This is a genomic window from Syntrophorhabdales bacterium (genome assembly GCA_035541455.1).
GTDB lineage: Bacteria > Desulfobacterota > Syntrophorhabdia > Syntrophorhabdales > WCHB1-27 > JADGQN01.
In genome coordinates this window covers 1-46,946 of sequence record DATKNH010000041.1, presented here as the reverse complement: position 1 = coordinate 46,946, position 46,946 = coordinate 1, and the positions used below count along the sequence as shown (strand labels likewise).

Genomic DNA, 46,946 nt, shown 5'->3' with positions numbered 1-46,946 from the left:
AGCCAGATGATCCGTTTTCGTGATCGCCATGCTCCGCTGAGGGAGGTCAAATTTTACACAGACGCTGACATAACCTGGTATAGCTGGGACGGAGGACACGCAAACTGGGGTCCGGAAAACAGAAGTTTCGCCTGCTTGATTTTTGGTAGCGAAGACCTCTACATGATGTTCCACGCTGATGCTGCAGACAGGACATTTGAAGTGCCGCCGGCAAGAAAGGGCAGACGCTGGCGTGTCGCGATCGATACATCGAAGAACTCCCCCGACGACGCTGCCGAACCCGGGAAAGAAAAGCTTTTGAAACCTCAGGACCAATGCGTACTGGCAGCCCGCTCAATGGTCATCCTGATATCGCGATAGATTTCTCAGTTGCGCCACACCGGGTAAAGCCCTGAGTCACTTTAAAAATAATTACAAACAGATTATACTTAAGCGTACAAACCGTGCTCGCAAGGAGGTGTGTCACGTATGTCTCCCTATTCAGACCTGGTTAAAGAGCATTTTCAGAATCCGCGCAACAGAGGAAAAGTAGAGGATTTCGACGGCATCGGAGAGGTGGGCAACCCGGTTTGCGGCGACATGACCACAATAACCATAAAGGTGAGGGAAGGACGACTGGCTGACGTCAGGTTCGAGACGCTGGGCTGCGGCGCTGCAGTTGCCGTATCGAGCATTGTCACTGAGAAAGCGAAGGGTAAAACCCTTGACGAAGCCTTGCAGATCAATGCAAAAACGCTCGCGACAGACCTCGGAGAGCTGCCGAAGAACGAACTCCACTGTTCACACCTTGGGCCCGAAGCCCTCCACAAGGCGATCATGAATTACCTGGATCGTCAGGCCGGAAGAATCAGGAAGGAACGGGGGGGTAAAGACGAGCATGTTCACGCAAAGGACACCCACTGCCGCTGCCCTTATTGTGAACACGAAGTCGCCTCCGGTGCGCCGATCTGCGCCAACTGCGGCAAATCAACGGCGTAGCAGGGCCACCTCCACAACGATGACAGGGGACCGACCGATGATCTATTTGGATAATATATCAGGGACACCGCTTCACGCGGAAGTGAAGCAGGCAATGATAGGCTACATCGATAACGGATACGGCAATCCGACGAGCCAGCATCGTTTGGGGGATGCGGCAGCTGAGGCCCTGGAGAAAGCCCGCAACGATGTGGCGCAGCTCATCAATGCCAATCCGGAGGGGGTGATCTTCACTTCCGGCGGCACCGAGTCCATCAATCACGCTGTCAAGGGCGTGGCCTTTGCACTTGCCGAGAAAGGCAAACACATCATCACATCCAATATTGAGCACCAGGCAGTGCTCCGCTCCGTGCGCATGCTGATGCACCTCGGATATGATGTAACGTCCCTTCCGGTGGACGAATACGGATTGGTCGATCCGAAGGATGTTGAGAAAGCGATCACCGATGAGACCATCCTTGTCAGCATCATGCATGCAAACAACGAGATCGGGACCCTCGAGCCCATAGCAGAGATCGGCGAGATTACGAAGAAGAGAGGCATAACCTTTCACAGCGATGCAGTCGCATCCGGCGGAGTAGTGCCGACGGACGTCAACGAGTTAGGGGTTGACCTGCTGAGCATAGCTGCGAATCAATTCTACGGCCCTGCAGGCGTGGGGGCCCTCTATGTCCGCCCCGGAACCAAAATCATTCCACTTCTGGACGGAGGCATCCAGGAACAGAATCTCAGGGCCGGTGCACACAACATGATAGGCATCGTAGGCATGGGTAAGGCAGCAGAGCTGGCAAAGAGAGAAATGTCATCGAGGCTGGAGCATCTCAACCAGGTCAAGAAGAGATTCCTGGAACGCCTTTCAACTATCGATGAGATAATCATCAACGGCCATCCCACCAAAAGCCTGCCAAACCTGATCTCGTGCTCAGTGAAGTATGTGGAAGGGGAATCGCTGGTGCTGATGCTGGACGAGGAGGGGATTTGCGTTTCCACCCGGTCGGCATGCGCCACAGGTTCGTTGCGGGCCTCACACGTGCTTGTCTCCTGCGGCCGCGACTACATGACGACCCAGGGCACGCTTATCTTCTCCTTCGGCATAGAAAATACCCTGGAGGAAGTGGATGTCGTTTTCGGTGCGCTCAAGAAATCTGTAGACTTCCTGCGGAGCATGTCTCCGTTCTACAATAAAAAAAGCAGCTGAAGGAATGCCTCAAGCGCATGCACGTCAAGGATCTGAATGATGCCGAGGAATTCATAGCCAGTGACGAGTCGCTCCTCAGGCAACTCATCCACCCCGAGAAGATGGATGTGGCATGCCGCTACAGCCTCTGCTATGCCCGCGTAAAACCCAGTCAAGTGACAAAGCCCCACAGGCTGCGGTCCACCGAGGTCTATTATATCCTCGAGGGAAAAGGAGTCATGACCATCGATGAGGAATCGCGACCGGTGGAACCAGGTCAGGCAGTCTACATCCCTCCTCACTCGACACAGCATATCCAGAATACCGGGCCCTCAGATCTTCTCTTCCTTTGCATCGTAGATCCTGCCTGGCGATCAGAAGACGAAGAGATGGTGTAATGTCATAGAAGCAGAAGGAAGTGACTCCCAAGAATACAATGAAAGGTGATTCACCAGAAAAAGCAAAGGCGGAAACGCCCAACCGTGCCGTGACAGATGTGACTGAGCATGAGGAAACGTTCAGGCTCACCTTTGACCAGTCGCCTGTCGGGGCCGCCATTCTCGACGCAACGAACGGCCTCTTCACAAGGACGAATACAGCCTTTTGCCGTTTCACGGGTTACACAAGCGAGGAACTGACACGGTTTACCTTCAAGGACCTCACGTACCCGGACGATCTCCCATCCAGCATGGAGCAGACGCGCAAGGTGCTTGCCCGGGAAATCAACGGGTTCGAGATGGAGAAGCGCTACCTCCGCAAGGATGGCTCTCTTGCGTGGGGACGTCTTTCTGTGCGAGCTATCACCGACCGATCCGGAAACATTCGCTACACGCTGGCAATGATCCAGGACATCACGGCAGCCAAGGACGCCGAGTTGCACCTCCGCGAAAGCGAAGAGGCTGTGAAGTCCCTGCTCAATGCCACGAGTGATCTGGCCGTACTCATCGACACGAAGGGTAAGATCATTGCCGCCAATCGGGTCTTTGCCCATCGTCTCGGCAAACAACCGGAAGAGTTGATTGGTCAAACTGTGTTTCAATTCTTCCCTGAAGAGGCGGCCGCTTTCAGGCAGTTGCAGCTCCAGAAAGTACTGGTCACCGGTGAACCCTTACTTTTCGAAGACACATCGTCGGATGGACGCTCACTCGACGTGTGCGGCTACCCTCTTCTTGATTCAGAACGTAAGGTAACAAGAATCGCAGTCTACGCGAGAGACATTACCGAAACTAAAGAGGTCATTCGGGCGCTGGCAGAAAGCGAAGCCAAGTTCAGGCAGATCTTCGACAGCATCCATGACGGCATCGCAGTGTGGGATGTTACCACGTTTGAACTCATTGATGCGAACAAACGGTTCTGCGAAATGTATGGGTACAGTCTTGAAGAGCTCAAGAGTTTGCCCCTCGGCAGCCTGTCTGCAGGTGAATCCCCGTCTGAAAGAGAACGACGCCTGAGCGCCCATTACACCCTGGCAAACGAGGGACTGTCGAGACTTTTTCAAGCTGAAGCCATGAGAAAGGACGGGAGCACCTTCTGGGTGGAGGTAAACGTTAAACGCATATTCATGGGAGGCAGGGAATCGCTTCTCGCTGTGGCCCGCGATATCACTGAGCGACGGGCAGCAGAAGAGGCTCTGCGGGAGAGCGAAAGCAGATTCAGATACCTTTTCGACAGTGTGCGCGACGGCATTGCAGTCCGTGATGCTCAGACCCTTGAGCTTCTCGATGTGAATCGCCGATTCTGCGAGTTGTGGGGCTACGGATTTGAGGAACTCAAAGTTTTGCCGCTGGGAAGCCTCGGTGCCGGGGAGTCTGTGGAGGAGCGGCGTGCGCGCCTTATGACCTATTATGAGCAAGTCAGCAAGGGTACGCCGGCTCTCTACGAGTGGGCAGCAAGAAGAAAAGACGGGAGCACGTTCTGGGTGGAATTGAACGGCACGAAGATCACTATGGGCAACCGGGACTGTCTGCTCCTGGTCATCCGTGACATCACTGAGCGACGTAAAGCGCAAGAGGCGTTGAGGGGCAGTGAAGAGGCAGCCCTGAGACTTGCACAGGAGACCGCGGTCATCGCTGAGCTCGGCCGTATCATGAACTCAAGTCTCGACCTTGAAGAGGTGTACGAGCGTTTTGCCGAAGAGGTGCGCAAGCTGATTCCTTTTGATCGGATATTGATCAATCTCATTAACAAGCAGGATGGCACTCTCACCACGGCTTACACCGCGGGCATGGTAGTGGAGGGGAGAATAAAAGGAGTCGTCTTGCCTATCGAGGGCAGCATCACCGAGCAGATGCTGCACACGGGTGCGCCCGTAATCATAGAATCAGAGTCCGTTGGAGAGGTGCTCGATCGCTACCCGTCACTCATCTACGCCTTCGAGGCGGGCCTTCACTCCAGGCTCTCCGTACCCTTACTGACGCGTGGAGAGGTGATCGGAAGTCTGGCTCTCTGGTCGAAACAGCCACACGCGTACAGGGAAAGAGAGGCCCGGTTGGCAGAGAATGTTGCCAGCCAGATTGCCGGCACGGTCTCCAATGCGGAGCTCTTCCGTGAACGGAGTCGCGCTGAGGAGGCCCTGCGCGTCAGTGAAGAAGGCTACAGAAGCCTCGTCGAAACATCGCCTGATGCTATTTTCCTCCACGACGGGGGGAAATTCCTGTATGTAAACCCGGCGGCAGTCCGCCTGTACGGCGCTCTCAGCGCGAAGGAAATGTACGGCCTCAACGCGTTCGACATTATTCATCCGGACGACAGAGAGTCGATACAGAACCGGACGCATTTCATTATGACAACAGGTTTGCCCGTCCCTCTCAAAGAGATAAGGATTGTGCGTCGCGACGGCTCGACCGTCCACGTCGAGGCGACTGCGGCAATTTCTTACTACCAGGGCAAGAAAGTTATCCAGGTAATACAAAGAGATATAACGGAACGCAAGCGTGCCGAAGAGAAGATCAAGGCATCGCTGGCGGAGAAAGAGGTGCTCCTGAAAGAGATTCACCATCGTGTAAAAAATAATCTCCAGATAATATCGAGCCTCCTCTATCTGCAATCGACCAGAACTGATCACACGGAGGCCGTCTCCGCTCTTCAGGAGAGCCGGACCCGCATCAAATCGATGGCTCTCATCCATGAGCGGCTGTACGCATCGCCCGATCTCGCCAGCGTAGACATGGGCAAGTACACCAAGAATCTGGTGTCAGACCTGCAGCAGTCCTACCTGCCTGAGGATGGTCACATCAGGCTCAGGCTCAATCTCGAAGCTATCAGTCTGGGCATAAATGAGGCGATACCCTGTGGACTCATTATTAATGAACTGGTCTCCAACGCGCTGAAGCATGCCTTTCAGAAAGGTCAACCAGGAGAGATCAAGGTTGAACTGAAGAGAACGGAAACAAAGCAGGTCAGACTGATCGTCAGCGACAACGGCATCGGCTTTCCGCAAGAGATAGATTTCAGAAAATCGCCATCCCTGGGGCTGACACTAATAAATTCGCTGGTCGATCAGCTCAACGGGACAATCCGCCTCGATCGAGGAAACGGCACCACGTTCACAATCACGTTCGGATCGTAATCACCCCGCCAAAGCCCACGCTTCATCCCTTGCCTGCCCGTCCCATCCCACCTCAGCCGGTTTCAGCGCTTCACATTGCAAAATAGTTTACTTTTCCTGCAACATCGTATTATACATGTTGCGGAATCCTGCCGATGAGTAAGTCTTCTCTCACAACCGGTCCGGCACAGGCCGCGTCTGAGCCCAGGCACCTCGAGCATGCCTGGCTCATGGTTGCATGCGCCTGGCTGCTGGGCTTTGCCATGTACGCGCCTATGCTCTGCATACCGCCCATAGCTCATATCATTACGGCGAAACTCCTCGTGGGCAACGCTGCGGTGGGTCTGCTTTTTGCCGTACCGGTTACTGCGCTGATCGCGCTCGCCATACCGAGCGGGTTTCTCGCGGACCGACTCGGTACACAAAAAGCTGTCGGCATCGGCGCTGTGGTAATGGCAGCGGGAAGCCTATTGCGCGGGATCTCAACGAGCTTTAGCGAGCTCATGATCTTCACGATTATCTACGGAGTCGGCTTCAGTATAATCTACCCCAACCTGCCCAAGCTTGTGGGACTGTGGTTTCCACGGGAGAAGGTGGGTCTCGCAACCGGGGTCTATTCAACCGGCATAACCACAGCCGGTGCTGTAGCGCTCGCAATTACGCTGCCCCTTATCTATCCTCTGACAAACAGCATCCAGGGCACCTTCGTTATATGGAGCATCCCTTCAGTGGCTGCGGCCGTCCTGTGGTGGCTCGTCGCCAAAGACCCGCCCGTCACAAATAGCCCTCTTGCTCAGACAGCGCAAAGAATGCGCACGCACACCTCCTCCTATTCCCTCTGGAAAGACAAGAATATGTGGTATATCGCTCTTCTACTCTTTTTTAACGATATCCATTTCTATATATGGTCGGGATGGAGCCCGGCAATATTCATTATGAAAGGCGCGTCTCCGGAGTTGGCCGGATTGATGGCATCATGCAGGGGATGGGCGGGCTTTCCGGTAATCTTCCTGATGCCCTGGGCGTCGTACAAAGTCGGGTTGAGGAAACCATTCATGTGGGGCTCCGCACTCCTTCTCGCCCTCACCTCATGGGCTGCCATATACATACCTGTCCCGCTTGGCTGGCCCTTGATGGTGCTCGTGGGCGTTGCTACGAGCGGCACCTTTTCTATGACACTTGCGCTTCCCCTGGAACTGCTGCCTAACGAATTTGCGGGTATTGCTACCGGTACCGTGCTGTCCATCGGGTACATCGGTGGACTTCTGGGGCCCTGGCTCGCAGGCCGGATCGCTGATGCCACCGGAAGCTTCAATCTCGCACTGGTTGTTCTTGCGGTTACCGGTATCCTATGGGCAGTCGTAGCCCTCCTGATCCCGGAGAGCGGCCGCAGGGCCCGCGAAGGCACATAACGCCACTCTCTTACCATCAGAAGGTTCCCGTTCATACAGGCCGGTCGTTTCCTGCGAAACAGGACTTTCCTTCTTCCCCGGTTGCTTTATTCTTCAGCATAGCCGTTCGTGTTTGCTGGTTAAACTATACTTTGCAGGGCCACAATGATTTTTGACATTGCCTAGCATTTTACGCCCCATTGACCTTTAGCTTGAAAATGCATATATTACTCGCCTACCGAACTTGTCTATTCCTCATCGAGAGCAATTGGAGGTTGTGGTCAGATGAAACTGTTCCTTTGTGCTTTAGTGGTGTTGTCATTATCAACCTTCTCGGTTTTCCCCTCTTTATTGTCCGGGGCGGAGCCAAAAAACCCACCCGGCGCGTCCACCGGCGTGCCAGCAGCCGATAAGGCTCCGACATACCCCTCCATGCCCGGACCCGGCAAGAAGGTCCCGATGGAAGGGGGTTACTACCTGACGTACGGCTTCGACAAGAAACCGAAGCTGGGCACGGTGATCATGAAGGTCGAGATTTTCACGGCAGACGGTAAAAAGACCACCTCCGTTGAGGCAAAGGCAGATGCTGGTATGCCTTCCATGAAAGGCGCGCACGAGACCGGAGAGAAGACTTTCGCGGTCTCCAAGAAAGGCGACTACCTTCTGCCCATAAATATCGTAATGCCCGGGGATTGGGAAGTACGACTTTCTATCCTCAAAGATGGGAAGGTGATCTTCAGAGGCAGATACAATTTCGATGTGTAGGATTCTGGCCACCTGCCTGGCCTTTCTATCACTCACAACTGCGCTGTGCGCTTCTGACCATCTTCTCTACTTCGAGGCGCAGGGAATCGGCGGCTATTCCACGGAGCAGAAGAAGACTATCTACTATTCTCAGAACCCGGACGCTGAGATGCAGAAGCCGAGCGTAGGCTTCGACTACCTGCAACGCTTCTCTGGTGAAACCGGTGACTGGGCAAGCTTCGCGCTGCAGGGACGCTTTGCCGTGACAGTCAACGGTACCAATGGCGCCGATAGCTATCAGTTGGAGCCGCAGGTATACAACGCGTACTTTAAGGTTAAGACTCCCGATGGCGGACCCTATGTCTGGGCCGGTCATAACCGTCCTGCTTTCGGGCTCGGTTCTTACCTGGACAGCCATGCCCTGCTGCTTCGCACCCTTGCGATTCAGGGCTTCGGCTACGACAGGGACTGGGGAGTCGGGCTATATAAGGACTTCTCATGGGGTGATATTTCGGCTACGCAGACAACCGGCTCAGGTATGCCTGTGTACACGAAGGGCAACAACATGAGCGCTGCCAGGATCTCCTGCGGCGTGTTGAGCCGTGATAACTACAACGTAGGTTTTTCCCTGGGCTACGGCAGGACCCTCGATACCATGGGTTACAAGCTATTACAGCCTGATCCCGAGAATATGCGCCTTGTTGGAGTCGATGCGGCATTCTTGTGGAACAGGTTTGAGCACCGCTTTGATTTGCTCGGGGGAGAATGGCTCGGTCAGAATACGTATGCAGGGCTCTACCGCTTCGGCATTAACCTGGATCAGGAGAACAGATACAAGCTGGAATTCCAGCCTGCGTGGTGGAAGTACGGCGATGAAAGGAATTTTCAGGGATCAGTCTGTTTCTCAAGCTTAGTCACATCAAGCTTAACCCTCCGCGTCATGTACACCTACAATGATAACCCCAGTGACAACAGGGTTGTCTTCCAGTTTTATTACTATACGCCAATATGAAAAAAGAATGGATGGACGCGAAAATGAGAAGAAAAGAAAATAAGTTCGTCGCTGTTCTGAAACTGTTTGCCCCGGGGTTCCTCATCGTTCTCGCGATCTGCACGTCGGGCTGGGCCGCGGTGGGCTGCGATCTAAACGACCCGGACCGTGATGTAGCAAGGCTCTTTCCGGAATCCACCGGCTACAAGACAATTTATACTTCGATCCAGAAAATCGGCGGGCAGAAGCTGTTCGAGACTGTGGAGGCGCGTCTCGGTGATAAGTTCAAAGGCATCTATGAGACTATCGATGTTCCGTATACGATTTATGAAATCTATGCGGGCAAGAAAAAAGTCGGCTACATACACGGCGTCAATGAGAAAGGTCAGTTCGGAGGCATCCAGGTATTTCTTGTTCTCGACCTCAATGGAACAATAAAAGGCTTCTATATCCAGAAGATGACGAGCCAGTATGCGGGGAAACTGCGCGATGCGAACTTCGGCAAGCAGTTTGTCGGCCTGACGCTGAAAGATTTCGACCAGTATAATGTGGCTTCAGGAAAAGGATCCGGGAAGGTCGAGGCTATAAAGAATCCGGCTCCGGAGGCGGAGACTGATTTCAAGGCTGCACTCAGAGCTACGAAGAAGAATCTCATTCTCATGGATGAGTTCGTTTTTTCCGCAAAAGCGGGAGCATCAACGCAGGAGGTACCCAAGAAATGATCACGAAGTTTCAGGTGGCTTACAAAAATCTGTTGCGAAAAAAAGTACGCAGCCTGCTCACGCTGACGGGCATTGCGGTTTCTGCGTGGGTGCTTGTAAGTCTTTTGGGTTTTAACAAAGGCTACGAAACATCCCTCGATAAAGACATAGACAACATGGGCTTTCAGTTGATGGTCATGGCCAAGGGCTGCCCCTATGAGGCCGCCACCTTGATGCTGAAAGGCGGTACAGGACTCAAATACATGGAAGAGTCTATTGTAAAGGATGTGGCCAAAGAGGCTGAGGTGGAGAAGATCACGCCGATTCTCATGTCAGCCGTCTTCGACCCGAATAAGGGTGAAAACGGGGGCATAGCAGCATACTTCGGCATCGAGCCGAAGAGCTTTGCTGAAATGAAGCCCTTTCTCAAATTCAAACAGGGCGGCTGGTTCAAAAGCAGCGAAGGCAATGAGGCTGTCATGGGTTACGAGGCTGCAGAACTCGAACAGCGTGAGGTAGGAGACATGATCCTCATGCCCGAGAAAAATGTCCAGTTCAAAGTGGTGGGCATACTTGAAAGGTCAGGCACGCAGGACGACGGAACAATATTTGTGCCGCTCAAGACAACGCAAAAGATCTTTAACAGGCCGACCGAGATTACCACGATCGGCATCAAGCTAAAGAAAGGCGTTGACAGCGCCCGGCTCGAAGAGAAGCTGTATCAGCTCCCGGATGTTCAGATAGTCAGCCTCGCGCAGGTGAAAGATACCATTATGAAACTCATTTCCACAGCGCAGGTCATGGTGCTCTCAATAGCCAGCATAGCCATTCTTATTGCGATAGTCGGCGTGATCAACACGATTCTCACATCCGTGTGGGAGAGATTCCAGGAGATAGGCATTCTCAAAACCGTCGGCGCCATGCCATGGGACATATTCAAACTGGTCTGGATCGAGACCATTATTCTCTGCACTGCCGGAGGTATCCTGGGCATCATCTTCGCACTCATTCTCTCGAGAGTTACTGACATGGCGATGCGCGCTGTTCTGCCTTATGCCCCGAGCGGTGGGCTGGTGATCATAGATTTCAAATTAATCCTGACCACCCTCCTCGGCATCATCTGCATAGGCCTCCTCAGCGGCGTATACCCCGCGTGGAAGGCAGGCAGGATCAGGCCTCTCGAGGCGATCAGAGGGGAGGCCTCGAGATGAGTGAGAATTCTGTAGCAATGGAAGCAAGAAACCTGACAAGAGTCTACCACCGGGGTGCCGAGGAAATCAGAGCCGTAAACGACATCACCGTCGCAATAAAGAAAGGTGAGTTCGTTTCGATCATTGGGCCGTCAGGTTCAGGGAAGACCACAATGGTAAACCTTTTGGGCTGCCTCGACAACCCGACCTCCGGTGAGCTTCTCCTCGGAGGCCGTGCGATATTCGGCAAAGGCAAACGCCTATCCGAGCGCGAACTGACCAAGGTCCGCAGGGAGACCTTCGGTTATATTTTTCAAAATTTTTATCTCATCCCGACGCTGTCTGTGAAGGAGAATGTGGTACTCCCACTCACCTTTTACCGGAAACCGGCAACAGAGCCCGAAGCAGACAAACTGCTCGGCCTTCTCGGAATAGGACACCGGAAGGATCACCTGCCTGGCCAGATTTCCGGCGGTGAGATGCAGAGGGTGGCAATAGCCAGGGCCATGGTCAACAGACCAGAGATACTCCTCGCGGATGAGCCGACGGGCAATCTCGACACCAAACGGTCGGGAGAGATCGTCGAGGTCCTCAAGACGCTTAACAGAAATGAGGGTCTCACGATAATCATGGTCACACATAACCCGGAATTGGCGCGCTATGCGGACCGGATACTCGAGATGAAGGACGGCCGGATTCGCCAGGTTGAGGAAGGAACTCACAGCCCTTCCATGCAAGCAGCATCGCAAAGTATCTAAATACACGAGAGTCGGTACATGATTTAGACCTTACGGGGGCCTTATGAGAACTACGCTTTCGATTGTGTTTACACTCTGCATCATCGCCTCTTCATTCGCAGCAGGAGCTGCAGATATGATGCACAGCCAGAAAGAAAGGTGTGCGGTCTGCGGCATGCCTACTGCGATGTTCCCGAAATGGATTTCGAAGATCGAGTTTAAGGATGGTACCAACGCGATATTCGACGGCCCGAAGGATATGTTCAAATATTATCTTGACGTCAAGAAATACAATCCGCAAAAAAGGCAGGCTGATATAACGGCCATTTCTGTAAAAGATTACTACTCGGGGGAATCGATCAACGCGCAGAATGCATTCTATATCATCTGGAGCGATGTCCTCGGGCCCATGGGTCACCAACTCGTTCCCTTTGAAAAAGAAGCTGATGCGAAGAAGTTTTTGAATGAGCACAAGGGGAAGGAAATTGTGCGGTTCAAAGACGTTAACATGAAGTTAATCACATCACTCGACAACCCACCTTGATAACAGGTTAAGATTGAGGTTGAGGTTCAGGCAAAGAATCGATCAAAATCTGCAGTAGATTTGGTGCAAATCACGTCTGCATTTAAGAGATAGGCTTTCCGTACCGATTTGGATTCAAGATGCTTACCGTCGCCACCCGCGAACATGAATACAGTTCCGCGCGGGTACCCGGCTAAATCAGATCAGTGCACGACGGCGTACCTTGCGGCACGTCGCGGAACCAACAGTTTGTGCGGGGCACCCGGGCGCTCCAAAACTTTGATACCCGGGTCGCCCAACGAAGGTAGGCGCTTGAAGGCAAAATCGGTACTAGGGGAGCATGCCGCGCTTGATGATCTCCAGACGCCGCAGCAGGTACGCGTGCTTGGTCTCGTCCTTCAGCAGGTAATCGAGCAGATACTCCTGCACCACCATGCGCTTACCCTTGAGCGCGGGAAGTAACTTCTTTACCGTATCGATCATCTTCTCTTCAAGCTCGATATGGCTCTCGATCATCGTCCACACTTTTCTCAGCTCGTCGGGCGTGAAGGAAACAGTTGCGCTCTCCATGCTCTCCGCAACCCACTTCTCCACGTTGTGGTGCATCTGTGAATCACGCTGGATAATCTCCATGATCAGGCGTATGATCGGATTCGTCGTCTTCTCGATGATGCGCCCCGTGGAGGCAAGAGATGCATCCTCCATCTTCTGCCATTGCTTCATCGCATCAGCGATCCGGGACTGCAGATCTCTTACCTTCCCTCTTTTCTCCATTATTCCTCCCCTTTCCATCCCTCTCCTCGTGACCCATGCCCAGTGACCCGTGACCCCTGCCTTTTCGCCCACTCTATAATTTCCTGCACCATCGCGTTTATAGTGGCCTCATTAGGTAGTATATGCACTTCCAGCCCGCTTTTCTCAATCGTCTTTTTAGTTACCGGACCGATGGCGGCAATCGCAACCTTTTGAAGCATCGGCAGTGCGTCGCGCCCCACGATATCCAGAAAATTTGTAAATGTAGCGCCGCTCGTGAAGGTCGCCACCGATATGCGGCCCTCAAGGAGAAAGCGCTTCATCAGCTTGCCGTGCCTTTCAGATTTTACGCTCCGGTACGCAGCCGGAGTTTCTATCTCTCCGCCCAATGAGCGTATCTGCGCCGGAAAAAGTTCACGAGCCTCCTCGGCCCTCGGCAGCAGAAACCGCACACCCTTAAGACTTCCTGTGCTTGGGCCTGAGAGACGTAGAAACGCTTTTGAAAGCCCTTCTGCGTTGAATTCGTCTGGTACGAGTTCCACCTTCATCCCGTAAACCGCGAGAGCCTCTGCGGTCTTCGATCCCACCGCGCAGAGCCGGATCCCTTTCAGGTCTCTCACGTCGCGTCCTTTGCTCAGGAACCTCCCCATGAAATAGCGCACGCCGTTGGCGCTGGTGAAGACAAGCCAGTCGTATGTTTCAATCCTCGCTATCGCTTGGTCTAGAGCTCTGTAGCTCTTCGGAGCGACCGTCTTGATGGTGGGGAACTCAAAAATCTCTGCGCCCATCTCTTCAAGCGGTTCATAATCGGCTGTATACTCCCGCGTAATCAAAATACGATGACCGAAGAGGGGCTTCTTTTCATACCATGCAAGGGATTCTCTGAGCCGCACCACGTCCCCCACTACCATGACTGCCGGAGACCCGATATTACTCTCCTTCTGCAGACCGCCGATTGTCTCCAGCGTACCAACGACTACTTTTTGATCGGGCCTGGTTCCCCAGCGAATCAGTGCAGCCGGTGTTTCGGGAGGCTTGCCGTTATCTATGAGGTTCCGGCTTATGGCCGAAACGTTCCTGGCAGCCATAAGAAAAACGAGCGTGTCGTAACTCTTCGCAAGCCCCGACCAGTAAATGGAACTCCGCGTCTTTGTGGCTGCCTCATTCCCCGTAATCACTGCAAACGAGGAAGCATGGTCCCTGTGTGTCAAGGGTATGCCTGCACACGCCGGAACAGCGGTGATCGAGCTGACACCGGGCACAATTTCGAAAGGGATGCCTGCCCGGGCGAGAACCTCAGCCTCTTCACCGCCCCGTCCGAAAACAAAGGGGTCGCCGCCTTTCAGGCGACAGACGGTCTTTCCTCGAGATGCGCGTCCGATGAGCGCTTCGTTGATCTCATCCTGGGTCATGGCGTGGTGGCCGCCACGCTTGCCCGCGTAAATAAATTCTGCTTCCCCTCTTATCCGGTTGAGCACCTGGGCGTTGATGTGAAAATCGTAGATGACGACGTCCGCCCGTTGCAGACACCTGAGTCCCTTGATCGTCATCAGCCCGATGTCACCGGGCCCGGCGCCGACGAGATAGACCTTCCCTTTTTTCACCTGCTCTTATCCTACCCGCCGCTCTCTGCCCTTCCAGTATTTCTCCCTCAACTCCCGCTTCAGTATTTTGCCCTGGGGATTCTTCGGTAATTCCTTTACAAACTCCACTGACTTCGGCGCTTTGTAGCGCGCGAGGTTCTGCTTACAAAAATTCATGACCTCCTCGGCGGTAGCCGGCTGTCCTTCTTTCAAGATAATGACCGCGTGCACCCGCTCCACCCAGACATCATCAGGAAGACCAATTACGGCCGCCTCCTGAACTGCAGGGAAACGGTAGAGCACCTCTTCCACTTCCCGCGGATAGACGTTCTCTCCTCCCGTCACTATCATGTCTTTCTTCCTGTCGACAATATAGATGTACCCGTTCTTGTCATAGAACCCCATGTCGCCTGTGTGGAGCCATCCGCCCGCCATAGCCTCCTTCGTCTCCTCGGGTTTGCGCCAGTACTCACGCATCACTTTCTTGCTCTGCACGATTATCTCCCCTGTAGTATTGGGCGGCACATCCTTATCATTCTCGTCCACGATCCTAACGTGTACATTAAGACAGGGCTGGCCGCAGGAAGCCAATATCTCTTGCTCTTTGGGCGTCTTGTCGAGCACGTTATGCGCTCTCTTATTGAAGAACGTAATGTCGGGTCCCGACTCCGACTGGCCGTAGCCCTGCATGAATATCGAGCCGAATTTCTTCATACCCCTTCTCAGGAGTTCCACAGGCATGGGCGAGGCAGCATACCATATGCGCTTGAGACTGCTGAGGTCGTATCTCTCGACGTCAGGCACTGCCAACATGGCCACGAGCTGGGTGGGCACAATATGAATGTCCGTCGCCTTTTCGTCCTGAATGGCCTTGAGCGTCGCCGGGGGATCGAAGGACCTCTGTGGCATGATCACGTTGCTCCCGCCCCCATAATAGAAGGCCCAGAAGTGGCTATGACCTCCGATATGAAAAAGAGGAAGCACCATGATGTGCTTGTCGCCCGCCTCGGCCCCCAACTGGCTCATCTTGACGAGCGCATTATCCATAGTGCGGTTATGCGTGTATAGAGCCCCCCGCGGCACACCGGTTGTCCCGCTGGTGTAAAAGATCAGAAGGGGATCGTCTTCCTTGATGTCGACGTCCGGCTCTTCTTTGGAGCCCTTGGCCAGAAGGTCAGGATAGTAGATCATGTTGTCGGCCGGCTTTTCCAGGGCAACGTACTGTTTGACACCGGGAAAACGATCCTTGAGGGAAGAAATGGTCTCCACCAGTTCCGGGCCGACAAAGAGCGTATTCACTTCCGAATAGTTGACCAGGTACTCGATCTCATTTGCCAAGAGCCTTGGGTTGAACGGCGATATGACGAAACCACCCTTCATTGCGGCCCCGTACACATCCGGATACTCCAGGCAGTTCCAGGAAAAAATACCAATACCGTCACCTTTGCGAACCCCCAACCCGTTGAGCGCATGAATCAACCTGTTTACCCGCTCGTTGTAGCCGGAGAATGTCACCCTTTCCGACTTGTAAATCCAGACTATTTCTCCCCCATACAACAGCGCATTCCGGTACATGATGTCTGCCCATGTTCCGATTCGGTAGCGGCACAATTCTTTCAGCAAAAATTCATCGGCCATTTTCTGTGTCCTCCGTTTTTTTGTTGTACCTTATTATTTGGTCTGCCTGGTCCATGAATCCGGTCCGTGACCAGAACGAAGACCCTGAAGCCTGCTTACTTGTAGGGAACATGCATGATCAGCGGCGTCCTTATAGTGATCGCTCCCTGAGGGCATGTCTGTGCGCACAGATAGCAGTGAAAACATGCCTCGGGGTATGTCACCCCCGGCTTCTTCTTATCTCTTTGCCGTTCATCTTCATCGCTCAGTCCGCCGGTGCCTGTCTCGTCGAAGAATACGTCTTCCGCGCACACATCGACGCACACCCCGCATGCAGTGCATTTCTCGTGATCTATTTCCGGCGGCATTCTCCAACCCCCACGGGATGCGACTTGCTTTTACTATACACCAAACACCACGCAGTTGCACTAGCAGTATGACGCCCTGGCGCACGCTTCCGTCAGCCTACAGATTGACAAGCCGGAATTCTCTTCATTATACTTAACCGTCGGTATAGAGAAGTGTCTGGCAACGCACACAAAAGTGACAATGCGCTATACTGCCGTAAGCAATTTTCCGGCTCACGCCGATCAAATAGGGCGGTCACTCTCGCAAGGAGATAATGGATGCGGCCAAAAAGAACAAGGAAAGACTCGGAGAAGAAGAAAGAGGAAATACTTCGTACTGTGCTGCAGCTTTTTCTCAAGAAGGGATACAACGCAACATCGACGAACGATATCTGTTCGGCTGCGAAACTCGCGAAACCAACACTCTACTACTATTTCGGCAGTAAACGAAACCTTCTTTTTTCTCTGCACGAAAGTCATCTGAATCGCTTTTTGACCCCTTACATTGAGGCAGCCACCGCAATGGAGAATCCCGAAGAGCGACTCTTCTTCATGATCAGGGCCTACACAAAGATGATCTGCGCACAACCGGAACTCAGGTTCCTTATTCACGAGACCCTCGGATTCAAGGACAAGTATTTTCTCCAGGTAAAGAAGGCATGGAAGAACCATTACATCCTTCTCAGAGACACTATTGTAATCCTGCAGCGTAGCGGGCGGGTGGCTCCCACTCTAAAGCCTTCGTGGGCGGCGCTCTTTTTAATCGGCATGATGACGTGGATCACCTTTTGGTTTGATTTCAAGCGCGACGAACAGATTGACGAAATTGCAGAATCAGCCGTGGCTTTTGCGTCTCGCGCGCTGGGCCTGAGAAGCGGCTCAGGCCCTTGAGTTAGCAATGCCTCAAAACGCGTGAGTGAAGTACGCAAGGACACGCCACGTGCCACGGACGTATTCATTGACAACTACCTGGCAGCGTGGTAAATAAGCATGACTTTAATCAAGAGGAGCCGCGGTGAAGATACATTGGCAATCTGGGAAATTTGTTGCGGCCGTGGCGCTGTCTATTCTCCTTCTCGCGTCGTCCTTCCTTCCGTCTGCAAGAGCAGAATATCCTGACAGACCGATCACTATGGACGTGGCTTTTGCCCCCGGCGGCTCGATGGATATGGCCTCACGTGCCATGGCGTCAGCAGCCGAAAAATATCTTGGCAAGCCCATCGTTGTCGACAACAAGGGAGGAGCCGCGGGTACTATTGCGCTGGCGCTGGTAGCAAACGCAAAACCGGATGGCTACACGCTTTGCGCCGGTACAAGCACCGGCATAGTACGCGCACCTCAAATGCAGAAGGTGACGTATAAGCCTTTGAAGAGTTTCACGCCCATAATCGGTTATGCCACGCCGCAGAACGCCATCGTGGTCAAATCGGACGCTCCATGGAAATCCTTGAAGGAACTTCTCGACTACGCCAGGAAGAACCCGAACAAAATCAAATACAGCAGCACGGGCGTGGGGTCCGCCCAGCATCATGCCATGGCCTATTTGGAACACCAGGAGAAGATAAAATGGATACACGTGCCATATAAGGGCACCGCTGACGCAATGACTGCGCTCCTTGGAGGGCATGTCGATGTATGCTCATCCGGGCCGGAGCACGTTCCTTACGCCAGAGCCGGTCAGGTGCGGATCCTTGCATATACGGAGGAAAAGCGGAATCCCAAGCAGCCGGATGTGCCAACGCTCAAAGAACTGGGCTATGATTTCGTAAATGAGACTGTCTTCTCTATTCTGGGACCGGCCGGTCTTCCTGCGGACGTGGTCGCAAAGCTTGAAAGCGCCTTCACCAAAGCGAAGGACAGCCCGGAAGTGAAGACGGTCATGGACAAATTGGATCTGGTGCCGGTCTACTACAATAGTAAGGAGTATGATCGCTTTCTGAAAGAATCGTGGGTAAGGCTCGAAAAGACGCTGAAAGAAACAGGTCTCATTAAAGAGCCGGCTACACAACCGTACTGAAAGATAAGCGACGAAGCGAAGAAGGGATGAAGCGATGATGCGGGCAAACCACTCATTTTGTAGTGCCGCTTATACGCTTCTACGCTTCCTCGCTTCCTCGCTTTAACGCTTCATCGCTTCACCGGAGTTGATGCGTGAACAAACGTGACCTCGTAAGCGGCCTTTTCTGGTTAGCAGCCGCGATCTTTGTGCTCACGCAAGCCCTTGACCTGGGGGTAGGGACGGTCTCCGCACCGGGAGCCGGCTTCGTGCTCTTCTGGTCGAGTGTCCTCTTCGGCCTGCTCTCAATAATCCTTGTGGTAAAGGCTCTTGTGGCTAGCAGCGGGAAACAAGGAATTGCCGAGTTGTGGCACGGGCTGAGCTGGGGTAATGTTGTCATAGCGGTGGTCGCCCTCGTGCTTTACAGTCTCGTTCTCGTGAAAGTGGGCTTCGTCATTGCAACCACAGCTTTCATGGCTGTACTCTACGCCGTGGGTAGAATGAAGGTCTGGGTTGTGGTGGTGAGTGCGCTTGTGACGGTTGCATTGACCTATGCCATTTTCCATTATGCGCTGCAGATCGAGTTCCCAAGGGGGCCTTTCAGATGGTAAAGCAAGACCGGTGTCACAGGGGTGAGCTGTGGAAGCCCTGAACAGTCTGTTATACGGGTTCTCCGTCGCCTTACAACCCGAGAATATCTTTTACTGTTTCATAGGGTCCGTGCTGGGAACGCTCGTGGGAGTGCTGCCGGGCATCGGCCCTGTCGGCGCGATATCGATCCTCTTGCCTATAACGTTCAAAATTTCAGCTACAGGATCCATCATCATGCTCGCGGGTCTTTACTATGGGGCCATGTACGGAGGCTCAACGACATCAATTCTCGTCAACATCCCTGGCGAAGCGGCATCTGTGATTACTTGCATGGATGGCCACCAGATGGCGCTTAAAGGCAGAGCGGGCCCGGCGCTCGGCATGGCTGCCTTTGGCTCCTTCATCGCAGGGACGGTAGGTATCGTCGGACTGATGCTGTTCGCGAAACCGCTCTCCCGCTTTGCGCTTGACTTTGGTCCTCACGAATACTTTGCGCTCATTATTCTCGGCCTGACCTTTGTGACCTATCTCTCTCACGGATCGATGCTGAAAGCAGTTATGATGGCATGCCTCGGCCTCATGCTCAGCAACATCGGTTTGGACCCCATCACTTCCAGTCCGCGCATGACATTCGGCATCCTTGAACTCTTCGATGGAGTCGGCATTGCACCGGTGGCCATGGGTCTGTTCGGCATCGGCGAGGTGCTCATCAACCTTGAACAGGCAGTCACGCAGGAGGTGATAAGGGCAAAGCTCAAGCACCTCTTCCCGTCGAAGCTCGACTGGATTCAATCAAAGTGGGCGCTGGTGCGCGGAACACTTGTAGGCTTCTTCCTCGGTATCCTGCCTGGTGGAGGCCCGGTTCTCGCTTCCTTTATGTCCTACGGTCTGGAAAAGAGGGTCTCAAAGGAACCTCAGAAATTTGGAACAGGAGCAATTGAGGGTGTGGCCTCTCCCGAAGCTGCCAACAACTCCGCTGCTTCCTCATCCTTCATTCCGCTCCTTACGCTCGGCATTCCGCCTAATGTAAGTCTCTCTGTTTTATTTGGTGCTTTTCTCATCCACGGTGTCACGCCTGGGCCTCTCCTTCTCAAAGATCACCCCGACCTTTTCTGGGGAGTGATCAGCAGCATGTATTTGGGTAACGTCATGCTCCTTGTGTTAAACCTTCCTCTGATCCCCATGTGGGTCCAGGTGTTGAAGATTCCTGCGAAGCTCCTCTACCCTCTTATTCTCCTCTTCTGTCTTGTGGGCGCCTACAGCATGAACAACAGCGTGTTCGACGTTATTATCATGATCGTTTTTGGAGTCGTGGGCTACCTCTTCAGGAAGTTCGACTACGAAGGGGCGCCCCTGGTATTAGCCTTCGTACTGGGACCCATGCTCGATCTTAACCTCAGGCAGGCGCTGCTTGTGTCGGAGGGAAGTTTCCTGACGTTCTTTACCCGTCCCATCTCCGCCGTGACCCTCGGCCTCGCCGCTCTCCTGCTGATCACCTCAATCATGCCTTTTGTCGCAAAGAAGGTGGCTAAGTATCGCGAAGTCGCCGAAGACCAGTAATACCGATTGTATTCAAGTGTATACCGTCGTTCTCGCTGCGTCGCCCTCCTTGACGTACTTATAGTACGCCGGCGTCGGCTCCTCACTGCGGCCTCCGGTCTCCAACTTGACTCCAATCGGTATGACATAGCCCCACCAAACTTGCCCGTCGGCGGCAGGCTCGATCTTCAACCCCCCTTGTAGTTCGCATTCTCTCGTGTTAATTATGAGTGCTTTACTCATAAATGCCCCTTGATGTACTTTGAATCTTTGTGATAAACTCCTAGCTTCCCTGAAGTGTATAGCGTCAAAAACCGGTGGTGCAAAAGGAGGTTTGCATGGCGGACGACACACCCTTGTTGGATGAATTGGAGAAAGGCCCATGGCCGAGCTATGTGACAGAGATCAAACGTATGGCAAAGAAGAACGCCGCGGCCAAAGACCTGCTCGGCATCCAGGAACAATCGTACAAAGACAGGATAACCCATTGGAAACATGGAGGCATAGTAGGTGTCACCGGCTATGGTGCTGGCGTGATAGGAAGATACTGCGACGCGCCGGAGAAGTTTCCTGGTGCCGCGTCATTTCACACCATGCGCATAAACCAGCCTGCAGGATGGTTTTACACCACGAAATCACTTCGCACGATCTGTGATATCTGGGAAAAGTATGGCAGCGGCATGACCAACTTTCACGGCTCTACAGGGGACATCATTCTTCTCGGGACAACTACAGAGAACCTGCAGCCCTGTTTTGACACACTCTCTGATGCCGGGTTTGATCTGGGAGGCTCAGGCTCCGCGCTCCGCACGCCTGCAGGTTGCGTCGGCAAGGCGCGTTGCGAATGGTCAAACATCGACACGCTTGGACTGATCCATGATCTGACCGTTGAATTCCAGGACGAAATCCACAGACCGAGGTGGCCGTACAAGTTCAAAATCAAGGCGTCTGGCTGCCCCAATGATTGCGTTGCGGCAATTGCCCGCGCAGACTTCACCATCATCGGCACGTGGCGCGATGCCCTGCGCATCGACCAGCAAGCTGTTAAGGAGTATGCCAAAGGTGGTCTGGACATTGAGAACCTCGTGGTACGCAGATGCCCGACGGAAGCCCTTGCCTGGGATCCAAAGGCCAAAGAATTGAAACTCTCTGCTGAAGACTGTGTGCGCTGTATGCACTGCATTAACGTGATGCCCAAGGCAGTGAGGCCCGGTGTAGAGACAGGTGCCACGATTCTCGTGGGAGGCAAGGCGCCGATCATTAAGGGCGCCTACCTGTCGTGGGTGCTCGTGCCCTTCATGAAAATGGAGCCCCCCTACGAAGAGCTTAAAGATCTGCTTAGGAAAATCTGGGATTGGTGGGATGAGAACGGCAGAACAAGAGAGAGGCTTGCAGAGTTAATAGAAAGACTCGGGTTTAAGACGTTCCTGCGGGAGATGGGGCTTCCGCCCGTACCGCAGATGGTCAAGTATCCCAGGTCGAACCCGTACGTCTTTTTTGACAAGTAAGGATAACAGGAGGCGAATCATGGGCAGAACAGACATAGGACCACCCGATTTTCGCGACATGCTCCCGGAGATCATAAAGAAGAATTACGGAACATGGAAGTACCACGAGATACCGAGGCCCGGCGTGCTCAAGCACGTGGCCGAGAATGGTGATGTGCTCTTCTCGGTGCGAGCCGGCTCCCCGAGGCTGGTCAGCGTCGATTTCATTCGCGACATCTGCGATGTGGCGGACAAGTATTGTGACGGGCACCTCCGGTTCACGAGCCGTTACAACATCGAGTTTCTCACCCCGAACGAAAAAAACGTGGACCTGATAATAGCCGACCTGAAGAAGCTTGGTCTTCCCGTCGGGGGGACCAGTCCCGGCATTTCGAACATAGTCCACACGCAGGGCTGGATCCATTGTCACAGTGCCGCAACTGATGCATCGGGCCTCGTGAAGGCGATCATGGACGAAGTCTATGAGCACTTTGTGGAGACAAAGCTTCCAAACCACGTGCGCATTGCGGTCGGCTGTTGCATCAACATGTGCGGCGCAGTACACTGCTCCGACATTGCCGTCGTCGGTGTTCACACAAAACCTCCAAGGCCTGACCACGACAGGGTAGTCGCGCAGTGCGAGATACCGACCACTATTCAGTCATGCCCTACAGGAGCCATACGGCGCCACCCTGACCAGAACGTGAAAAGCGTTGTGGTAAAAGAGGACCTGTGCATGTACTGCGGTAACTGCTTCACGGTCTGTCCGGCCATGCCGTTAGCCGATGCCGAAGGTGACGGGGTTGCGATCTATGTCGGCGGCAAAGTGCCAAATGCGCGGAAAGCTCCGATGTTCTCCCGTATGGTAGTGCCGTTCCTTCCCAACAGGCCACCGCGCTGGCCCGAGGTAGTGGAGACCATCAAGAAGATCATAAACGTTTACGCTGCCGGCGCCAAACCCTATGAACGCATAGGTGAGTGGATAGAACGCATAGGATGGGAAGCTTTCTTCCGCCGGACCGAGATACCGTTTACCGAACAGCATATTGACGATTTTACACATGCGGTTGAAACGTACAGGACCACAACTCAATTCAAGTGGTAAGCGGAGGTGAGCCGATGGCTGAGGTGACAGAAGAGCTGAAGGAAAAGGTCCTCAAGTACCTCGAGGGCGTGCCCCACGCAAAGAACAAAGAGGTGGCACGCGCATTGGGTGACGATAAGGCGTTGGTCGACAAAGCGATTGCCGCCTTGGCCAAAGAGGATAAGATTGAGTATATTTATCTGGGCGCCTCCTTTATCAAGCTGAAGGGAAAGTAGCTTTGTCGACATAGCGCAGACAAAAAAACGGTTGAGTCGTTGAGTGGCTACAGAAAGAAAAAGGACTGACAAACGATCAGATAGCTCCTTAATGAGGCGGCTGCCTCCCCGCCTTGTGATTGCGGCCCCGCAGGGAAGGTCCGGGAAGACCACGGTGGCTATCGCTCTGGCGAGGATGCTAAAGAACCGAGGGCTGGCTGTTCAGTCATTCAAAAAAGGCCCCGATTATATCGATCCGTCATGGCTTCGCCTTGCCAGCGGGAATGAGTGTTTCAACCTCGACAATTTTCTCATGCCTGAAGACGCGTTGCTTACATCGTTTGCCCGGAGATCACGCGGAGCCGACATCGCAATCGTCGAAGGAGCCATGGGTCTTTTTGATTCACCTGCAGCCGACGGTGAAGGAAGCGTGGCATGGCTCGCACGCCTACTGCGTGCGCCTGTGATCCTGGTGGTCAATGCAGAAAGAATGACACGCAGCATCGCAGCACTCGTATCCGGTTTCCAGCATTTCGAGTCGGGGACGGATCTGGCTGGAGTGATCCTGAACAGGGTATCCGGAAGTCGTCACGTAGAAAAACTCAAAGACGCTGTGGAATCCCACTGCAATATTCCTGTCTTGGGCGCAGTTCCCAGGAATCCGGCACTTTCTATTGCGGAGCGGCACCTCGGCCTCATTCCATCGAGCGAGAAGGCACAGGCCGAATCAATTGTGTCTGCTGTCTGCGACAAGGTTGCACCACATCTCGACCTGGAGGCAATCATCGAGCTGGCAGAGCGGGCGCCGGATCATTTGATTCCCGAAGTCCCCGGTACTCCGCCAGCAAAACCCACGTGCAGGATAGGGGTCATAGCCGACCGGGCTTTCAGCTTTTATTATCCAGAAAACATTGAAGCACTGCACAATGCCGGGGCAGACATCGTGCGGATCGACGCTTTTTCGGACAGAGTGCTTCCGCAGATTCACGGGCTTTATATCGGTGGCGGCTTCCCGGAGCTCTATGCCGCCGAGCTGGAGGAGAACAAGGAGCTTCGCCGGGACATAGGCCGACAGATAGAGAGCGGTCTTCCGACGTATGCCGAGTGCGGCGGGCTGATGTATCTCACCCGGGCCATACGTTGGCAGGGAAAGCGCTACGAGATGGTCGGAAAGATACCGGGGGAGGTTGAGATCTCGAACCGGCCTCAAGGGCACGGATATATGGAGCTGGAGGTTGCTGCTGACAATCACTGGTTTGCGCAAGGGACGGTGCTGCGCGGCCACGAATTCCACCACTCACGATTCATCGCAGCAGAGCACCATAGCAGCAACGAAGATGCGCTTCAGAAGGCAAACTGGTGCTACAAGGTTGTGCGTGGCCACGGCATTGACGGTCGCGTTGACGGGTTCGCATACAAGAACCTGCTGGCTTCCTACGCGCATCTCCATGCGCTTGGCACACCGGGCTGGGCACCGGCTTTTGCTGCTCTCGCAAGAAAATACAAGGCACAGGGTAAGACTCGAAGTAAGGTTGAGAAAAAGGAGGCGAAGGAGGGTAGCTATGGCAATTTGTCCGGTCTGCAAGGTAGAGGTTGAAGAGAAGAAGGCGCGAGGCACGAGCACGGTGAGCGAGATCACCTATTACTTTGACAGCAAGGCCTGCAAGAAACAGTTTGATGAACAGCCGGCAAGCTTCATCAAGGACAGCGGCAAAAGTTGAATGGCAGATACAATGAAGAAAGGTGTGAACTCTAACGCCGGCACTTCCGACGACAAAAAATAGAACAGAGAATAGAAATAGGAGGGCTGTACAATGGCAAAGGCCACACTAGGTGGACAGGAAATCGAAATCGATGAGGACGGCTTCATTCAGGAGCCGGGGAAGTGGAATAAGGAAGTGGCAGAAGACCTGGCTAAAGCGGAAAATGCTTATCCGATGGGCGAAGACCACTGGAAGCTGGTTAATTACCTCAGGGACTACTATCTCAAGTTTGAGATCGCCCCACCGGTCCGTATGCTTGTGAAACAGACCGGCCTCGACCTCAAAAAGATTTACGAACTCTTCCCGGGCGGACCGGCGAAAGGGGCATGCAAAGTCGCAGGGCTGCCGAAACCGACGGGTTGCGTATAGAAGAGTAGTAAGGCTCACACAAGCCTCGCTGAACATAACTTGGTCAGGTTTAACAGGGGGAGCACGTGGCAGTATTTCTTGCCGTAATGACCTATATCGGCTACATCTTTATCATCGCGATGTATACGTCGAAGATGGTAAAGTGGTTGCGTCTACCCCGCCACCTGCGCTGGGAGCTTTATCCGGTCCTGCATGAAGAGCGATACAGGTACGGGGGGTCCTATTTCGAGGAAATCGACTGGATCAATGGCACCCGCAGTAAAAGCCGTTTGCGCAGCATCCTCTTCCTTCTTCAAGAATACTTCTCGATGAGCGAATACTTTAAGCGCCACAAGAGTTACTGGCTGGCGCTCTACCCATGGCACGTAGGCTTTATCCTGATCATCGGTTTTCACATCCTCACTTTTTTCGCGGCTGCAGCCACGCTTCTAGGGCTGCCGATCTCTGGGGAATCTTCTTTTTTAGCCGGAAGGCTTTTCTATTACGTTCTGCTCCTCATGGGGGTTGTCAGTTTTGTAAGCGGTCTTCTTGGCAGCATTGGAATTTTCATCAAAAGGTTCAGTGATGAAGATCTTCGGCTTTACGCCACTCCACAAAATTATTTCACCTATTTCTTCTGTCTGTTGGTGTTCCTGAGTGGACTCTACGCATGGTATTTTGTCGACCCCACTTTTTCCGAGTACAGGGAATTCTGGATGGGACTGATCACCTTGCGGCCCATCACAGTGGCCCCGGGCGCTGAACTGCACATCGTGCTCTTTGACCTGTTCCTCATCTATCTGCCCTTTACGCGGTCGATGCATTACATCACCAGACTTTTTGCTTTCTTCCTCATACGGTGGGATGATGAGCCGAATCTCCAGGGAAGTCGGCTGGAAAGGGAACTGCAGCAACAGATGAGCCAGAAGGTCACCTGGGCAGCCCCTCACATCAAAGGTGGACAATCCTGGGCCGACCAGGTGAAGAACTGAGTTCATGAAACGAAAGATGAAGATAGAAGATTTATCCAGGCCTGCCCAACAGCTCGTGACACTGGAACCATCCGATCTCTTGCCCTTGCCGCCGCCCTACGACGAGCCGCGTCCCCTCAAAGAGCTTACCGAAGAGCAACGCCAGCGCTACGAAGCTTCCCTCGACGGCATTGTCGGCCTGGGCGTGACGAAACCCGCCAACGCTCAGGAGGAAGAGGAGTTCGTCGCTAAATTTCTGTCAGGCCTCAAAAAATTGCTATCGAAGGAAAACAACTGGACCTTTATCCAGCCGCTCCTCCATTCACTCGATTATTGCGTGAAATGCCAGCTCTGCAACGACTCCTGCCCTGCGTACCTGTCGAGCGGAAAACAGGAGATCTACCGGCCGACCTTTCGCCCCGAGGTGCTCCGCCGCATCATCAACAAGTACTTAAAAAAAGAAAACAGCCTGCTCGCAAGGCTGACGGCAAGCAACATCGAGCTCAATTTTACGCTTCTCGCACGCCTGGCTGAACTTGCGTACCGGTGCAGCCTTTGCAGGCGATGCGCGCAGGTCTGTCCTTTGGGTATCGACAATGCGCTCATCAGCCGGGAAATCAGAAAACTCTTCAGCCAGGAAATGGGGATCGCAGCCCGGGAACTTCACGAACAGGGAACGGTCCAACAGCTCAAGGTGGGTTCCAGCACAGGTATAACGCCGAAAGCCCTTGCAAACATCATCGCCTTCATGGAAGACGACATAGAGGAAAAGACGGGCAGGAAAATAAAAATACCCGTGGACAAAGAAGGTGCAGAAGTGCTGCTGGTGCACAACGCGGGGGAGTTTATGGCATGGCCCGAGAATCCCCAGGCCTTCGCAATCCTCTTTGATGCCGCCGGCATCGACTGGACGCTTTCGAGTCAAATCGCCGGCTACGACGCAGTCAACTATGGCATATGGTATGACGATGTCCAGGCGGCACGGGTAGCAGTGCATCATGCAGAAGCGGCGCGCACTCTCAAGGTCAAGAAAATTTGCGTGGGCGAATGCGGACACGCGCACAAGGCAATCCTCGTGATCGCAGATCGGGTCTTGACTGGAGAGCTTAATATCCCGAGAGAGAGTGCATTACCGCTTTTGGAACATCTCGTCCTGAGCGGAAAGATAAAGCTGGACCCGAAACGCAACGACTTTCCCGTGACCCTGCACGACCCGTGCAACATGGTGCGCCTTATGGGCATCGTGGAGCCACAGAGAAAAATTCTAAGGGCCATCTGCCCCCAATTCAGAGAAATGGAGCCCCACGGTGTGGATAATTATTGCTGTGGCGGCGGCAGTGGTTTTGCTATAATGCAGTCAATGAATTTTCCTGACTGGCGCAATTCCGTTTCAGCAAGAATGAAGATGAAACAGATCCTCGAAGCGTTTGCTGACGTTTCCGAACCTGCCCAAAACAAGTATGTCTGCGCTCCCTGTTCCAACTGCAAAGGACTCATGAGGGATATGTTCGAGTTTTATGGCGCAACCCGGAAGAGCGGCATTTTCTACGGTGGGCTCGTAGAACTGATCGTAAATGCTATGGTTGATCTGCAAAAACCCTTCCTTACCTGGGAGCAGCTTTGATAAGGCCTGGTGAGAAAAAGAAGCAGGTCGTGATTGTCGGCGGCGGGTCAGCCGGCATCATGGCCGCGAACCGGCTCAGAAAGCAGATCGGGAGCGAGGGTGCTGCAATTGTCCTTATAGAGAAGAACAGCAAACACTTTTATCACCCCGGCCTCCTTACGCTTCTCTTTGACATCGACAGACAGGAAGATTTGAGCAGGGACATAAAGGACCTTCTTGTCAGAGGGATAACACTCGTTACGGACGAGGCCCGAAAAATAAACCTTCAGGGCACGGTGAGTACCGCACGATCCGGAACTATTCCCTTTGATTATGTGATCATTGCCACGGGTGCGAAGCTGACAACTGATGAACCTGAAGCCCTGAAGGAAGGTCTGAAAAACGGAAGGAATGTTTTCAGCTTCTACTTTCTTGAATCTGCTTTGAAGCTACGCGATGCCCTTAAGAGGTTTGAAGGTGGTACTATCGTCTCATGCATCTGCGAGATGCCTATCAGGTGCGCCGCAACCCCTGTAAGCTTCATCCTGCTAGCTGAAGCGGAGATGAGACGCAGGGGAATCCGTGACAAGTGCCGCTTCATCCTGACCACACCCGATTCTTCGGTGCCACCCAGCATTGAACCCTATGCCGGGTATGTGGAGCGGCTCCTCGGGGAACGTGGCATCGAAGTGAAGATCGAGTTCACCCCAACAAGAATCGATGCAAAAAAAGGGTCTTGCGAGGACTTCCTTGGTGAAAAGATCGGTTTCGATCTTCTTTCCATTATTCCCCCTCATTCAGGCGCTGACATTATCCAGAACTCCGAAGGACTCGCGGACCCCGTCGGTTGGGTTACCTGCGACAAGAGCACGTTACGCCACAGGGACTTCGACAATGTGTATGCGATCGGCGATGCTGGAAATTACCCTACGGCAAAAACGTTCTCCGCGGCTCGAAGGCAGGCAGCAGTGATCGCAAGGCGCATCAAAGAGCGTATCAATGGGGGAGAAGGCACAGCCGTCTATGACGGTAATACGGTGGTACCACTCCATACAGGCTTTGGTAGTCTTTTTTTTGCAGAATTCGATTACGCTCAGAGCATATCGGCCATCAAGGAGTCCCGTCTTTACTGGTTGTGGCAGACCAGCCTTTTAAAGCGCCTGTACTGGAATTTCATTCTGAAGGGAAAGTTCTTTAGCTGAGCTGTTGCGAGTTCCGGCGCCTTCTGCGCTGTTACGAGTTACGAGTTCGCGAGGCACAGGGCTGCCTCAGGGGACGATGTGTGAAAGGTCACAGGCCAGATCGATGACAATGTTGCAGGAACTGTTGACAAGAAAGAAAGACGGAATCCTTGGTCGATGGCTGGACCTTGTCTTCGCTACCTACGCTCAGGACTCTATACCTTTATTGAGGGACCGGCAGGATCCTTTTGCCAACCCGGTCGGGTCAACAATTCGACGGGAACTGGAGAACCTATTCGATGGCCTTATCGCAGGCCGCGAGACAAAAGAAATGAGCCATTCACTCGATGCCATCGTTCGCATCAGGGCAGTCCAGGACTTCAAGCCCTCGGAAGCGGTCAGGTTCGTCATCGATCTGAAACGGGCAATCCGGGAGGAATGCGGCGATGCCGTGGCAGATCCTGACTTCACAAGCACCTTATCGAAAATGGAATCACGCATTGACGAGCTGGCGCTCACTGCATTTGATCTCTACATGACGTGTCGTGAACAAATTGCGGACATAAAAGTTGGAGAAGCCCGCGCAGAAAAAGACCGATTATTAAGAGTAGTGCAGGCGATGGGGAAGGAGAAAGATTAAATCCTAAATTTTAATGTCTAAATCCGAAACAATAGCAAATGACCGAATCTCCACGTGAGATATCTGTCCATTTGGAACATTTGATATCAGAATTTGTTTAGAGTTTAGATATTCGATATTAGGATTTGATGCGGAAATCATGAATGGAATGTGCGTTGCGCTCCTCGCTGTGCTGATCCTCGTCGCCATACCCTGGATCGGCGTGGGCATGGCGGGACTGACTACACTCTTTGGCGCAGTGGTACCATACGTCGCATGCGTCATGTTTGTGGTTGGCTTCATCTACCGGGTCGCGAAATGGGCCCAATCCCCTGTCCCCTTCCATATCCCCACAGTCTGCGGACAACAGAAATCTCTGCCATGGATAAAGGCGAACAACCTGGAGAGCCCGCAGAGCAGTGGGGAAGTGTTCGCGAGAATGGCCCTCGAAGTGCTTTTCTTCAGGAGTCTTTTCAGAAACGACAGAACTGAACTGAAGACTCCACAAAAACTGATATACAGCTCCAACCGCTTTCTATGGGCGGGCGGAATGCTCTTCCACTGGTCGCTTCTCATCATCCTTTTCCGGCACCTGCGATTCTTTACCGAGCCTGTGCTGCCGGGCATCGCTCTGCTGCAAAGTCTTGACGGTCTATTTTATGTGGGTCTACCGACATTCTACCTGACGGATGCAGCGATTCTCCTCGCTCTCACGTACCTCTTCTTTCGAAGAATTACCTACCCACAGGTGCGGCTGATTTCGCTGCCATCCGACTATTTTGCGCTTCTGCTCATTATTGCTGTGGTGCTCTCCGGTGTGCTCATGCGCCACTTTTTCAAGATAGACGCAGAAAAGACAAAGGAGCTGATTCTGGGCTTGGTCAGTCTTCGCCCCGCAGTTCCGCAAAACTTGGGACTCGCCTTTTACATTCATCTGTTCCTGGTCAGCGTCCTCGCAGCTTTCTTTCCCTTCAGCAAACTAATGCACGCGCCAGGTGTTTTTTTGAGTCCGACAAGAAATCTGCAGAATAACAGCCGCAGCCGTCGGCACGTAAACCCGTGGGCTTACCCGGTCAAAGTACACACGTACCAAGAGTACGAGGATGAATTCGGCGCAGCGATGAAAGAAGCAGGATTGCCGGTGGAGAAGCAATGAGAGCAAATCCTAAGTCTGAATTCCTAAATTCTAAACGATACCAAACCTCCCAACCATCCAATCAGACATTTGTTTATCCAATTTGGATATTTGGATTTGTTTGGGATTTCGATATTCGACATTCGGATTTAGCGAGGTCGGTGTGGCTGAAGAAAAACTGAAACCGGAAGAGATGCTCAATATAGACTACCAGCCCGCGGACCGCGACTGGCTCCTGGCGTCCGCATCTTTCAAGAAAGGTACTTACAGTTACGCGGCTCCCCTTAAACACCAGAAGTATCTCGATCTGCCCAACCAGAGAGAGTGGAATCCGTCAGACGCTGACTGGAAGCTTCCGGATAACTGGAGGGAGATTATTCTGGGGGGCATGGAGCGGCTGTTGAAACGCCACCGTTCGTTCAAGCTCTTCCTTGACATCTGTGTCCGCTGCGGTGCCTGTGCTGATAAGTGCCACTATTTCCTCGGCTCAGGAGATCCGAAGAACATGCCCGTTCTCAGAGCCGAACTACTTCGGTCGGTCTACAGGCGCTATTTTACCGTGGCGGGCAAGATCTTCGGCCGCCTGGCGGGCGCACGGGATCTGACAGAAGACGTGCTGAAAGAGTGGTTCTATTATTTCTTCCAGTGCTCCGAGTGCCGCCGCTGTTCCGTCTATTGCCCTTACGGTATAGATACGTGCGAGATCACCATGTTCGCCAGGGAGCTTCTCAACCTTGTCGGCTGCAACATTCAATGGGTCGTGGAACCTGCTTCGAACTCTTTCAGAACCGGAAACCACCTCGGCATTCCACCGCATGCCTTCAAACAGACCTTCGAATTTGCCGTGGACGAGCTCAAGGATCTTACGGGTACTTCGATCGATGTGCCTATAAACAAGAAAGGGGCAGAGATACTTTTCGTCGCGCCCTCTGCCGATTATTTCGCAAGCCCCCACTGGCATACCTTCCTCGGATACCTGATGCTCTTCCACGAGATCGGGCTCGATTACACATGGAGCACCTATGCTTCGGAGGGTGGTAACTTTGGTCTCTTTCATTCGTCGGAATTAGCCAAACGCCTCAACCACAAAATTTACGCGGAGGCACGCAGGCTTGGCGTCAAGTGGATCCTGGGCGGGGAATGTGGCCACATGTGGCGCGTCATCCATCAGTATATGGACACGTTCAATGGCCCTGCAAATTTTCTTGAAGAGCCGGTCTCGCCCATCACGGGCACAAGGTTCGAGCACGCCCGCTCGACCAAGATGGTGCACATCACTGAATTCACGTCTGACCTCATAAAGAATAAGAAGCTGAAACTCGATCCCTCACGCAATGACCGCTGGAGGGTAACCTTCCATGACTCCTGCAACCCGGCGCGTGCCATAGGGCTCTATGTTGAGCCGAGGTACATTCTGCAGAACGTCTGCAACCACTTCTACGACATGCCCGAAAATACCATCAAGGAAAAGACTTTCTGCTGCGGGAGCGGTGCAGGGCTCGGAGCCGATGAAAACATGGAGATGAGACTGAGGGGAGGCTTTCCACGAGCCAACGCCGTGAAGCACGTCAAGGAACGGCATGGCGTAAATATGGTCGCATGTCTCTGCGCTATTGATAAGGCTTCGCTTCCGCCACTCTTCGAATACTGGGTGCCAGGTGTGGAAGTATGCGGGGTGCATGAACTTGTCGGCAACGCACTGGTGATGAAAGGCGAAACCCGCACGAACGACTTGAGAGGCGAGCCGCTGGCACAGACGGACCAACCGGCACCAGAGAGTCATGAGCAAGGGAGGGAGTAAAATTCTAAATCCTAATATCGAAATCCTAAACGATGTCGAAGTCAAAGGTTCAAAACAGCGCCATTGTTGGTCTACGTCTTATGTTTTGAATATTCGATATTTGAAACTATTTAGGATTTCGACATTAGAGATTCGGACTTTAACGTCTGATGTATAACAAGAAACTGGTATTTGGAATCATTCTAATCTTCCTCTGAGTGGGCACTCTGCCGATCTGGTATGGTTGGCTTAACAGGAACGCAGAGGGAGCGCCGAAACTGGAGTTGCCGCCCGGCGGTCAGAAAGAGTGCGTGGAATCGACTCAGTACATGCGCACCAGCCACGTGGATCTGTTGAATGCCTGGAAAGAAACGGTTGTAAGGGACGGCAGAAGAACATACGTATCCTCGGCCGGAAAAGAATACGCGATGAGCCTCACAAATACGTGTCTAACCCAGTGCCATTCCAACAAGGCGAAGTTCTGCGACCGTTGCCACGACTACATGAACGTTCAGCCCTATTGCTGGGACTGTCACAACTTCCCTAAGGAGGCGCGCAAGTGAGCCTCAACAGGAGAAGCTTTTTAAGAATCGGGGGGCTGGTGATTGCCGGGTTCACGCTTAGGCCTGCATACGCCCTGCTCTCTGCTCCGACTGCGCCCTCGGCTGCATCCGCAAAGAAGAGATGGGCAATGCTTGTGGATCTTCATGCATCCGTGGATGATAAAGACCGGGCTGAGTGTATCGCGGCGTGCCACCGCATTCACAACGTGCCCTCATTCCAGGATCCAAAGCGGGAGATCAAATGGATATGGAATGCGCCGTTTGCGGAAGTCTTCCAGGAACAGGTGCGGCCGTTTACCAGGGACGATATCAAGCGCAGACCCGTGCTCGTTCTCTGCAACCACTGCGATAACCCTCCCTGCGTGTCTGTTTGCCCGACGAAGGCCACCTTCAAGAGGGAAGAGGATGGGATTGTCATGATGGACTACCACCGGTGTATCGGGTGCCGGTACTGCATGGCAGCCTGCCCCTATGGTGCGCGCAGCTTCAACTGGTCGGATCCGCGTCCCGCGATTCAGGCAATAAACGAGTCTTTTCCCACGAGGACCAGAGGAGTGGTGGAGAAGTGCAATTTCTGCGAGGAAAGGCTTGCCAAGGGACAGATACCGGCGTGCGTCGAGGCGTGTAAGGACAAAGGCCTTCACTTCGGTGATCTTAACAATCCTGCAGCAGAGATCAGGAGACTCCTCGAAGGACGATTCGTGCTCCAGAGGAAACCTTCCCTGGGTACAGGACCCAATGTTTACTATCTTATGTAAGGCGTTTAAGGTTTAAGGTTTGATGTCTGAGGTCTGGAGTCTGTTTGTATGATTGAGAAGGCGTTTTCTGGAAGCCGCAGTTACTGGAGTTGGTTGGCATTCCTCCTTGTGGTCATCGGAGTCGGTTTTCTCTCATATCTCCACCAATGGAACCTCGGGCTTTCAGTGACAGGCCTCAGCAGGAACGTCTCGTGGGGTCTCTACATCGCCAACTTCACCTTCTTCGTGGGTGTTGCTGCGTCAGCGGTGATGGTCGTACTGCCTTACTATCTCCATCACACCAGGGAATTCGGAAAGATGACTGTGCTTGGCGAATTCCTCGCCGTGGGCGCTGTGATAATGTCAGTCCTCTTTATCTTTGTGGACCTGGGCCAGCCTGCCCGTGTGTTGAATGTACTCCTCTATCCTTCGCCAAGATCTCTCCTTTTCTGGGACATGATCGTGCTTAATGGATACCTGTTCCTTAATCTGCTGATCGGCTGGGCATCACTGGACGCAGAACACAAAGGGGAACCACCTGTTCGATGGGCCAAGCCCCTGGTGTATGTCTCTATCCCCTGGGCAATAAGTATTCACACGGTCACCGCGTTCATCTACTCGGGTCTCGGAGCACGGCCATTCTGGCTGACCGCCCTTCTTGCGCCCCGTTTCCTCGCCTCAGCGTTCGCATCAGGGCCTGCACTTCTCATCATGATCAGCCTGATCCTTAAAAGATTTTCCGGTCTTGACGCCGGAAAGGAAGCCGTCCAGAAAGTGGCACAGATCGCTACCTATGCTCTCGCGATCACAATCTTCTTCCTGTTGGTTGAGCTGTTTACCGTCTTCTACAGCAGCGTGCCGGAGCATAAAGAGCATTTCGAGTATCTGCTCTTCGGCTTGTCCGGCCACTCCAGCCTGGTGCCGTGGACATGGAGTTCACTGACGCTGATCGGTATAGCATTTATCCTGCTTCTCAACCCTGCGACGAGAAAGAGAGAGCCCATACTCTTTGTCTCATGTCTCGCCGCCTTTGTGGCCATATGGATTGACAAGGGTCTCGGTCTGATAGTACCTGGATTTATTCCTTCTCCTCTGGGCGAGATCACGACCTATGTGCCCACACTACCCGAGACATTGATCACTGCCGGCATCTGGGCATGCGGCTTCCTCGTCATCAGTGTGCTGTATAAGGTCGTTGTGGGAGTGCGGAGCGAAAAATAGATGATGGACGACCGCGCTCCGCGCTCGGACGCGGGAAGCGGAAGACAGAATCTGAAAATAAGGAGGAAGCGATGGCTAAAGACCCGGGATTAGGAATCAAACTAAGGGCCGAAGTGGTGGGACTGAAGGGCACCTGCAATGCGGGACACAAAGTCGGCGATACGTTTGATGTCAACTGCTGGGATACGGCCGGTATGTGCGGCTGGCTTTATCATGCGCTCTTTCCCACCCTTAACGTGATGCAGTTCCAAGGGTCCTATCCGTGGGGCACTGATGAGACTCTCTTCAATTGCCCGGATAGTTACAATCTCCTGACCCTGAAAGTATCGCGTGTAAAGTAGCTTTTCCAACCCCGAGATAACAGCTTTTTTTCTTGACTTCTTCTGCCGGTCCAGTATGTAGTATGATTGTCTGACATTAGCACCGTCCGTCGGGCTACGGGCGTAGTACGGAGCTTTCTGGGGGGAATTAATGGCAAAGACAATTGAATATTTTGGTGAGGTCATCGGGACCGATGTGCTCGTGGTCGGCGGAGGACTCGCTGGCAACAATGCCGCGATAGGTGCTGCCGAGAAGGGAGCGAGGGTTCTCATTGCCGACAAGAGTTCCATAAACCGCTGTGGAGCCATAGCAGGCGGAGTGGACCACTTCATGGCGTATCTGGGGACCGATTCCTGGGACACCAGGGAAGCGTATCTGGAATGGGCGGGCAGAGTGGCGCGCGGAGCGGTCAACTTGAGCGTACAGAACGCCGTCTTCTGCCGGGAACTGGATGCAGCCGTCGAGCGCATGGACCGCATAGGCTGCACACTCAAACAGCAGGACGGCACGTACTACAGAACGACCTCCTTCGGCCTGCCGGGCCCCTACATGATCAATTTCAACGGCAAGCATCTGAAACCCCTGCTCGCCAGAGAGGCGAGACGCCTCGGTTGCAGGACGCTGGAGAAATGCGCTATCGCAGGGCTTCTCACCAGCGAAGATCAAGTGGTCGGCGCAGTCGGCTTCAATATCAGAACAGGCACCTTCTACATCATCAAGGCCAAATCGATCATTCTTGCTACCGGGAACACAAACCGGATATTCGAAAACCCCACAGGGATGCCTTTCAACACATGGCAATGCCCGGCGAATACCGGTGCTGCCCAGATGATGGCCTTTGAAGCAGGCGCCCAACTCGCCAATATGGAAATAGTCAGAATAACGCTGGTCCCAAGAGGTTTCAGCGCAGCCGGCCTCAACGCCTTGACAGGCATGGGAGGCAAGATCGTTAATGCTACAGGCGAGGAGTTCATGCTCAGGTACCACGCGCTGGGGAACAGGGCTCCACGATCGAAGCTGGTCGAAGGCGTAATGAAGGAGATTTCAGAAGGAAGAGGGCCGATATATGTCGACTGCCGCCACCTGCCGGATAAGGATATGACGCATTTGTACAAAACCCTCGGATACGACAAGGATACACTGCCCGATTTTATAGAACAGAAAGGAATAAACCTGAGAAAAGACATGCTGGAGCTCATGGCGTCTGAAGGCATGCAGGGCGGGCCTTCAGAAATCTGCTCAAGCGGCATCATGATAGACGAAGAAACCAAGTCAACGCTTCCGGGGTTGTTCGCGGCCGGAGACTGTGCCGACCAGATGCGGTGCACGCATATCTGCACCACCGGCGGTTATCTCTCCGGCAAAGTAGCTGCCGAATATTCCCGCGAGCTGAAGAGTAAACCTTTAGATATGTCCCAGATCAAAGAGTTGAAGCAGAGGACATTTGCGCCGCTATGCGGCTCCGGCGCCCTTTCGCATCGGAAGTTTGAGGACGCCATGCGCAAGATGCTCTGGCTGTATGCAGGTCCGGCAAGAAACGAGCATACGCTGAAGGTAGCGCTCGATAAACTGGAGCAACTGGAAAAACATTACGGCGAGATACGCGCGCAGGGTTACCACGAATTGATGCGTATCTCGGAAGGATACCAGATCCTGCAGGTCGGCAAGATGATGTGTCATGCTTCTCTCGCCCGCAAGGAGACGAGATTCAACGTGTACCATCACCGGACCGATTATCCTGAAACCAATCCTGCGTTCGACGGCCAGATCATTGTGCAGAAAAGCGGCAATGAGATAAAGACCTGGCTCAAGAAGCTTGACTATGACACTATGCCGGGAAAATGAGGAACTTTTTTTGACGCGATCGGAGCGAGCTTCGCTCGGAAAGCTGTTCGATGTGCCGATTTGGCTTCAAGATGGGGCCGAGGCGCTCCTGCCAGCGAAGTAAGAAGAATTAAGGAATTTTGCATGGCTATGTCAATTCGTATTCAGGATGGAGACCGAGGCGCTCCGAGGTGTGGGCTGCGAAGGCGTACCTGGTGGTACGTCGATGCAGAACAGGCCGAAGGGCAACGAAGGTATACGCCTGAAGACGAATTGACATCGGGCTTGAAGATGAATTGCGCTTAGGAGGGAATATGCCACCTGTGATTGATCTAAAAAAGTGCAAAGGCTGTGGCACGTGTGATTTACACTGCCCTCTGGATGTCATCCTGTTCAACAAGAAAACGAAGACGCCGATTGTCAAGTATCCGGATGAGTGCTGGCACTGCGGCTCCTGCCGGCTCGATTGCCCGGTTAAAGCGATAACAATCAAGTTCGGACCTGAGATGCTCTACGTGTAGGAGGCGCGGGTGAACCATGAGCGCGAAGCAGGCCGGATGGCAGGCCTGCAGGAAGCAGGACAGGCAGCAAACGTCTTCCAGCCTATCAAGCAGAAAAGGGCTTTCGACGAGGTCTCCGGCGAAATCAAGCGCCTCATATTCAAAGGCGTTCTGAAACCAGGCGACAGGCTGCCGTCGGAGACCGATCTGGCAAGCCGCTTCAAGGTGGGCCGCCAGACAATCCGCGAAGCGCTGCGGCTGCTTGAACTTTCAGGTTTTATCCGTATGCAGAAAGGTGGCGTCGGCGGACCTGTTGTCGTGGACACCATTTTGAACACGATCAGTAATTCCTTTCTCGACGCATTCCAGATGGGACGTATTACGATTGATGAACTGACCCTTGCCCGCCTCGCAATCGAAAAAATGGTGCTGGAAAGCCTCATGGAAAATAAACCGGATCAAGCGGATATAGAAGCCCTCAGGGAGAACGTCTCACAGGCCAGAGCAAGAATGGACAGCGGCACGCAGGCGTACGAGGAGAACACGCAATTCCATAAGCTGCTTGCGAGGGCCTCAAAGAATCATCTGTTCATCATTCTCGTCGAATCAATCATGACAGTGGTCGCCCATTTCCGCAGTATTCTCGACGCAGACCCGGAACTGACATCAAGAACCATCAATGCTCACGAACAAATTATCGACGCCCTGCTGAAGCACAACCGAAAGAAGGCACTGGTGGTGCTGGAAACACATCTTTTGGGGATAGGGGACCGTTTTAAGGAACTTGCCGACGGTACCAAAAGGGGTGCTGAAAGTGGCTGAACCAATGATACCGATTGTCAGAGGCTTGGATCTAACAGTCGAGCCAGAGCACAGTACTTATTCAGGAGGCAGAATCATGAAGAGGGTAAGATTTGTCCTGGGCATTCTATGTATGCTCGCAGCAGTAACCATTCCTTTTCCCGGCCCGGCGCAGGCTCAAGAGTTGATCTCGTTCATCACGCCGCCGGCCGGAGGCGGCGCCTACATAACCGGTGCGGGCATCGTGACGGTGACCAACAAGTACCTCACTGACCTGAAGCTGGTGCATGAGGCAGCATCAGGCACCATGGATATCGTGCGGCGCATGATGCAAAAGGAGAGCCAGAAAAAGGATGTCTTCGGTATATTCGGCGCCGTCGATGCGTGGCGCGCCTACAAGGGCGAAGGAGAATACGCAGGCAAGCCTTTCACCACCATACGGGGCGTTGTCTTTAACATGGGCACAGACCTTTACTTCGTCGTCCCTGCGAATTCCCCTATCAAATCCTATGCCGATGCGAAAGGTAAACGCATTGCCATGGGCGGCCCTGGAAGCACCGTGGCCAACACCGCTCATTTCCTCCTGGAACAGCACGGAGTTCAGAAAAAGGATTTCAAACCTTACTACTTCACCTACAAGGAGACAGTGGAAGGTTTTCAGGACGGGAGCCTCGACGGAGGCTTTCTTGCGGGCGGCTACCCAATCGCATCATACAGTGAACTGGCGTCACGGAACGCTGTGAGAATCGTTCCTGTTGAAGATAAGATGCTTAAGAAGATCACTACCGAGCACGCCTATTACTACGCCACGGTCGTTAAGGCTGGTTCCTACAAGGGTCTTGACAAAGACACACCGATCCTCGGTTTTGCAACTGCGGTCTGGACACACGCAGGTGTGAGCAACGACACCGTCTATAAAATTGTAAAAAATCTCTTCGATCACCGGCAGGACTACTACCAGATCCACGTGGCAACTAAAGACATGCAGCCTGAAACAGCGACCAAAGGTATTACTGTTCCTCTTCATCCGGGGGCTGAGAAATATTTCAAGGAACAAGGGTGGCTCAAAAAGTGAGCTAGGAGGCGTTGTTATGAAATGGCGCAACAGCTTGATCATGGTCTATTTCGCCTGTGTGCTGACAGTATGTAGCATGCCGTCCGCCGGCAGAGCAGCAGCCGAGCTTATACCCCTCTACACGCCTCCGGCGGGAGGCACCGCCTACGTGCTCGGCGCGGGCATCGTCACGGTTACGAACAAATATACGCAGGATACTCAGGTAGTGCACGAGGCGGCCACCGGGACGATGGAGATGGTGAGGCGCATGATGCAACGCGAGGCAATGAAGAAACCTGCGCTCGCAGTATTCGGAACGCCTGACGGCTGGAAGGCTTATAAGGGCGAGGCGGAGTACACAGGAAAACCTTTCACTACGTTGAGGGCTATTGTCTTCATCAATGCGTCTGATCAGTATCTGATCACGCTGGCATCATCCGGGATCAAGTCATTTTACGACGTCAAAGGCAAGCGCATAGGCATTGGAGGTCCGGGCAGTACTGTGGCTAACAGCGCCATGCTTTTTCTCGAACAGTTCGGCATAAGGAAGCAGGATTTCAAACCCTACTTCTATAATTACAAGGAAGTGGTGGAAGGCTTGCAGGATGGGAGCCTCGACGGTGGCTTCGTGGGCGGAGGCTACCCTATAGCCTCTTACAGCGAGCTTGCCGCACGCCAGAACGCAAGGATCGTTCCGGTGGATGAGAAGATTCTCGACAAGGTAGTTGCGGAACACCCGTACTATTACAAGACAGTCGTCAAAGCCAAATCGTACAGGGGCCTCGAACAGGACACGCCCATTTATGGCTTCGCAACCGCACTCTGGGCGCATTCCGGTATGAGCACCGAGTACGTCTACGCGCTCTTGAAAAACCTTTTTGACCACAAGGCCGATTATTACGCAATACATACGTCCGCAAAGGATATGACCCTCGAAAACGCACTGAAGGGTATCCCGGTGCCTCTTCATCCGGGCGCGGAGAAATACTACAGGGAAGTCGGAATACTAAAAAAATAGAAACAGGAGAAGCAATGAGTGATCCGAAGCAGGTTGGTATAGCCCCCAAGCAGACGAAACCTTGGACAAGCCGCCGTTACATGATTTTCGTGATAGCGGTGGCGATGGCCCTGTTCCACATGTGGACAGCGGGTGTTCGCCCTATGCCCGGCGTCCAGCAGCGCAGCATTCATCTCTCCTTCGCGCTTGCACTTATATTCTTGATGTTTCCTTTCAAGACAAAAGAGGACGAATCACAGGAAGCGAAGATCTCGGATGAATTTCGCACGCTGACGGTGCTGGACATAATTCTTGTCCTCTGCTCCTTTTTTATCGGCGTCTATGTCTTCATCGAGTGGGAAGCGCTCAGCTTTCGTACGGGCATGCCGAACTTCATGGACAACCTGTGCAGCACATTAGGCATTCTCCTGGTGTTGGAAGCAACGCGACGGACAATAGGGTGGTCTATTGTGATCATGGCCCTGATAGGATTCGCCTACCTGGGCTTCGGCACGTACCTCCCGTCGTATATCGCGCATACAGGCTTCACCTTTGATCAGGTTGTCAACTTCATGTTCTTCAGTACCGAAGGCATTCTCGGATTACCGTTGGGCGTTTCTTCGACCGTCATCATAGTCTTTATCATCTTCGGCTCTTTTCTGCTGATATCGGGTGCCGGTAATTTCTTCATAGACATGGGTCTTTCCGTGTTCGGTAAGTATCGCGGCGGACCGGCGAAGGCTGCGGTGGTAACAAGCTGCGGCTTCGGCATGATGACGGGGAGCCAGGTGGCCAATGTCACCGCGGTCGGCGTGCTCACCATCCCGCTTATGAAACGGGTGGGGTACCGGCCGATTGTAGCCGCGTCCGTTGAAGCTCTTGCGTCCACAGGCGGTATGCTCGTTCCTCCTGTCATGGGTGCAACAGCCTTCATCATACCCGAGATGATCGGAGGCACGTATTGGGACGTGTGCAAAGCTGCGCTCATCCCGGGACTTTTGTTTTATGTTTCGGTGTACATGATCGTGGAACTGCAGGCTGCCAAGTACGGCCTGGTTGGACTACCAAAATCTGAATTGCCGAGTTTCAGGCAGGCGCTTTTCAACCGCGGGTACATGCTCCTTCCTATTGCTGTTCTCATCTACTGCGTTGCGTGGCTGGGAATCTCCACGCAAAAGGCCGGCTTCTTCGCCATCGTCACATGCCTGGCTGCAAGCTGGCTTCGTCGCGAAACAAGGATGGGTGCGAAGAAAACCGTAAATGCGCTGGAACGCGGTGCCAAAGGGGCGCTCATCGTTGCCGCGTGCTGCGCCTCGGCAGGCCTTATTACCGGTACCATCAGCATGGCCGGGTTGGGCATGCGTTTTTCCGATATCCTCGTCCAGGTTTCAGGAGGCAGTATGTTCCTTCTGCTCTTCCTGACCATGATCGCATCCCTCATCCTCGGGCTTCCGCTCCCGCCGGTTACCTGCTATTTGATCCTTGCAGTACTGGCTGCACCGGCACTCGTCAAGGCAGGTGTCACACCTATGGCTGCCCATCTTTTCTGCTTCTTCTTCGGCGCTCTGGGAAACATCAGCCCACCCGTGGCACCCACTTCTTTTGCGGCTGCAGGGATTGCTGAGACAGACCCGGTCAAAACCACCAACCTGACGTTCCTCTATTCTTTGCCATCTTTTCTGGTACCGTACCTCTACATTTACTCGAATCAGCTTCTCCTGATGGGACCGCCTCTGTCCATCATCGGACCCGTTCTGTCTGCGTTCATCGGCCTCGCCTGCATGGCGATCATGTTCCACGGTTATCTGTTCCGCCCACTCTCCTGGAGCGAGAGAACACTTTATATGATAGCGGGCTTCTTCCTCGTGTATCCGCACTGGATCACTGATATTATCGGGTACGCCCTGATCGCCCTGCTGACCTCATGGCAGATTCCCGCAATAAAGGCGAACAAGGCAAAGAAGAGAGCGGCGGCCGCTTAGCATCCCATTTCGTTTCTCTGGGTCTTCACGTACAGAGAAACTACTACGAGGAGTAAGGAGACATAGCATGAAGATAATAGACGTGCACAACCATCTCTACCCCAAGCCCTGGATGGACTATCTCGAAGGGAGGAAAGGCTCCCCGACCATGAAGCGCACCGGTCCAACCAATTTTATTTTTTCCCATCAGGGAATGCGCCTTGCGACAGTCTCAAAGCCGGGCCATTATGATTGGGAGCCGCGCATCAAAGACATGGACAGCTACGGCATCGATGTCCAGATGGTGAGTTTGACCACACCGGGCGTGGAGCTGTTTCCGAGAGCCGATGGCGTCATGTGGGCAAAAAAAATAAACGATTACCTAGCCGAGGCATGCAGGAAATACAAAGGCCGTTTCTTTGCGCTCGCCACACTGCCCTATCAGGATGTCAAGGCATCAGTAAAAGAACTGGACAGGGCTTACCGGGAACTCGGGGTAAAAGGCGTCACTATCTTCTCCAACCTTGCAGGCAAGCCAATTTACTCGAAAGAATTCCTGCCCATTTACGAGGCAGCGGCAAGCCTCGACCTCCCCTTCTTCGTGCATCCTGCGCCGCCGCTAACCACAGACGCAATGAAAAAAGCTCGTATGCCTTTGCCCCTTTACGGCTTTATCCTCGACACGACCATGGCAGTTACCGGCCTCATCTTCGAAGGTGTCATAGAGCGATTCCCGAAATTAAAAGTCATCCATGCGCATCTCGGCGGAGTCTTTCCGTATATGGTGGGCAGAATCGACGACTGTTTCAACACGTACCAGAAGGATTTTGGCTATTCACTTTCAAAGCCGCCCTCCGAGTACTACAAGAAGAATGTCTGGGTCGATACGATCTCTTTCCACCTGCCCGCGATGAAATGTTGCATCGACTACATGGGCGTCGATCGCCTTCTCATCGGAACCGACTACGCCCATCCGATCGGGGGACCGGAAAGAGTCGCCAAATTTGTCAAAGCACTAAAACTGCCCAAAGACGACGTTGAGAAGATATTCTGGAAAAACGCAGCAAAGCTGTTCAAGCTGAAGGGAGTGTGAGAAAAAAACGTTACGAGTCGCACGTTGCGAGTTTCGAGTTTGAGACTCCTTCTTCCTGCTTTGAACGCTTGATCACCCGCAAACGGGTGCCCGGGATTTGTTTAGGATTTCGATATCAGGATTTCGAATTTGCTTCCAAGAAGCGGGCGCGTAGCTCTCTCATTGACATGCCTGCGATTTCGGAAATACTGGCATTACCTATTTCCTTGAGAATTTTCTGCCGCGTCTTGCGATCCCCTACCCTCTCTATCAGGAGCTTGCGTAGCCTGCCCACCTTTGTAACATAGCGCGCAAGGTCCTTCGGAAGCTGTCTCTCGATCTCCTGCCTGAGCCTGCGCGCAAGCATGGGTAGCATCCCGGACGTAGAAATTGCTACCAGGATGGGGTCGCGCCTCACGACAGCAGGCACTATAAAATCGCAAAGATCAGGACTATCCGCTACATTGACCGGTATTCTCTTATCCTTGGCGTCCCGGCTTACCCGCTTATTTGTGGCTTCATCGTTCGTGGCAGCAAAAGCGAGCGTCGCGCCTTCGAGGTCGGCTGGTTGGTAGGCCCTCACCTTAAGCTTGATTTTCTTCATTTCCCCTAGTGCACGGAGCCCCGTGCACGCGCTCGGGCTGACAACCCGTACGTTCGCTCCACATGTGAGCAGCGCCCGTACTTTCCGCTCCGCAACAGGGCCGCCGCCGATGACGACGCAGCAGCTTCCGCTAAGGTCAAGAAAGAGGGGGTAGTAGGGACTCGCCTTCAAGCGCACGCTCTCCTGGTGCTTACCGCAAATTCCAATATCTAATATCTAAATCCTAAACAATTTCAAATATCAAATATCCCAAACTGGGGAACGGGCCCGGTTGCACCTGAAATTTTGGTCATTCGCTCTTGTTTGGAATTTCGAAATCAGGATTTAGAATTTGTTTTGTCCTGATACATTATTGTGAGTGGAAGAGGTATGCGCAATCTGATCGCGCCTTCGTGCGGACAGGCCTCAACGCACGCATTGCAGTGCCAGCACTCATCTTTATAGGTGACCGCAGGGATTTCACCTATGACCGACCCGTAGAAAACATCGCTCGGACAGGCATCGGCGCATTTGCCGCAATGTTTGCATTTATCTTTGTTGATCACAGGCGGCATATCTTTACCCCGAATCCCAATATCTAGTGTCTAAATCCTAAACAATACCAACTATTCCAAAAAAGAGATGCTTCAGCCCCGGCGGCGTGATCTGGAATTTTGGAGTTTGGATATTGTTTAGGATTTCGATATTCGATATTAGATATTGGAATCGTCCTTCTTACCGCTTTCACTTCCGTATGGTTCTCCATTCCATCACAGGTTTGCCGTCCACCTTCTTCACGACCAGCAGTTTTTCGAGGAGCGGATTGGTGAAGGGATAGTCCACCCTGTTATGTTTCCCCCGCGTCTCCTTTCGCTCGCTCGCCGCCAGGAACGTAAGCTCTCCGATTTCGATGAGGTTAAGCACCTCCAGAGCGCGGGTCAGCTCGTGAGGGTTACAGGCCATCATGCTCCCGTAGGCCTTCTGTCGTAGCTTCAGCAACGCACGATATCCCGCCTCAAGGAAGGTTGCGGAGCGCACCGGTCCTGCATAATCCCACATGAGCTGCTGAAGTAACGTGTTTGCTTCCTGCCAATCAGGCCCGTCCCGTCTCTGTCTCAGCGAGCTGACAAGGCCCTTCATTCCATCAACGGACGACCCTATGGCATCATCCCCTATGTGTCCGCGCCCTTTTATGTAGGTTGCTGCGCTCTCTCCTGCGATCCATCCAAAGACCGCTGCGCCGGAGATACCACCGAAAAACTCGTCGCCCGCAGCGTACAGCCCTGGTAAGGAAGCTTCCGCCCGTTCATTGTAAAGAATGCCGCCTCTCGGGAATAGTTCGTACTCATACGTAGTGAACTCCACCGGGTTCTTCCTGATATCAATCCCTTCCTCATCCAGGTTATTGAGCAGCGGCGCATTGGCCTCATGCCTGAGCCAATAGAGCATGTACTCCAGGCCTTCGTCTGAAAGCCCGTTGCAATCCATGTAGATCGGTCCCCTGCCGGACTTCTTGTAATCGATAAATATATCCTGGTACACATCGACCACGGGGTCACCGTATTTGTTGTTGGGCTTATCAACAAAGGGCCCCACCGGTCTGCCCGCTGGATCTCTCAGGACACCTGCCCACGTGGCTTTACCGGCTTTCGCCATATATTTGGGGCCGCACCTGAGCATCGGTACTTCTATGCTCGCCAGCTCTGCCCCCGCCCTGTAGGCCATGGCTCTGCCGTCTCCCACCGACGTGGGAGAGAGGCGCGTATTGAACATTCTCGCAGGCGTCGAGGCCGGGTAAAGGCGCATCACAGAACCGGTGCTCATAATAACCGCCTTTGCCTTTACGACAATAACCTCGTCCTCGCGTGTGTTGACCCCTACAGCGCCGCCGATCAGCCCATGTGAACGTAGCAACTCGAAGCACATGATCCTGTTAAGAATCTTGGCGCCACGTTTTTCGGCCTCTCTTGTCAGAATCTTCTTCTGCTCCTTGCCGGCGTAATGGAGATGGGTGAGCACGTCGCCGGGGAATCCGTGGCCTGCAAACTCGTACGCGCCGTTGTACTTCATGGGAATGCCCCATTGATCCCACAGCTTGACAACTTCGTACGATCTCTCGAACCAGGTCCGGATGAAAGTGCGCGGCCTCAAGCCCCCCTGCTGACCTCGCTGAAAGTCGGCGAGTATGGGTTCGATGTCGGGACCGTGGACCTCCGGGATGTAGCACATGAAATGATCGTTGCCCATGCCGCCGGAGCCGCTGTAGAGCACATTCGACTTCTCCGCAACGATCACCTCCGCGCCACCATCGGCCGCGCGTATGGCCCCCATAAGTCCCGCTATCCCGCCGCCGATGCAGAGCACGTCCGTCTCGATGTGGCGCTCTTTGAATTCGATCTTACCCATGACAAACCATACTAATCGGAGCAGCTCTGGGTTGTCAAGCGAAACGTGCTCCAGCGAGAGGTGTGTACAATGGCTGCTACAACCATTTTTCTTGACAACCTTTTGTAACTAGGGTACTTAATTTTGTACAATGAGGAACGAGGTTTCTGGTGGTGACCGGTCTAATAATATCGCGCGAGGAGGTTGAACATGGCCGACAAGCAGGGCATTGATTGGACGACGTTGTGGAAAAAAGATGATTGGATGTCCGTCTGGATCGGTTTCATTATCATTATCGTCTTCATTGCCGGTCTGACGTTCAAGCTCCCGAGCTGG

At 53.3% G+C, this 46,946-nt stretch carries 45 protein-coding genes; 39 read left to right on the top strand and 6 right to left on the bottom strand.

The genetic code is table 11. The features are described from left to right. The 12 genes from VMT71_04680 to VMT71_04625 all read left to right on the top strand — a co-directional run. On the top strand, nucleotides 1–360 hold a 360-nt coding region (locus VMT71_04680; protein HVN23241.1), incomplete at its 5' end, for a hypothetical protein. 108 nt (nucleotides 361–468) lie between these two features. Further along, a complete protein-coding gene (locus VMT71_04675) occupies nucleotides 469–978 on the top strand; it encodes an iron-sulfur cluster assembly scaffold protein (GenBank protein ID HVN23240.1) in 510 nt (169 codons plus the stop codon). A gap of 37 nt (nucleotides 979–1,015) precedes the next feature. Then, complete coding sequence (locus VMT71_04670) at nucleotides 1,016–2,176, top strand: cysteine desulfurase family protein (GenBank protein ID HVN23239.1); 1,161 nt, start codon at nucleotides 1,016–1,018, stop codon at nucleotides 2,174–2,176. Nucleotides 2,177–2,193: 17 nt separating this feature from the next. Further along, nucleotides 2,194–2,553 (top strand): cupin domain-containing protein, encoded by a 360-nt coding sequence (locus VMT71_04665; GenBank protein HVN23238.1) that lies wholly within the window; start codon nucleotides 2,194–2,196, stop codon nucleotides 2,551–2,553. Nucleotides 2,554–2,573: 20 nt separating this feature from the next. After that, nucleotides 2,574–5,723 (top strand): PAS domain S-box protein, encoded by a 3,150-nt coding sequence (locus VMT71_04660; GenBank protein ID HVN23237.1) that lies wholly within the window; start codon nucleotides 2,574–2,576, stop codon nucleotides 5,721–5,723. Between the two features lie 134 nt (nucleotides 5,724–5,857). Continuing rightward, the gene (locus VMT71_04655) at nucleotides 5,858–7,114 is read left to right on the top strand and encodes an MFS transporter (protein HVN23236.1); all 1,257 of its coding nucleotides are present in this window, start codon (nucleotides 5,858–5,860) and stop codon (nucleotides 7,112–7,114) included. 264 nt (nucleotides 7,115–7,378) lie between these two features. Continuing rightward, nucleotides 7,379–7,858, top strand: coding sequence for a hypothetical protein (locus VMT71_04650; GenBank protein HVN23235.1), 480 nt, complete (start codon nucleotides 7,379–7,381; stop codon nucleotides 7,856–7,858). Then, entirely contained in the window at nucleotides 7,851–8,849 is a 999-nt protein-coding gene (locus tag VMT71_04645; GenBank protein ID HVN23234.1) for a hypothetical protein, read from the top strand. The genes VMT71_04650 and VMT71_04645 overlap by 8 nt, the downstream gene beginning before the upstream one ends. 23 nt (nucleotides 8,850–8,872) lie before the next feature. Continuing rightward, on the top strand, nucleotides 8,873–9,550 hold the full coding sequence (locus tag VMT71_04640) for a hypothetical protein (GenBank protein ID HVN23233.1): 678 nt from the start codon (nucleotides 8,873–8,875) through the stop codon (nucleotides 9,548–9,550). Next, on the top strand, nucleotides 9,547–10,740 hold the full coding sequence (locus VMT71_04635; GenBank protein ID HVN23232.1) for an ABC transporter permease: 1,194 nt from the start codon (nucleotides 9,547–9,549) through the stop codon (nucleotides 10,738–10,740). Before VMT71_04640 ends, VMT71_04635 begins: the two co-directional genes overlap by 4 nt. Then, nucleotides 10,737–11,477 (top strand): ABC transporter ATP-binding protein, encoded by a 741-nt coding sequence (locus VMT71_04630; protein HVN23231.1) that lies wholly within the window; start codon nucleotides 10,737–10,739, stop codon nucleotides 11,475–11,477. Before VMT71_04635 ends, VMT71_04630 begins: the two co-directional genes overlap by 4 nt. Before the next feature lie 43 nt (nucleotides 11,478–11,520). Continuing rightward, nucleotides 11,521–12,000: a nitrous oxide reductase accessory protein NosL gene (locus VMT71_04625; protein ID HVN23230.1), complete on the top strand. Its 480-nt coding sequence runs from the start codon at nucleotides 11,521–11,523 to the stop codon at nucleotides 11,998–12,000. Nucleotides 12,001–12,309: 309 nt separating this feature from the next. On the opposite strand, the gene VMT71_04620 is transcribed toward VMT71_04625, so the two are convergent. The 4 genes from VMT71_04620 to VMT71_04605 form a co-directional block, all read right to left on the bottom strand. Next, nucleotides 12,310–12,753 carry a hypothetical protein gene (locus VMT71_04620; GenBank protein ID HVN23229.1) on the bottom strand — a complete coding sequence of 148 codons (444 nt, stop codon included), beginning with the start codon at nucleotides 12,751–12,753 and terminating at the stop codon, nucleotides 12,310–12,312. Beyond that, nucleotides 12,753–14,336 carry a uroporphyrinogen-III C-methyltransferase gene (gene cobA, locus VMT71_04615; GenBank protein ID HVN23228.1) on the bottom strand — a complete coding sequence of 528 codons (1,584 nt, stop codon included), beginning with the start codon at nucleotides 14,334–14,336 and terminating at the stop codon, nucleotides 12,753–12,755. The genes VMT71_04620 and cobA overlap by 1 nt, the downstream gene beginning before the upstream one ends. 6 nt (nucleotides 14,337–14,342) lie before the next feature. Then, nucleotides 14,343–15,953: a long-chain-fatty-acid--CoA ligase gene (locus tag VMT71_04610; protein ID HVN23227.1), complete on the bottom strand. Its 1,611-nt coding sequence runs from the start codon at nucleotides 15,951–15,953 to the stop codon at nucleotides 14,343–14,345. A 95-nt stretch (nucleotides 15,954–16,048) separates the two neighbouring features. Beyond that, complete coding sequence (locus VMT71_04605; protein ID HVN23226.1) at nucleotides 16,049–16,300, bottom strand: ferredoxin family protein; 252 nt, start codon at nucleotides 16,298–16,300, stop codon at nucleotides 16,049–16,051. Nucleotides 16,301–16,558: 258 nt separating this feature from the next. Between VMT71_04605 and VMT71_04600 the strand changes: the two genes are divergently transcribed. The 27 genes from VMT71_04600 (at nucleotide 16,559) to VMT71_04470 (ending at nucleotide 43,663) form a co-directional block, all read left to right on the top strand. Further along, nucleotides 16,559–17,170: a TetR/AcrR family transcriptional regulator gene (locus VMT71_04600; GenBank protein ID HVN23225.1), complete on the top strand. Its 612-nt coding sequence runs from the start codon at nucleotides 16,559–16,561 to the stop codon at nucleotides 17,168–17,170. 124 nt (nucleotides 17,171–17,294) lie between these two features. Next, nucleotides 17,295–18,296 carry a tripartite tricarboxylate transporter substrate binding protein gene (locus VMT71_04595; protein ID HVN23224.1) on the top strand — a complete coding sequence of 334 codons (1,002 nt, stop codon included), beginning with the start codon at nucleotides 17,295–17,297 and terminating at the stop codon, nucleotides 18,294–18,296. Between the two features lie 134 nt (nucleotides 18,297–18,430). Then, the gene (locus VMT71_04590; protein ID HVN23223.1) at nucleotides 18,431–18,886 is read left to right on the top strand and encodes a tripartite tricarboxylate transporter TctB family protein; all 456 of its coding nucleotides are present in this window, start codon (nucleotides 18,431–18,433) and stop codon (nucleotides 18,884–18,886) included. Between the two features lie 28 nt (nucleotides 18,887–18,914). Continuing rightward, a complete protein-coding gene (locus VMT71_04585) occupies nucleotides 18,915–20,426 on the top strand; it encodes a tripartite tricarboxylate transporter permease (GenBank protein HVN23222.1) in 1,512 nt (503 codons plus the stop codon). A gap of 317 nt (nucleotides 20,427–20,743) precedes the next feature. Next, nucleotides 20,744–21,913, top strand: coding sequence for a dissimilatory-type sulfite reductase subunit alpha (gene dsrA, locus VMT71_04580; protein ID HVN23221.1), 1,170 nt, complete (start codon nucleotides 20,744–20,746; stop codon nucleotides 21,911–21,913). Between the two features lie 19 nt (nucleotides 21,914–21,932). Next, the gene (gene dsrB / locus VMT71_04575) at nucleotides 21,933–22,997 is read left to right on the top strand and encodes a dissimilatory-type sulfite reductase subunit beta (protein ID HVN23220.1); all 1,065 of its coding nucleotides are present in this window, start codon (nucleotides 21,933–21,935) and stop codon (nucleotides 22,995–22,997) included. A 14-nt stretch (nucleotides 22,998–23,011) separates the two neighbouring features. Continuing rightward, entirely contained in the window at nucleotides 23,012–23,212 is a 201-nt protein-coding gene (locus VMT71_04570; protein ID HVN23219.1) for a hypothetical protein, read from the top strand. A 91-nt stretch (nucleotides 23,213–23,303) separates the two neighbouring features. Continuing rightward, nucleotides 23,304–24,788, top strand: a complete 1,485-nt coding sequence (locus tag VMT71_04565) for a cobyrinate a,c-diamide synthase (GenBank protein HVN23218.1) — start codon at nucleotides 23,304–23,306, stop codon at nucleotides 24,786–24,788. Continuing rightward, on the top strand, nucleotides 24,754–24,912 hold the full coding sequence (locus tag VMT71_04560) for a hypothetical protein (GenBank protein ID HVN23217.1): 159 nt from the start codon (nucleotides 24,754–24,756) through the stop codon (nucleotides 24,910–24,912). Before VMT71_04565 ends, VMT71_04560 begins: the two co-directional genes overlap by 35 nt. A 93-nt stretch (nucleotides 24,913–25,005) precedes the next feature. Continuing rightward, on the top strand, nucleotides 25,006–25,323 hold the full coding sequence (locus VMT71_04555; GenBank protein HVN23216.1) for a TusE/DsrC/DsvC family sulfur relay protein: 318 nt from the start codon (nucleotides 25,006–25,008) through the stop codon (nucleotides 25,321–25,323). A 65-nt stretch (nucleotides 25,324–25,388) separates the two neighbouring features. Beyond that, a complete protein-coding gene (locus tag VMT71_04550) occupies nucleotides 25,389–26,294 on the top strand; it encodes a respiratory nitrate reductase subunit gamma (protein ID HVN23215.1) in 906 nt (301 codons plus the stop codon). A 4-nt stretch (nucleotides 26,295–26,298) separates the two neighbouring features. Further along, the gene (locus tag VMT71_04545) at nucleotides 26,299–27,897 is read left to right on the top strand and encodes a (Fe-S)-binding protein (protein ID HVN23214.1); all 1,599 of its coding nucleotides are present in this window, start codon (nucleotides 26,299–26,301) and stop codon (nucleotides 27,895–27,897) included. Further along, a complete protein-coding gene (locus tag VMT71_04540; GenBank protein ID HVN23213.1) occupies nucleotides 27,894–29,078 on the top strand; it encodes an FAD/NAD(P)-binding oxidoreductase in 1,185 nt (394 codons plus the stop codon). The genes VMT71_04545 and VMT71_04540 overlap by 4 nt, the downstream gene beginning before the upstream one ends. A 124-nt stretch (nucleotides 29,079–29,202) precedes the next feature. Continuing rightward, entirely contained in the window at nucleotides 29,203–29,697 is a 495-nt protein-coding gene (locus tag VMT71_04535) for an RsbRD N-terminal domain-containing protein (GenBank protein ID HVN23212.1), read from the top strand. 139 nt (nucleotides 29,698–29,836) lie between these two features. Next, a complete protein-coding gene (gene dsrM / locus VMT71_04530) occupies nucleotides 29,837–30,832 on the top strand; it encodes a sulfate reduction electron transfer complex DsrMKJOP subunit DsrM (protein ID HVN23211.1) in 996 nt (331 codons plus the stop codon). 142 nt (nucleotides 30,833–30,974) lie between these two features. Further along, nucleotides 30,975–32,612 (top strand): (Fe-S)-binding protein, encoded by a 1,638-nt coding sequence (locus VMT71_04525; protein ID HVN23210.1) that lies wholly within the window; start codon nucleotides 30,975–30,977, stop codon nucleotides 32,610–32,612. Between the two features lie 197 nt (nucleotides 32,613–32,809). Continuing rightward, entirely contained in the window at nucleotides 32,810–33,154 is a 345-nt protein-coding gene (gene dsrJ, locus VMT71_04520) for a sulfate reduction electron transfer complex DsrMKJOP subunit DsrJ (GenBank protein HVN23209.1), read from the top strand. Next, on the top strand, nucleotides 33,151–33,912 hold the full coding sequence (locus VMT71_04515) for a 4Fe-4S dicluster domain-containing protein (protein ID HVN23208.1): 762 nt from the start codon (nucleotides 33,151–33,153) through the stop codon (nucleotides 33,910–33,912). Before dsrJ ends, VMT71_04515 begins: the two co-directional genes overlap by 4 nt. A 48-nt stretch (nucleotides 33,913–33,960) precedes the next feature. Beyond that, nucleotides 33,961–35,112, top strand: a complete 1,152-nt coding sequence (nrfD, locus tag VMT71_04510; protein HVN23207.1) for an NrfD/PsrC family molybdoenzyme membrane anchor subunit — start codon at nucleotides 33,961–33,963, stop codon at nucleotides 35,110–35,112. A gap of 71 nt (nucleotides 35,113–35,183) precedes the next feature. Further along, entirely contained in the window at nucleotides 35,184–35,453 is a 270-nt protein-coding gene (locus VMT71_04505; GenBank protein ID HVN23206.1) for a TIGR04076 family protein, read from the top strand. 130 nt (nucleotides 35,454–35,583) lie between these two features. Next, nucleotides 35,584–37,278 carry an FAD-binding protein gene (locus tag VMT71_04500; protein HVN23205.1) on the top strand — a complete coding sequence of 565 codons (1,695 nt, stop codon included), beginning with the start codon at nucleotides 35,584–35,586 and terminating at the stop codon, nucleotides 37,276–37,278. Between the two features lie 293 nt (nucleotides 37,279–37,571). Further along, nucleotides 37,572–37,778 (top strand): ferredoxin family protein, encoded by a 207-nt coding sequence (locus VMT71_04495; protein ID HVN23204.1) that lies wholly within the window; start codon nucleotides 37,572–37,574, stop codon nucleotides 37,776–37,778. 9 nt (nucleotides 37,779–37,787) lie between these two features. Then, entirely contained in the window at nucleotides 37,788–38,579 is a 792-nt protein-coding gene (locus VMT71_04490) for an FCD domain-containing protein (GenBank protein ID HVN23203.1), read from the top strand. Nucleotides 38,580–38,655: 76 nt separating this feature from the next. Next, complete coding sequence (locus VMT71_04485; GenBank protein ID HVN23202.1) at nucleotides 38,656–39,633, top strand: TAXI family TRAP transporter solute-binding subunit; 978 nt, start codon at nucleotides 38,656–38,658, stop codon at nucleotides 39,631–39,633. A 16-nt stretch (nucleotides 39,634–39,649) separates the two neighbouring features. Further along, entirely contained in the window at nucleotides 39,650–40,630 is a 981-nt protein-coding gene (locus tag VMT71_04480; GenBank protein HVN23201.1) for a TAXI family TRAP transporter solute-binding subunit, read from the top strand. Nucleotides 40,631–40,644: 14 nt separating this feature from the next. Further along, nucleotides 40,645–42,591 carry a TRAP transporter permease gene (locus tag VMT71_04475; protein HVN23200.1) on the top strand — a complete coding sequence of 649 codons (1,947 nt, stop codon included), beginning with the start codon at nucleotides 40,645–40,647 and terminating at the stop codon, nucleotides 42,589–42,591. A gap of 67 nt (nucleotides 42,592–42,658) precedes the next feature. Then, complete coding sequence (locus VMT71_04470) at nucleotides 42,659–43,663, top strand: amidohydrolase family protein (protein ID HVN23199.1); 1,005 nt, start codon at nucleotides 42,659–42,661, stop codon at nucleotides 43,661–43,663. Nucleotides 43,664–43,778: 115 nt separating this feature from the next. Here VMT71_04470 and VMT71_04465 read toward each other — a convergent pair whose 3' ends face one another. Beyond that, on the bottom strand, nucleotides 43,779–44,417 hold the full coding sequence (locus VMT71_04465) for a bifunctional precorrin-2 dehydrogenase/sirohydrochlorin ferrochelatase (protein HVN23198.1): 639 nt from the start codon (nucleotides 44,415–44,417) through the stop codon (nucleotides 43,779–43,781). Nucleotides 44,418–44,969: 552 nt separating this feature from the next. Next, nucleotides 44,970–46,631 (bottom strand): FAD-binding protein, encoded by a 1,662-nt coding sequence (locus VMT71_04460; GenBank protein HVN23197.1) that lies wholly within the window; start codon nucleotides 46,629–46,631, stop codon nucleotides 44,970–44,972. Nucleotides 46,632–46,946 lie beyond the last annotated feature (315 nt).

Bases quoted from the DNA above. Each gene is read 5' to 3' on its own strand.
- VMT71_04675 (HVN23240.1), top strand. From the start codon at position 469: ATGTCTCCCTATTCAGACCTGGTTAAAGAGCATTTTCAGAATCCGCGC.
- VMT71_04670 (HVN23239.1), top strand. From the start codon at position 1,016: ATGATCTATTTGGATAATATATCAGGGACACCGCTTCACGCGGAAGTG.
- VMT71_04665 (HVN23238.1), top strand. From the start codon at position 2,194: ATGCACGTCAAGGATCTGAATGATGCCGAGGAATTCATAGCCAGTGAC.
- VMT71_04655 (HVN23236.1), top strand. From the start codon at position 5,858: ATGAGTAAGTCTTCTCTCACAACCGGTCCGGCACAGGCCGCGTCTGAG.
- VMT71_04650 (HVN23235.1), top strand. From the start codon at position 7,379: ATGAAACTGTTCCTTTGTGCTTTAGTGGTGTTGTCATTATCAACCTTC.
- VMT71_04645 (HVN23234.1), top strand. From the start codon at position 7,851: ATGTGTAGGATTCTGGCCACCTGCCTGGCCTTTCTATCACTCACAACT.
- VMT71_04640 (HVN23233.1), top strand. From the start codon at position 8,873: ATGAGAAGAAAAGAAAATAAGTTCGTCGCTGTTCTGAAACTGTTTGCC.
- VMT71_04635 (HVN23232.1), top strand. From the start codon at position 9,547: ATGATCACGAAGTTTCAGGTGGCTTACAAAAATCTGTTGCGAAAAAAA.
- VMT71_04630 (HVN23231.1), top strand. From the start codon at position 10,737: ATGAGTGAGAATTCTGTAGCAATGGAAGCAAGAAACCTGACAAGAGTC.
- VMT71_04625 (HVN23230.1), top strand. From the start codon at position 11,521: ATGAGAACTACGCTTTCGATTGTGTTTACACTCTGCATCATCGCCTCT.
- VMT71_04620 (HVN23229.1), bottom strand. From the start codon at position 12,753: ATGGAGAAAAGAGGGAAGGTAAGAGATCTGCAGTCCCGGATCGCTGAT.
- VMT71_04610 (HVN23227.1), bottom strand. From the start codon at position 15,953: ATGGCCGATGAATTTTTGCTGAAAGAATTGTGCCGCTACCGAATCGGA.
- VMT71_04605 (HVN23226.1), bottom strand. From the start codon at position 16,300: ATGCCGCCGGAAATAGATCACGAGAAATGCACTGCATGCGGGGTGTGC.
- VMT71_04600 (HVN23225.1), top strand. From the start codon at position 16,559: ATGCGGCCAAAAAGAACAAGGAAAGACTCGGAGAAGAAGAAAGAGGAA.
- dsrA (HVN23221.1), top strand. From the start codon at position 20,744: ATGGCGGACGACACACCCTTGTTGGATGAATTGGAGAAAGGCCCATGG.
- dsrB (HVN23220.1), top strand. From the start codon at position 21,933: ATGGGCAGAACAGACATAGGACCACCCGATTTTCGCGACATGCTCCCG.
- VMT71_04570 (HVN23219.1), top strand. From the start codon at position 23,012: ATGGCTGAGGTGACAGAAGAGCTGAAGGAAAAGGTCCTCAAGTACCTC.
- VMT71_04565 (HVN23218.1), top strand. From the start codon at position 23,304: ATGAGGCGGCTGCCTCCCCGCCTTGTGATTGCGGCCCCGCAGGGAAGG.
- VMT71_04560 (HVN23217.1), top strand. From the start codon at position 24,754: ATGGCAATTTGTCCGGTCTGCAAGGTAGAGGTTGAAGAGAAGAAGGCG.
- VMT71_04555 (HVN23216.1), top strand. From the start codon at position 25,006: ATGGCAAAGGCCACACTAGGTGGACAGGAAATCGAAATCGATGAGGAC.
- VMT71_04545 (HVN23214.1), top strand. From the start codon at position 26,299: ATGAAACGAAAGATGAAGATAGAAGATTTATCCAGGCCTGCCCAACAG.
- dsrM (HVN23211.1), top strand. From the start codon at position 29,837: ATGAATGGAATGTGCGTTGCGCTCCTCGCTGTGCTGATCCTCGTCGCC.
- nrfD (HVN23207.1), top strand. From the start codon at position 33,961: ATGATTGAGAAGGCGTTTTCTGGAAGCCGCAGTTACTGGAGTTGGTTG.
- VMT71_04505 (HVN23206.1), top strand. From the start codon at position 35,184: ATGGCTAAAGACCCGGGATTAGGAATCAAACTAAGGGCCGAAGTGGTG.
- VMT71_04500 (HVN23205.1), top strand. From the start codon at position 35,584: ATGGCAAAGACAATTGAATATTTTGGTGAGGTCATCGGGACCGATGTG.
- VMT71_04495 (HVN23204.1), top strand. From the start codon at position 37,572: ATGCCACCTGTGATTGATCTAAAAAAGTGCAAAGGCTGTGGCACGTGT.
- VMT71_04485 (HVN23202.1), top strand. From the start codon at position 38,656: ATGAAGAGGGTAAGATTTGTCCTGGGCATTCTATGTATGCTCGCAGCA.
- VMT71_04480 (HVN23201.1), top strand. From the start codon at position 39,650: ATGAAATGGCGCAACAGCTTGATCATGGTCTATTTCGCCTGTGTGCTG.
- VMT71_04475 (HVN23200.1), top strand. From the start codon at position 40,645: ATGAGTGATCCGAAGCAGGTTGGTATAGCCCCCAAGCAGACGAAACCT.
- VMT71_04470 (HVN23199.1), top strand. From the start codon at position 42,659: ATGAAGATAATAGACGTGCACAACCATCTCTACCCCAAGCCCTGGATG.
- VMT71_04460 (HVN23197.1), bottom strand. From the start codon at position 46,631: ATGGGTAAGATCGAATTCAAAGAGCGCCACATCGAGACGGACGTGCTC.